Consider the following 57,671-nt stretch of genomic DNA (forward strand, 5'->3'; position numbering starts at 1 on the left):
GCTACCTCGCCGCCCTCCATCTTCGCGCCGCGATGATCTGGCTCAACGCCCTCACCCACACCACTCATTGATCACGACTGGATACGCGGCCTAGACCAACCCCAGCCCGGGAAGCTGAAGCGCCAGCCCCGAAACCAGCACCGGCACCCCGATTGCGAACCGCCACCGCCGCAGACACGCGGCCGACGCGAACCCGACGAGCGTCACCACGAAGCTGAGCCCGCAGGTCCCGAGCGTCCACCGGAAGTCACTTCGATACCGGGCCCGACACGCGGCGTCATCACAGACTCCCGACCCGTCCGCGACACCGTAGAGCGCCATCAGATCCGCCATCGCCATCACCACGAACACCCCGAGCATCGCGACCCCGGCCAGCGCGGCCAGGAACCCGTGAATCCCACCGCGCGGCGCCGAAACCCTCTTCTCCACGCCGAGCACGCTACGAGCTCGCCCCGCCCCGGGGCGTCCGCACACATACTCAGCCAAGTACTCAAATGACGCCGCCGGCCCGGCCGCCCGCGGCCGAGCCCCCACGTGCGGCGCGATCCGCCACCTGGCCACTTCGGGCGGACGCCCCCGAGAAGCGCCGGAGGATGTGAGCGCACACATGGCGGGACCGCACCGGGTCGGTGTCCTCCTCGAAGCGGCCGAAGCCTGCGGCTGTGCCCTCGTCCGCCGCTGTGGGTCCTACGTCGAGGATGTGCCGTGGCTCGGGGGGATATCGAACGCATCGCGGACGTGTTCCCGGAACGGGCCGATCGGCGCGGGCAATAGGCCGTCGGGGTGCAACCGTGAGGGCGCGGAGGGGGGTTGCGCCTCCCAGTCGATGATCCGGCGCTGCAGCAGCGCCAGGTGGGCGAGGCTCCCCGCATATTGGGCCATGAGTTCGCTGATGTCGCGCAGTTCGTGAAGGTCGAAGAAGGAGTTGCGGTCGTCTCCGTCCGCGTCGAAGGGAAACTGCTCCTCGGCCGAGCGCAATCGCAGGAACGGTCGACCTGGAGAACCATCGGCAAGCGAGTAGGCCATGACATCGGCGGAGTACCCGACGTGGACGTGCCGGGGCGAGAACGGGTACAGGTCGATTCCTGCGTTCTCGCCGACGTGCACTCGGGTCGGATCATCCGCTCGCACCCGGGGGTGCTTGTCGGGAGTGTCTCGCATGTTGCACCACGAAGGACACGAGAAGAGCGGCACAGGCTTGGGTTCCGGATCGTTCACTCGACCTTCCTCGGCTCGAGAAGGCGCCGGCACAAGGTCGGGTCCCTCGAACGGTCGACGGCAGTGCCGGAACCAAGGGGCGCCCGAGAGAAGGGGTCACCGGCCGGCCGACCACTTGGTGGGACCGCTACTTCGGCCACCCGGGGACCCCGGACGGCGGCCTCTTCGAAGTGGCCTCCCAAGATCAACGGACCGGGAATCGCAGGTGTGTCCTCGCCCGAGGTTCATGCCGCCGGGGCGGGGTCGCGCCGGAAGGCCCGCCGAGTTCGACGGCCGCCTCCTCGAGCCGCAACACGCTCACGTTCGACTCGTCGCGCCCGGCCAGGTGCGCAGCCCCGTCGATCGCGACCGCGCCGGTGGTCAGGATCGTCACCATGCGGTCGCCGTCGTGGCCGCGGTCCCAGCGCAGGCATCGGGTGGTGTTGCTGCGTCGGGGCGGCACGAGACGGGCCCGCGATCCGTACGCGTTCCACCGCAATCCGGCGCGGGTCATCAGCGCGCTGCGCAACGCGGTGCACGCGGTCGGACGCCAGTGGTGCGCGGAGCGTTCCTCGACGGGGGTCACGGCCGCTTCCTCCCAAGGATGGCGATGACGCATGGCGGGATGGTCCGACACGGACCGGATTCGGGTCGCCCTGCTCGAGGCGGCCGGTCGTGGTGCTCCTCCGATTCGGGTGATCTCGTATGTACTCGGCGGGCTCGTGGAAGCTCGAATCGGCGGTCGTGGCCACCCTTCGAGGGCAACGGGCAACCCCTGCCAGTGGCCGAGCGAGCCGGCCAGGCTTGGATCCATGACGACACACAGGGCTCGTACGAGTCGTGATCACCAGCACCTGAACAACTGCGCTTTCTGTGCCATCGCCGTCGGGGAGGCCCCGGCCGTCATCATCCGCGAGTGGCCTGACGCCTTCGCGGTCCGCCCGCGCGGCGGCGGCGTGAACAACGGGCACGTCTTCGTCCTACCTCGTGTCCACGTCGCGGACGCCGGCACCGACCCGGAGGTGACCGCGGCGGTGATGCGCCGGGCGGCGGAGCTGATGGCGGAGCATCCCGCCGCGAACATCATCACCAGCAAGGGGAAGGCGGCGTCCCAGAGCGTCCTTCACCTGCACGTCCACGTCGTGCCACGCCAGGAGGACGACCGCCTGCCACTGCCCTGGACCCCACAGCACACCGCCCGCGCCACCGCCGCACGGAACGGAGCCACGAAGTGACCGCCACCGTCGACCTCGTCATGGCCCGCGAGCCGATCCCCACCGGCCCGAGTGTGTTCCTGGCCGGGCCCACCCCGGACCGGGCCACCCCGGTACCGTTCTGGCGTCCCGCCGCCGTTGCCGCCCTCGCAGAGCAATGGACCGGCACCCGATCGCTCACCGTGCTGAGTCCCGAATCCCGCGACGGCCGTCGGGCCGCCCGCTACGAGGACCAGGTCGACTGGGAAACCGATGCCCGGGCCACGGCCGACGCGATCCTGTTCTGGATTCCTCGGGACCTGCGGACCATGCCCGGCATGACCACGAACGTTGAATTCGGCCTCGACGCGAGAAGCGGACGGGCCGTCCTCGGCTGCCCACCCGATTGCCCCGACCCGGAGAGGAACCGCTACCTGATCCACGTGGCTCGCCGCCACGGCGTTCCCGTGTGTACCACCCTGGCCGACGCGACAGCCGCCGCCCTCGCCCTGCTTGCCGCGCCGGATACCCCGGCAGTCCGGATAAATACCCACCGAAGTCCCCACCGCCACCGCCCACTCCCCCGCTCGTTCACGACGCCCGGTTGGCGCACCGTGTCCGGAGCGTAACCGGCACCTGCCTACCGGACCTTGCCTTCGAGGAAGTGTGGTCCGTACGGGGGCGGGGATCTCTCGTCACCGGTTGCACGGTCCGGGTCACGGCACCACCTCCGCCGCGGATCCGTTCGGGCTACTTGACCAGCTGAAGGGCGGGATGCCCGACCCAGGCCCGCAGGAACTCCGCCGTTCCCAGCGCCATCCGGTCGTCGTCCGCGATCCCCCACACTCCCGGAAGGCCGGCGACGACCGACGCCTGCCCGTCCGGCAGCTCGGCTTTGGCCACGACCCCGATGACGTCCATGACAGCGGCGGTCAGCAGGGCCGTGGCCACGTGGTCGATCCGGCGATTGCAGCCGGCGCTGACATTGACGGCATGGGTCGGCCCGAAGCCGAGGATGGCCTCCACCTCCGGCTCGTCCGCGTGCTCGGCCTCGAGGATGCTCTCGTCGCCGACGCCCGGCCCCATCACGTGGACCAGGAAGGGCCGACGCCGGTCCTCGTGCTGCGGATCGAAGCCCACCACGGCCGTGAGCTCCTGGTCCGCGAAGGCGTTGCCGAGGAGCGGAAGCGGGAACGGCTTTCGCCGGTCCTCCTCCCGCCCGTCCTCGACACCCAGGCGCTCCGCGGGCACGTTGACGTCGAAGAACCCGGGCCGCTTCTCGGCGAAATGCGAGGAGAGCCCCACCATCAACGCGCGGAACTCCCACAGCGCAGCCGGGGAGAGCGGCTGCGCCAACTCGATCACCAACGTCGGACCAGACATGCCGGGAGCCTGGATTGATCGGCTCCACGACCGCTCGAATTATTCCCACACCGAGTGCAACGACGATCGTCACGCCGCCCGCCGCCCGCCGCCCGCACGGGCCCGTCGCCGGCGCCCCGTCCCGTCAACCCCGTCCCGTCGATCCGTTCTCCGCAACGACCTCGGCCGAGTTCCCGGGCACACCAAGCCCGTGAGGCCCCGGACCGACCGTCACCATCCACCACGCCCCCGCCCCGGGATCGTCCGCACTCCGGCGGGCGGGCGCCGTCCCGCCCGCGCCGCCGCGTGCCGTCCGGCCGCCGGCCGCGGCACCCACGCGCGGGATCGATTGTCGGCATCGGCCCCTACGGTGCTGCGGATGGACATCGAACTTCCCCACCCGCAGCAGGACTTCTTCGACCGGGTGCCACCGAACACCGTCACCTTCCTGCTCGAGCGCGGGCACGTGGACGCGGTGGTCGAGGCGGCGCGCCGCGGGGAGTGGGAGTGCGCCCGGGGCGCGGTGGAGCACTTCCTGGCGCGCGGCGAACCCGGGGCGGCGTGGGGGGTGATCGCCCCGTTCGTGGCGACCGGTCGATGGTCGGCCGCCCGGGAGGCCGCCCCGGTCCTTTGCGCCCTCGGGCGTGGCGGGGAGGCGATCGCGATGGTGCGCGCGCACGCCGAGGGCGGCGTGCGAGACGCCTGGAACACCCTGGCCGAGTTCCTTGCCGGCGACGGCCGTATCGACGAGGCGATCGAGGCGCTGCGCCCGCGTCTGTGCGACTGGTACCACCTCGAGGCGCTGGTCGAGGTTTCCGAGGGTCGTGGGCGTGATGCCCGCGTGATCGACCTGTTGCGCCGCGTCTGTGGTGGGGGCGGGCCGTGGAATCGGGCGATCATGCTGGCCCGGGTGTTCGAGCGGGGCGGTCGGGTGGACGAGGCCGTGGAGGTGCTGCGCGTGCGGATCGACGACCCGGCGCACATGCAGGTCAACGACGTCGAGGAATTGACCGCGGTCCTGGCCCGGCACGACCGCCTGGACGATCTGCGGCTGCTCACCGCCGGCCCGCACGCCCGCTGGGCCTTCTCGTCCCTGGCGGAACGGTTGGAGGAGTCGGGTCGCGTCGACGAGGCGATCGAGGTGCGGCGCCGCGCCGCCCGGGAACGAATGCCCTACGCGGCGGGTTCGTTGGCGTTGCTGCTCGCGCGCGTCGGTCGCCCGGGCGAGGCGGTGGACGCGGTCCGCCCGGCGTTGGACGGCGCGGACTGCGGATGCCTGCTGTACGAGTTCCTGGACGTCCTGGTCGCCGCCGGCGGCGCGGTGGCGGCGCTGGAGCTGATGACCGCAGCGGCGGAGCGCAACCCGCACGTCGCGGAGCACGCAAGGAGTCTGCGGCCGTGGTTGTTGTCCGAGGCCGGACGGGGCGAGGAGGCGATCGCCGAGATCGTCGCCCGGATCGAAAAGGACGACGAGCGGCGTGCCGTCGAGGAGTTGGCCCAACTGCTGGACTCGGAGGGCAGGGTCGAGGAGGCGATCTCCGCGCTGTGGGAGTACGCCGCCGAAACCGGCTTCGGCCGCGTGCACCTGGCCCGCATGTTGATCGGACAGGGCCGCGTCGAGGACGCGATCGCCGTCCACCAGCTGCCGAAACCCCGCATCGTGTCACCGCCGGACGATCCGTGGGGCCCGCCGGTGGTCGAACCCGCGTCACCGTGAACCGCAGGAGCCCACCGCAGACGGTACTCCGGGCCCGGGATCCGTGCGTTCGCGTGTCGAGGTGCCGCGCGGCGCACCCGGGGGCGAGCCCGGACTCGGGAGTGGTGCCGAACGCGGTCCGAGTCCGCGTCCGGGGCGGTGGGATGCGGGGATTCCGCGCCGTCGGACTCGTGGACGAGCATCCGCCGGAGCCCCGTCCCGCTTCGGCCGCGCGTCGCCGGCACCGCCACACAACGACCGCCCGGAGATGTTGCCTCCCGGGCGCGGTGATTCCGCGGTCGAACGGACGAACAAGCGGACCCCTGCCGTGCGTGGAGGATCCACGTTCCGTCGGCGCAGGTTGTGTCGGGACGGGGGTGACACAACGTCGTGGGAGTTCGCCGTCTCGGGCAACTTCGACCGGCCGTGTGCGCCGGGCGCGGGGCTACCGGGACCGCGTCACGGGTCCCGGAGTGACCGGGTGCCGGTCGCCGTCGGAAGGAAGCGCCGCCGTTGCGGTGTCCTCGTGACCGCCGGGGGGGCAGTGCTCTCACCGCGAAGCAGCGCACCTTGGGCAACGGGGTCGCCCACCTCGGTACCCGGTTCCGCCGTCGGATGTCGCTCGCACATTCAGGCTTGCGTTGTCACGAGGGTGGCTTCCTCGGGTTCCCGGACCGGCTTTCATGCTCGACCTCGATCCCTTCGAGAGCACTCCTCCATCGCTGCCTCCACTGCTGGGACATCTCGGGCGACGCGGACAGGCGTCGGATCAGGTCGTGCACGAGTGCCTGGTCGAAGCCCGATGTGGCCTGCATCCCGACGAGCCATGACGCCGCGGCTTGCATCCAGTACGAGCGGCGGGATTCGACCGCCGAGGAGACCGTCAACTCGAACAGTCGCTCCGGGGAGGCGATCCCACCATCCGCGAGCGCGTCCCACCGAACCCGGAACTCGCCCAGGCACTCCGACAGTCCGCGCTCCATGAACGGCCACAGCGGACGCCTCCGGTCGAGCAGCGACCCACGCGCCGGCTGTCCGGTGACCGCGATCGTGCCGATGTGGCGGCCGGCGTCCCTCGGCACACGAAGGGTATGTGCCCGGACACAATTACTTTGCGCGGCATCCGCCTTCGCCGCCGGCCGGATCCCCGGCCCCGCATCGCGGAGGGGACAGGGGTGGGAGGCGTCGGAGGTCGGCGCCGAGCCCCTCACGCCGGCGTCGAGGCTCACGGCAATGCAACGGTCACCCGATGCGTTCCGGGTTCGGTCCCGAGGTCGACCTCGCGGATCCGGACGCGGACCCGGTCGCCCTCGCGAAGTCCCGCGCGTTCCTCGTCGGTCACCGCCAGGAGGGCCACGAGGGTGTCCGAGAGGGTGAGCAGGACGGCCCCGCCCTGCGGACCGGCGACGACAATCGCCGGCACCATCTCGCCGATCCTGCCGGAGAACGGCGCGGCGGGGTTCGCCTCCAGGGCCCTCGTGGACAGATACACCACCGCGTCCGCCTCGTCGACGAACATCACCTCGGCCGTGACGACTTGCCCCACCCGCAGCCGCTCGTTGAAGTCACGGACGTACCCGGACGTGAGATGGAGCGTGTTGATCACGCCCCGGGCATCGTCGAGCCGCACGAAGGCCACCGAACGCAGGACCCGCCGCACCACCCCGGAGCAGACCCGCCCGCTCGGAAACCGCGCTCGAAGATCCGCGACGACCCTCGCGTGATCCGGATCGGAACTCCCCACCATGCCGGGCATTCTCGCGTACTCGGACGGCAACCCACGGCCGGGTCGCAGCCCCACCCATCGACACCCACCACGTTCCGGTTGCACCGGCCCGCGCCGCACCGCGCCGGAGCTCGGCCCTGGTTCACGCATGGCGCTGCGGTCGTCCCCGTGGCGGATCCTTGGGTCTGCCGACGCCCGGGGGAGGGTGTTCGTTGCCGAGCCCCAAGGCCACGGCCCAGGCCCACGAAGAGACCCGAGAACTCACAGGGTCCGGGCGAGGTATTCGCCTCGGGTTCGCCGGCTCGCCGCCCGCCCCCTCCGACTCCCGGGCTCGGCCGCGACCGCCGGCAGTATCGGCGCATGAACCTCTCCGAACAATTGGCCTAGTGGCAGGACGTCGAGACCGCCATGCTCCGGCTCGGCAGGACACTCGGACTCTTCGAGCTTGACGACACCTACCTTGATCACAAGTGGGTGTTCTGGTCCCGCAACCCCCTCGGCGACATGCTCTACGGCACACTCCTGCAACTGGTCAGATGGGAGCCGTGGAACGACGCGAGAACGAGAACGACGACGACGGGGACGACGAGTTCCGCTGGTGCCCCGAGGGCGTAACCCGTCTGAAGAAATGACCCCTGCGGGAGGCGGTCGCGACACCCGCCGTGCTGTGCGTCACCGGGGTGCCCGGTGTCGGCAAGACCGGGGCCGTGGCCGCCGCGCTGCGCGCATCGCAACGTGAACGGGGCCGGGACGCGGCGTGGTTGACGTTCCGCTCCGCCCGACGATGGCGAGCGTGCGGGAGGCGTTGTGGGGGCAGTTGTGGCCGGGGCGGGTGGCGCCGCGGTCGCGGATCGACTTCGAACACGGCGTCACCCGCGCGTTCGAACGCACCCCGCGCACCTTGATCGTCGACCACGCCGATCGTCCTGCCGAAGGACGCGTTGGAGTATTTCGCGGCCCTGGCCGAGGACCCGCACGTCGACCTCGCGCTGATCGTGATCGGTTCCCTCGTATGGGGCGCGGCGCTGCCGAAACGGGCGCTGAAGCTGCATTCCCTCACGTACCGGCGTGTGCGGTTGGAGCCTTTGACGGACGCCGAGGCCGTCACCGTCGTCCCGGGCCTGCATCCGATCTGGGCCGACACCATCGCCCGCGAGATCACCGACCTGAACCGCGACGTCGGCGGAACGCTGCGCGGATGGCACCGGGTCACCGCACACCGACTCGCCACCTCCTCCGCGGGAATGGGCGTGTAGCGCAGCCGGCGCCGGACCATCGTCCGCCGCCGCCCGCAGGGAGGTCGGGGCCGTGGGGGTGGGACATCCGAGGTGCGCCTGGTGGCGTTGTCGTGCGGGCTGTGCCGCGCGGGGGCCACCGGCGGCCCGGTCGGCCGGGCCCGGGTCGTGGTCGGGCCGTGCGGAGTTGCCGCGTTGCCCTGTCGGGCGGCGGGGTCGACGCGGCCGCCTCCTCCGAGGGCCGCCGCGACCCGCGAGCCGTACGGATCGTTCGAACCGGTGACGCTCCACACCGACGACACGCTCACGCGGAACGCACTCTCCCGCCCGGCTGATTGGGCTCGGCCAAGGACCGTCGCCGGCCAGAACCTGTTTCCGATCCGTTCCGGGTGATCGGCAGTGGGTTCGGCCTCGTGACCGGATTGTCGGCCGACACTTCTAGGCTGCGTTCGATTGCGGACCGCGGTCGGTTGATCATCGGAGTGAGAACGTGAGCGTGTCCTTCTTCTGGCGACGTGCCTCGGCCGAGGCGGTCTCGTCTTTGGCCCCTGGGGAGTTGCTGGAACTCGTCCCGTACTGGGACCAGCAGCCCGACGTCTGGAGGGCGGGCCTGGTCACCGGGGTGGAGTTCCACTGCTCGGTGCTGGACCGGGTGCTCGTGGAGTGTTGCCCCGGGCAGGTTTCGGCCGAACTCGCCGTCTATGGCGGTAAATCGCGCACGGACCTGTGGATCAGTCCCGACGGCGAAGTGCAGGAATACACCGTCGTCACGACCCTCACCCCCGAAGAGGTCACCGCAGTGGCCGGGACTCTGGGCGGCGCGCCGTATGAGGCCTGGCTCTCCGCGAACCCGCGGCGCATGAGCGCGTTGGTGGAGGAACTCGAGTTCTCCACGCCGTGGCACGACGACTGGAGGCGGAAGGTCGTGCACGACCTGGTGAACCTCACGGACTTTTATCGCGCGGCGGCGGATGCCGGCGACGCGATGATCAAGTATCTGAGCTGCTGAGAACCCGTCCGATCGCGGATCTTCATCGAGACACGGACCCGGTGCGGATCGACCGTTGAGCAACTGCGGTGTCGAAGGTTTCCGGGCACGATGCGATACCCGCGGGCTCAATCGACCACGGCATCCGGCGCGAGCGCCAAACCGGCGGCCGCGAGGAAGTGCTCGAGATCGATGTCGCCGCCGCCGGTACCGTCGTCCCATTCGACAAGGAGCCCCGACAGGCCCGCGTTCCACGTCTCGGGGGTGTCGTCCGCGTCGTCCGGGCCACGATGCCCTCGCCGTGCCGGTATCGGAGGTATAGATACCGGCCGGACACCGTCCAGGCGTTCCACTGCGAAGGAAAGCCGTGACAGGTCTGCACCACCCGCACCAGCGTCCGATCCGCGTCCATTCGAGGATGATCGCGCAGCGGCAGGACATGAACAATCGACTTCGGCCGATCGCGATCTCGACCTACCACCGCTGATATCGGGCAGGGATTCAAAAGCAGGCGCCAAGCAGGTCCGCGACGACGGGGGCGCCGATATCCCGGCGAACGCCGCCCGCGGGCGGGTAGCGTCGCGGGATGATTCGATTGCGCACGGTCGCCCCGGCCGTGGCAGCCGCCGTGTTCCTCCTGGCGGGCTGTTCCGACCACGACGGGCCCCACACTCCGGACCCGAACGACACACCCGTGTACCGATCCAACATCTACTACTACTCCGGTAGTCCCTCCCCCGGGCTCGCATGGAACTCCCCGACGCCACGATGACAACGGCAATCCAGCGAACCGTCGGGCACGCCGCCCGACACCGGACCCGACCGACTCCTCGAGATCGGGTCGGGGACCGGGGAACGACACCGCGACGACGGACCCCGTCCGTTGCACCACTCCCCGACGTCCCGCCCCGGCCGGCGCCGTCGTCCCGGGCGTGCACCCGTGGTGGGCGGACACCACCGCCCGCGAGATCACCGGCCCGTTCGCGCGACGTCGGCGGGACGTTGTGCGGATGGCACCGGGTCACCGCACGCCGCCTCGCCACCTGCGCCGCGGGAACGGGCGTGTGGCACGCCGGTGCCGATCCGAGATCGTGGCAGGGAAGGTCGGCGCCGACCGCAACGACATGATGTTCCGCATGGATCTTCAATACTTCAACCAAACGGGATGGCTTGCCTTCTTCACCGGCATCGAGACCGAGATCGGTCGGCAACGGAACGTCGAAGGCTGGGACCCGAACTCCGGCACGGCCCTCGTGGTCGACACCAAGCGCGGCGCACTGCGCCCGGTCACCGACTACGAGGACTTCTCCCACCTCGAACCGGCGAACCGAGTCGTCGCGGCAGTGCCGGGAGGCGGATGGCGGGCCCACTGGAACGACGAAGGCCCGGGCAAAACTCCGCTGACGGAACAGGTACTCGCCTGGTTGGTCACGTCCAACGGGCGCGCCACCCCCATCACCATGGACGCCCACGGACACGTCGACGACGCGTACGGCGCCGACGCCTTCATTCCCCCCGGCGAGGAACTCGACTGAAGGCCCCGCGTCTCAACGAAGACAGTCCGACCAGGTCGACCGGCATCCTTCAGACTGGCTTCGTTGAGACAGACACCCTCGGGCGCGCAGACGCGCCCGAGCCTGCCGGCTCCGAGTCAACGTCACCGACGCACGGAGCAGCCTCGGTCAGGAGGCGTCCAGTGTCACGCCCGCGAGCGTGGGCATCGCTCGGAGAAAATCCGGGACATTGCGGAGTTCGTCCAGCCGCTGCTCGTAGGACTCGACGCGCTTCGTGCTGTCCGCGGCAAGGCCGGTCAGCCGGTCCAGTGGATCCGTCTGCGACGCGACGATGATGGAGTCGTGGTTGCCCACGTCCGAGCCGATCGTGAGGTCGACGAAGATCCCGTCGTCCCCGAGGACATCGGCCAGGACCGGCCGCACCGGGCCGCGCAACGCCGCGGTCAGACGCTCGAAGCGTTCGGCTCCCGGGGTGACGGCGAACACGGTGATCTCCGAGGACGCGTCGAGGAGCACGGCGTGCAGCGCGGACACCAGGTCCCTCGGGGTCGCCAGCGGGAACAGGCCCGCGCCGTCACGGCCGATCCTCTCCCCCTCCCACCCGGTGGGCCCCCGGAGGAACCTGTTTGTCGCACTCCCGGGAACGAAGCCGTTGTCCCGCGCCGCGGCGGTCACCTGCTCCGCGTCGACCTCGTACTCCCAGTCCACGAGGACCGGCTCACGTCCCAGTGTTCGTGCGGCGTCGTGAAGGTAGTACGCCGGAATCGCATAGCGGGCCAGGCCGGCGGTCAGGCGCCAGACCAGCCCCACGTAGACGGCTACTTCCTGAGCCGCTCTGAGATTTGTGGAGTCCTGGAAGCCGGGTTATGGTGCCCGGCGTAAGGAGCACCACGAACCATGCCAGCACCACGCAAGTACCCCGACGAACTAAGGGAGTGGGCGGTCCGCACCTCCGGACGGCCGGTCGCGCACGTTGCCCGGGACCTGGGCATCCACAAGGAAGCCCTCCGAGGCTGGGTCCGCCAGGCCGAGGCCGACGCCGGCGAACGGACCGACCGGCCGACCACCGCCGAGACCGAGGAACTGAAGCAACTGCGCAAGGAAGTCGCGGAGTTGCGGCGGGCGAACGAGATCCTCAAGGCCGCGTCCGTGTTTTTTGCCCAGGAGATCGACCGTCCCCGGACGAGGCCGAGCAGGTGATCGACCACCTGCGTGAACAAGGTCTCGGGGTCGATCCCGTATGCCGGGTGCTGGAACTGTCGCCGTCGACGTACTTCGCGCGCAAGAAGCGCCCCAGGTCTGCCCGCCGCCTGCGCGACGAGCAACTGATGCGGCTGATCGAGGCCGAGCACGCCGACTCCGGCGGCACCTACGGCGCCCGCACCCGCGCGCTCCGCCGCAAGGGCCACGTCGTCGCGCGGTGCACCGTCGAGCGGCTGATGCGCGAGCTCGGCATCGAGGGCGTCATCCGAGGGCGGCGGCGTCGCACCACCGTGCCCGAGCCGGCCGCACCGCGACCGCCGGACCTGGTCGACGGCCGGTTCACCGCCGACGGCCCGGACCGGCTGTGGGTCGCGGACCTGACGTATGTGCGGACCTGGTCGGGGTGGGTGTATGTCGCGTTCGTCCTGGACGTGTACTCGCGGATGATCGTCGGCTGGCAGCTCGCGGACCACCTGCGGACCGAACTCCCGCTCGACGCGCTGGAGATGGCACTGTGGCGCCGCCGGATCAAAAAGGACTCCGGCCTGATTCACCACAGCGACCGCGGGTCGCAATACGTGTCCATTCGCTACACCGAGCGACTGGCCGACGTCGGCGCCGCCGCGTCCGTGGGTTCCGTGGCCGATTCATACGACAATGCCATGGCCGAGGCGCTGAACGGCACCTTCAAGGCGGAGCTCATCGAAATGCAGGGCCCCTGGCGGGACTTCGCCCAGCTCGAACGCGCCGTCGTGCGCTGGGTCGGCTGGTACAACGACGAACGCCTGCACTCGGCACTGGACTACGTGCCACCAGCTGAATACGAACAGCAATACCGTGCCGCTCAGGCGCAAGCCGCACAGATTGCCTGAACAACCGCAGAACGACTCCATAAAACTCGGGTCAGCTCACTCCTCTGGGCCAACGGCCGCCACGGCCTCCCCGACCACCCCCACCAAACCAACTGGCGCTGGCACTGCACACCCCTGGCCGAATGGGACGGCACCAACCCCGGCAACCGGGCCCGAGAGCCACAGAACGCGAACTGAACAGGCGTATGTATGCCCGGCCGTCTCCGGGGGACTGAGGGTCGTCGTCGACCGGCATCCAGACCTTGACCCTGCTCGCCTGGCGGTGTGACGGGACCTCGACCGGATACGTCCCGTCCAGCGGAATGGTCACGCGTCCGGCCACCAATATCAGCACAGCGACTTCATCGGCCTCGCGTGCAGTGGGGGCACGCTTGGACAGGAGCAGCTGATACCAGTCCTGTGATTCGGGAACACGCATCGCCCCTCGAGGAGAGTCGTCGGCGGGGCGCCGCTGTGCCGTGACACGAGAGCCGGCCCCTCGTGGATCAGAGTCGGTGCCGTGGAGATCATCCGGCCCGTCTCCGGATCGAGGGTGTAGGCCGTTTCGATGGGTGCGCGTTCATTCCGGACACGGTCGAGAGAACTGCAATCTCGACCATGTCGTCACACGGTCCGGATCAAGCGCCATGGCCGGTTGCCCATTTCGTGAGTTGCCGCAGCATGGCCTCTGTCAGTCCGTTGTCGGTCCGTGCGGCCCGGAACTCGGATCCGAGCGGTTGAGGGCTGCTCGCTCCAGTTCCCCCGGATCGATGCGCGCCATGAAACGCGCGGCGGCCGGGCCGGGGTCGTCTTCTGCGACGGGCACGTGCGCGAGAACGTCGAGCGTGGCCGGCATTGTTCGAGCCGGAGCCGGAGCCGGATGGAGGACCACCGTTGGTGGCGTACCGGCTTCGAGGAAGATCTCGATTCCGCGCAGACTGTCCGTCAGATCCTGGTCGTCCAGGGAGAGTTCGTGCCGGGCGGCGTCCGAGTTGATCCTGATCCGATGAAGTGCGACCCCCGGGATGGCTTCAGTCGTGATCACCGGACTACGAGCACGTGCTGGAACCGATCCGTGATCAGCGGTGCCGGATGGGATGTTTTCCTGGCACGTCCAGACAGCATGCACGATCGCCGGGCACTGGTCGGCCAAGTGGTCCGCGAAAATGTTCGTCGGCGGCACCCCGAGTCGACGATTTCGTGGGTGGCCACGCCGCGCCCTGCGTATAACTTTGAGTGCACTCTCATTCACCACCAGTCGCGCCGCCTCGTCCGTCGCGGGCGTGGCGGCGCTGGGCACTCAGGAGTGGCATGACCACAGTGCAACGCTACGGTGATCTCGAACTCGGCTTCCAGATCGTTCATGCCGTGCAACCCATCACGTCGACGCTGGCGGTGTACGACGTGCACCACGGCGTCTCCGGGACCGACTGGATGAAGACGGGCGTCAAACTCGGGCCTCAGGGCGCCAAGCCCGGCGGGTTGCTTTTGAGGGACAGGTCCAGCGACGGCAGCCTGCTCCGCAGGCCCGTCGGCTGGCAGCGCATCGGGGAAATCCCCACACCCGGCAACAAGACGGGCATCTGGCGGCCGATCCCCCCGCCCGGATACGTTGCGCTCGGCGACTACATCGCGGTCTGGTCCACCTCCGACCCGGCCCTGCTGCCGGAGTTCTACACGCAGTTCGCGTGCGTGAAGAAGACCCACAACGGCCGCAACTACGTTCGCGAAGGGGAGGTCGGGACCAGACTCCACGAGGCCGACGGCCTGCGGGTGTGGTCGGTCGTGGCGCCGCCGTACCCGGACGGCGACCAGGACGAGCGCCTCTACCTGCCCAGCGGCTGTCTGACCGCGGTCACGTCCTCCGGGACGCCCGCTCCGACCGCGACCACCTGGATTCTTGACCTGCCGGCCGTGGTGGAGAGGCGCGAGGGACCGGAGATCCCCGAGTTGACCTCCTACGCCCGCCCGCCGGCCCAGACCTCCATCGCCGACCGCACGGTCACCGTGCCGTACTACCTGATCGACGACAAGGGCCGCGACGAGGAGTGGAAGGTCGCCAACTCCCCCTTCTACAAGGTCCGCCGCAAGCGTCACTACGAGCTGATCCTCTTCCGCGACAACCGAAACGGCTCAGAGTCCCAACCCGAGTCGCAGGCCGTCACGACCGGCGTCACCAGGACCGCCGAGGAGTCCTTCCGCACCTCCACCGGCATGACCGTCGGCGTGTCGGTCGGCGTCGAGGCCGGCGCCAAACCGTTCGGCATCGGCGCCTCCACCACCGTGACCACCTCGATCTCCACCACGATCGAACTCGGCTACGAGCGCCGCACCAGCGTCGCGACCATGCGCGAGGAGACCAAGAACCGGGGTTTGAACGTCCCCCCGCGCAGCTCCGCCTGCCTGTGGATGGAACACCACGAGATCGTTCCGATCCGCGCCAACGGCGACACGCTCGGTTCCCAGGCCGCGCTCGGCTTCACCACCGACTACTACGTCACCGGTGAGTACCCCGGCGGATCCCGAGCCGCCTACTTCGAGGAGGCAGCCGACGGCGCCCGGACCGACGGGCCTGCCCGACACCTGGCCCCCGACACCGAACCCTCCGCACGACCACAAGCCCAAGAGCCGGCCCCCGTCACGGCAGACTTCGAATAGGCCCGACCGACACGGCGCCGACGCCCGCCTTCGTCCTTCATGGTTGCCTGTGCGGGCGGGCCGTGCCCCGGTGTTCGACGGCGAAGGGCTCCCCATCGCTCGATCGGGAGCCCTTCGTGGTTTCCCACTCGTCCTCCCCTTCCTCCCGGCCCACAGCGATGTCGGAATCTCGCAGCGGCGGAAGCCCGCCCAGGGGCTGGGAGGCGGTGAACGCGCACTTGCCCAGGACGTTGACGTGCCTGTACGTGGCGACGACGTCGTACCAAGCGGGCGGCTGCGCTGTTGCCTGGCCCACCCTCCGGCATCGCGTTGAACATCGCCGCGGCCGGGTCCAGCGCCACCGGGTTCGGAACCCGCACCAGTGCGGCGGATCCCGGCACCGCGTCGTCCGCAGAGCCCTCCTCGTGTTGCGTCGAACGCAACTTTGAGGCAGCCGGCGTGCCCGGGGTCCCCGATTCACACACATCCACCTGTCCGAGTGACCGCGCAGCCTGCGTCGTCCAAGTGCGGGCGCCTCGTCCTCATGGCGGGTGAACGCCCGCGCACCTGACTCGACTCGAAGTGGCGCGGGCCTGTACGACTACCCGAGCCAACGAATCGTATGGATGCCGACCGCAGTCCAGCGCGCCGTAGCCCTTCGGCAGCGCTGCGGTCGGAACCCCGTCGACCGTCAGTCGCCTGAGAACGATCGGAAGGACAGCTGTGCGCCTGCGCAGCGTCCGCGTCGCCGTCGGCTTTGCCGCGGCCGAGGAGGAGGAGGAGGAGGAGTCATGACAGGTCTTGGGTCCTTGGACCTCTACAGCGAGCCCGACCAGGGCGGCGACACGGTGTCCGTGTCGGCGGCCGGCGTCGGAGGAGGCCGCGCGTCGTTGAGCGAGCCGTTCACCGCCCGTTCCGCCCAGAACAACACGAGGTTCAATGCCGAGCTGTTCACCGACGACGGCACCACACACCAGATGCCGCCGAAAGCCGCAGTGAACTTCGAGGAGCCCCAGCAGTTTTCGGGAGCCTTCTTCACCTCGTGAAGCGGACGGTCGGCGGAAGTCGATCGTGCCGATGGCCGAGCGGCTTCCGGTTGCAGTACCAGCCGCGATGGACCCACGTGTCGAGCACCACGCGGCGGTCGGCTCGTTCGCGGATCACCGGTTCGGTGTCCGTACGGTGGAAGCCCGTGGATTCAGCGACCGCCACGCTCGCGGCGTTGTCCGGGGCGATGCGCAGGATGACCGCGTCGGCGCCCAGTTCGTCCCGGGCGTACGCGTCATCGGCCGCACCGAACGCCCGGCCAGGCCCCGACGGCGGTGCCTGGCACCGATCCCGTACGCGATCTCCCCACCCGGGTGGGCCGTTGGGCGTCGGAACCGAGGTCGATGTCGGGACCGTTCGCGTCCAGGAACAGCAGCACCTCGCCGCACGGTTCGCCGCCGTCGCCCGTGACGGCCGGCTGGATGCCCCGGTGCAGCGCGCGTGCTCCGCGTGCCCGCGCCAGGTAGGCGCGCGGCCTCCGCGTCGATGGGCGACACGAGCGGAGTCCACTGGTGGATCTCGGCCTCGTCGAACGGCTCGACCATGGCCGGCACGTCGTCGTCGGTCCGCTCACGCAGCCGGAGCCCGTGGCCCTCGACGCGGATCTCGCTCGGCAGGATACGAGTTCGTGCGTTCGATCATGCCCCGCGACCCCCGTCCGGACCAGCCTCCGCCCCCGTCGCCCGCCGCCGGGACGAGCGCAGTGCCAGGGCCTTTTCGTTGAAGGCCCGGATACGGGCGGTTTCGTGCGACGCGCGCCAGACGAAACCCCATTCCACGGGCGGCGCGTCGCCGATCGGGATGTAGGCCACCTCGGGCCGAGTGTAGAAGCGGATCACCTGGCCGCCGACCAGGAACGCGCCCTCGTTGGCCCCGACCATCGTCAACACCTCCTGGAAGGAGGCCACGCGCGGCCCGTGCGCGATCGGCCGCCCCAGCGGAGTACGAGAGGGCACCCGGTCCTCGGCGATCGCCCGCGGCGCGTTCTCGGGCAAGCGCAGCAGCGTCACCCGGGCCAGGTCCTCCAGATCGATCTCCGTCCGGGTCGCCAACCGGTGCTTGGCCGAGACCGCCAGGTATCGGGGTTCGGACCACAGGACCGGTCCCGCGACCATGTCCGGTTCGACGATGGGCCGGGTGTTCAGCACCATCTCGGTACGGTGTTCGCGCAGGTCGACGAACGAGTTGTCGATCTGTAGCTCGCGGATGGACACCTCGCCCGCAGGGTGGTCGGCACGATACGCGCGAGCCGTCTCGAGCACGAATCCCCCGGCGGCGGCCCCGACGAAGCCCACCCGCAGCGGGCCCTCGAACCCGCGCGCGGCCATGACGGCCCGATCCAGCGCCTTGCGCACCTGCTCGTAGCCCGGCCGCAGGTCCTCGTGGAATCCCGCGCCGATGGTGGTCAGCGACACCAGCCGGCTGGTCCGGTCGAACAGGGCCGCACCGACCCGGCGTTCCAGCTTGCGGATGATCTGGCTGACCCGGCCGGTGGACACCCCCAGCCGCTCGGCCGCCCGGCCGAAGTGCAGTTCCTCGGCCAGCGTGAGGAACGCCTCGATCTCGTACCGCTCCATCAGGCCCCCGCCCCCATCGTTGCGCGCCGCTCAACGATAGTTGATCAAGGAGGCATTGTTCCGGGCCGGCGCCCGAACGATCGTGGAGGCACCTACTTCTCCACACGAACGGACTTGAAATGACGGGGAGTTCCAACAGAATCCTGGTGCTGGGGGGCACCGGGAAGACCGGTCGCCGAATCGTGGACCTGCTCCGCGCCCGCGATCTCGACGTACGGGTGGGCTCGCGCCGCGAGGACCCGCCCTTCGACTGGGAGAACCCGGCGACGTGGCCCGCCGCGCTGATGGACGTGGACTCGGTCTACGTGTCCTTTCAGCCGGACTTGGCCGTCCCGGGCGCACCTGAGGCGATCCGCGCCTTCACTGAGACCGCGATCAGCGCGGGCATCCGGCACCTGGTGCTGCTGTCCGGGCGGGGCGAGGCGGAGGCGCAGGCATGTGAGCAGATCGTCGCCGACTCGGGTATTCCGTGGACGGTGTTGCGGGCGAGTTGGTTCAGCCAGATCTTCAGCGAGAGTTTCCTGGCCGAGCCGGTCCTGGAGGGGGAGGTGGTGTTGCCGGTCGGCGACGTGGGCGAGCCCTTCGTCGACGCCGACGACATCGCGGAGGTCGCCGTCGCCGTACTCACCGAGAAGGGACACCACGGGCGGCTCTACGAACTGACCGGCCCGCGCCTGCTCACCTTTGCGGACGCCGTCGCCGAGATCGCCGCCGCGACCGGGCGCCCGATCGGCTTCGTGCCCGTCGGCGCGGACGAGTACGCGAAGGCGCTGGCGGAGGCCGGTCTGCCGGCCGGCGACATCGACTTCGTGACCTACCTGTTCACCACCGTGCTCGACGGCCGCAACGCGCACCTCGAGGACGGTGTTCACCGGGTCCTCGGGCGTGCGCCGCGCGACTTCGCCGACTACGCCCGCACCACCGCCGCGGCCGGGATCTGGACCCCGGAGGCCTCGTGAGGCGGCTGCGGGTCGCCACCCTCGTGGCGGCCACCGTCACCTCCGGGCTGAACGCCGGCCTGTTCGCCGGGTTCGCCTACTCGGTGATGCCGGGCCTGCGGCGCAGCGACGACCACGCGTTCGTCGAGGTGATGCGGAACATCAACGAGGTGATCGTCAACCCGGTGTTCATGACCAGCTTCATGGGCGGGCTCGGCTGCGCGGCGGCGACGGTGGTGTCGAACCGGCGCAGCGGCGATCGTGCGTTCCGGGCCTGGCTGCTCGCCGGGTTCGCGGGCTATGCCGCGATGTTCCTGATCACGGTGGGCTTCAACGTGCCGCTCAACGACGAGTTGGCGGCGGCCGGCAGCCCCGACGGGGTCGATGTGGCGGCGGTTCGGGCGGCGTTCGAGGACAAGTGGGTCGCGTGGAACATCGCCCGCGCGATCGCCAACGTGGCCTCGTTCGCGAGCTTCGCCTGGGCGCTGGTCCTGCTCGGCCGCGACCGGCAGCCGGTGGTGGAGGTCGTCCCTGCCCCGGCCACGGCCGCACCCCGGCTGGTCGGCTCCCGCTGATCACCCCGGGTCGGGTCCCCCGCCTCCTCGGCACGGGACCCGACCTGGGGAGCCTCGCCGAACTCCCGGATCCATCGGCGTTCGACCACGGGCACGTCGAGGATGGTGAATGTCGCCGCGTAATTTCGGAAGGTTTTCGGCGGAGTCCCCCACTCGACGATCTGCAGTGCCCGGGTGACGGGCACTGCAGGGGTTCCCGGGACGAGAAGGCCGCGAAAGCGGACGTCCAGCCGGGTTTTCGCCTTCTCGAACAGAAGGATGGGGGGCACCCGTTCACGGCCCTGTCGGCCGCCGGCGGCGTCGCGAAACACGTCGCGGAGGAAGGCATTGCCCTTGTGGGGCGTCTCGTGCAGGTCACGACCCGGTCGATTGTTGTCCCCGTGATAGACCGCCGTGCCACGGAAGGTGTCGACGGCGTCGGACCACTCCGGCCGGCTCCGGTTGACGTACAGCACGGCAAACAGGGTGCTGCCCGGCAGGACCCCTCGGGTGGCGGGATGGACCCCTCGCCGGAACCCCCCCGCGGTTCTGTGTCGGCAGGATCTTGTGGATCGGGCCGTCGCCGAACCCGGTGCCGAGGCCGCCTTCGTACACGACGTCAACGATCAGGTCGGTGCTCGACAGATCGGCGTACGGGACCGAGAGGCTGGACATGACCGGCATCGTAGCCGCGACTCCCTTGTCCGCATCAAGCGGTTTCCCGTCGGCCGATCACGGGCGAACAAGGCGACGCCGGCCACGACTTCGGTGCATCCGCACCGGTGGAGTGGACCGGGCGAGAATCGTCGCTGTATGGGGCACGACCGCAGGTCGAACGGCCCACCCCCGGCCCCGCCGTGCGTGAACGCGCACAGCCGAACAGACACGCAGGCCCGCAAGGACCGTTCGAGACCGGGTACGACACGGGAGAAGACGACGGCACACGCGCGCGAAGCGATCGCGCCGCAGGCGGTGACCACGAGGTCCAAGAACGAACCGCGCCGGAGAACCCCGGCCGCAGGAACGGCGTCCACACTCGAAAACCGTCGACGACGGCGCCGACGTGCACCCGATCCGCCCACAGGAAGGAATCGTGGGAGTCGGTCGGTGCGTCCCACGCACCGTGACCCCGGCGGCGTGGGACGCACGGTGCCGGACGAGGGCCCGTGCCGGCCGTGCGCGTTCGATCCCGCCCGCCCCGACGGGATGTGGGTGAGCCGTGGGGTGGAAGGGACCAAGGTCGGCCCCGCCCCGGGCCGATCGCTCCACCCCTCGTTCCACGGCCCCCCGGCGTCCGACGCACACCCGTTTCGGAGGCCCCATCGCATGACCGACACACACGCGCCTGCGCGCCGCCACCGACCGCAACCTCACCCGACTCGCCGCCCTGGAACCGGGCACCCACGCGCATGCGGCGCTGCGCAACGCCATCGTCGAGGGACGGAGGGCACGACCCTGCGGCATCGGAGCAGTCGTCGAGCCGTGGCTTCGGGGCTTCCGACCGGCAACTGCGGACGCCACCGCGTGCGCGGTCTCCTCCTTCGACGCGTCCCCCGCACGTCGCACGATCAGCCGCAGCCCTCGTAGACCATGTCGGCGTATTCGCGGGCCAGCAGGTCGCCCCAGCCTTCCTGAATGGCGTGGTAGTAGGCGGCGGTGTACTCGGCATCGCACCTGCGGGGTTTGCCTCCGTAGTGGGATACCCCCGAGGTCGTCGAGCTTGCGGCCATGGCCGAGTCGACACCGACGGACAGTGCGGCGGCGGCCAGGACACCGACGCAAACGATGCGGGACAGACGCTTCATCAGTACACGTTCCTTCCATTGACGATCGAGCGATCACCGAACGGACGTGCTCAGGGAGGCCCGTAACCAACCGAGATCGTGCCCTCGCGGCACGCACCGTCGACTCGGGACGCACCGAGAGTATCGACGGTCGGGGGCGGTGTGACGGGTCACGTCATGACCTGTCACGGAACGTGCACGAGCGTGGTGCGGCCCGGGCATCGAAATGTACGCGCGCGCCGAAGTCTCGTTCAGCGCAACGCAGTTCGCCTCCCCGCCCGGTATCGCCCCGGCATCGACCCGATGATGTTCGTCACCGCCGCGATGAAGCCGCTCGGGTCGGCCCAGCCGCAGGCATGGGCGGTTCGGGTGGTGCCGTGGCCCTCGGCCGGCAGTACAAGTGCGCGGTGGACGCGTAGTCGGGTGCGCCACTCGTGAAAGCTCATGCCGAGTTCGTTGGACAGAAGTCGGCCGGGGGGTGCGGGAACCCCGACGGCCCTGCCCGGTTCGGCCAACGGGGCGTTGTTCGCCGCGTCTTCGGACAGGACCCGCCGGAGACGGGTACGGGCGGCCGGTCGTAGTCCCGCGCGGCGGCGGGTTCGGTCAGGGCCGGGACCACCTCGCGGGCGAGTGGCGACATCAGGAACACGGCGGACCGGTCCGGGATGCGCCGGGCCACGGACGGTGCCGGGAAGATGATCCGCATCTGACGGACGTCCGGCACCGCCTCGACCATCCGGTCGGGTCAGTTGCCCCCGTCGAGAACCCGTTCGCCGGTCGAGATCATCCGTTCAGGCCGCTCGTGTCCATGGCAACTTGATCGTCCCCGCCGGCGGCCTTGAGACATCCCCGCTGGTGTGAAGTCCCAAGAGATGTCGGGCACGGAAGTCCTGTGACATGTTGGACGGTCCGAGCACATCCTTGACAGCGTCGTGTCGTTGAGCCAAACGTGGGTGAGAAGCGGGATGAGAACGCTGTCGACGACCGCCGCCGGCTGACCGGGCACCGGTATCGGGCGGTCATGCCGGTGAAGGGCGGCGATCCGGTGGCCCGGCAGGCGGGAGCCTCCCGGCAATCCGTGTACGCCTGGACCGCGCGGGACGACGAGGGCGGGCTGGAAGCCCGGATGGGCCGATCCCGCCGCCCCCACGTCGCCGACCCGGATCGGCGGGGACGTCGAGGCGGCGATCTGCGAGCTGCGGCCGGCCCATCCCCGGTGGAGAGCCCGCCGGATCGTCCACGAGCTCCAACGCCGCGGGTCGGACGAGGGTCCAGGCCGCCATCACATGCACCCGTGCCCGATTGTCCGAAGGGCGCGGCGAATTGGGAAGGGCCCACAGCCGACGTGCGAGGCTCGGTGGGGGTGCGTAATGCGCATGCCCACCGCAGGGAGGGAGTCGACAGCAGCAGCGGGAACATATGGCCGAATGGACACTGGCTGGCCATCCCGGGCTTTGAGACGCTCCCAATCTCATGAAGGAGGCTCGTCAATGAGGCGGAACTCTGTCATCAGCGCGTTGAGCGTCCTGGCGTTGGCCGCAGCACCGATCATGGCCGCACCGACGGCCCAGGCGACCGTGGGAGACGTCCTGTGCACGGTGCCGAGCAACGACTCCTCCACGTATTCGCCACCGCTCAGCCTCACACCTGCCGGCACCACCGTGACGATCACTCGCGATCTGAACACGTGCACGTCCCTGAGCGTGCCCACCATCAACTCTGCCCCCGTCACGGTCCACAGCGTCACCATCCCGTCCTACTCGTGCCTGACCCTCCTCAACACCGCGCCGACGACCATCAGCTTCACCTGGAACACGGGGGCGACCACCGTCGTCAGCGGAACCCGCACCGTCAACCTCGCCGCCGCCGCGCTCACCACCACGGTCACCGGCACCGTGACCTCCGGCCTGTTCACCGGCGACACCGTCGTCTACCAACTCGTCGCACCCTCAACCGACGTCCTCGCCTGCACACTCGGCCTCGGAACCGTGTCCAGGATCGACAGCATCGCCACCCTTACCATCGACTGAGCCGGACTCGCCGGGTCCATCGTGCCGAGCAACGGCTCCGCTCCGACGTTCCCCACAGTGCGAGCCCGCGCTGCCGACGCCCGCCCGCCACCACCGGGCCGGGGACTCGACGCGCACCAGGACAGGACCGCGTCATGCACTCGGAGGACCCCAGTAGGCCGGAGCGGCGCCCCGACCCGCGTTGCCCGGTCCACCACCTGCCCGACGACCCGGGTTCGATGGACAACCCCTATCCACTGCTGGAACGGCTGCGCCTCTCGGGTCCGGTAACGCGGGTGCGCCTTTACCGACGCTTCAACGTGTGGTGGACCACCACACACTCCGCCGCCGTGGCCGCGTTGAACGCCCCGGAACTCGGCAGCGACCAACGGAACGTACATCCCGACCTGGCCCCGCACATCTCGCCGATGCGGGTCGGGCTGATCGACAAGGACCCCCCGGACCACACCCGTCTCCGTGCCGCCGCGCTGCGCGCCTTCTCAGGACGCACACTGCCCGAGTTCGACCGGCGCGCGAGGGAACTCTGTGCGGAACCCGTCGCCGGACTCCTCGGCCTGCCACACCAGACCAACGAAACGCTTCGGTCCCAGGCGGAGAACCTGGTCCGGCCGCTGGACGGGGACGCCGTCAGGGCCGGGATCGCCGAGGCGCGCGTAACGCTCCAGCGTCATATTCGGGCTGCCGCTCGTCCTGCGTCCGGTGACGCGAGACGCCGAGGCCCCCGCCCGCAGTGCGACGTGCTCTCGGACGGAACAGCGGAGGATTGGCCGCCCGCGACATCCGACGAGTGGACGGACGTGGTCTTGCAGATGTATGTGGCGGGCCGCCAGAGCACAGCCGACTTCCTCGGCACCCTGCTCCTGGGTGTCCTCGCCATGGACGGGTGGGCGCATCTGTGCCGCGACCCGGCTATTCGGCGTTCCGCCGTCGAGGAGTATCTGCGGCTTGATGGTCCGATCGTGCGCGGGGTATGGCGGTTCGCCCGTACCGACTTGACCTTGGCCGGCACCCCGATAGCCGCCGGTGACATCGTGATCGTCTCGCTCGCTCTCGCCGACCGCGACCCGGCCGTCTTCCGCGGCCCGACCCGCGCGGATTGGCTGCGCAGCCCCAACCGGCATGTGCAGTTCGGCCTGGGCGCCCACCGCTGCATCGGAGCACCGCTCGTGCACAGCCTGGGCGACGCGCTCCTCAACGCCCTCGCCGGACGCTTTCCGAACGCCCGCCTGGCGGAGAGCACGGCAGCCCCGCCTCGCGAGCGGCCTCGCGTCTTCCGAGGCCCGGACCGAGTGCCTGCGATCCTCGACCCGCCGCATCCCCGCTAGCCGGCACCGGCCGACACCACAGCCGCCCTCGATCTGCCGGAGGACCGCATGAAGCGCGTGGACATCGCCTGGCCCGGCCTGGGCGCCGCAGTCACCGCCACCCTCGCGGAGGACCTCAACCCCGAACTTGCCCTGGTCTGGTGGGACATGCTCCCGTATCGCAGCGTCCAAAGCCACGCCGTCGTGGCCGACGGCCACTTCTACCACTTGACACCGAGTGTCAAACCCGTCCACGCTCCCCACACCAATCCGGAGGACCGCAGCCGGGCTCCCGACGGGAGCATCTATCTCTCCCGGCTCCAACACCTCCTCATCAAGTACGCGCCGCTCCTCGAACCCACCGTCTGCGCCCGCATCGCCCAGGTCTCCGAGGAAGACCTGCCGACGCTTCGTCAGGTGGCCGAGCAGTGTTGGGAGGCGGTCTACCACACCAAACAGATAGTCGAGACGCGCGTATCCCGGCACGGAGAGCCAGACGCACCGTGGCATCTCCCGCGCCAGCCGGAGATAGCCGATCCCGAGGCCCAAGCCCTGATGGACGACCTGCATGCGCACACCGCCCGCATCTGGCTCACCCCGCCCCGCGACCTGCTGGACCTGCACACGGGCCGCATCCCGCTGGGCAGCCGAGGCCAGTACTTCTCCACCCTTGTCTACGTGAACGGGGAGTTGCGCCTGCTCGGCTCCACCACTCTCAACCCCTTGGTTGCCGCCACATTCGATCCGCAGGTGACCGTTGGGTCGCTGCGAGCGATGCTGCCGCGCCTAACGGTGATGCAAGCGGACTTCCTCGGGCACTGCGGATTCCACAACCTGCACGCGTTCCTGCACCGTGCCTACCGGATCCTGCCGGCCATCCGCTCCAAGGAGGAATTCCGGTCGCTGGCCGCGGCGCTCGCCCTGTACGTGAACTGCCAACGCCGCTGGGCCCTGCACTACTTCCCCTGGCATCACGGCGAAAGCCACCGCTTCGTCCCGGCCGCCCCGGACCGCTGAAGTCATGGACCTCGGACTCGCCGGACGCTGCTACATCGTCACCGCAGGCACGTCCGGACTGGGCTTCGCAGCCGCCCAAGCCCTCGTCGCCGAGGGCGCCAACGTCGTGATCTGCTCCCGCGATCAGCACCGCGTCCACGAAGCCGTCGCCCGCCTCGCCGCACCGCAACACACCGCTGGACTGGCCGCGGACCTCCTGGATGCGCAGACTCCGAACCTGCTCGTCCACACCGCCATCCACGCCTTCGGGCGTGTCGACGGCGCGCTGCTGGGCACCGGAGGCAGCGTACGTGGAACCGTCCTCGACGCCACCGATGCCGCCTGGCGCGACCACTTCGAGCTTCTGTTCCTGAGCATGGTGCGGTGCGCCCGGACCGTCGCCCCCGTGCTCCCCGAGCACGGGGCCATCGCTTTCCTGCTCTCGACCTCGGCCCGCATCCCGCTGCCCGGGTTCGCTCTGTCCACCGGCCTTCGACCGGGCCTCGCCATGGCCGCCAAGAGCCTGGCAGCGGAACTCGGCCCACGCGGCATACGCGTGCTGTCCCTTCTGCCCGGACGCTTTCCCACCGACGGCGCCCCACTCGAACCTCACGAAACTCCACGGAACATCGCGCTGCGCCGATTCGGCCGGCCGGAAGAGTTCGGCCGCCTCGCCGCCTTCTGCCTCTCACCCGCCGCCGGCTACCTGACAGGCAGCAGCGTCGTCATCGACGGGGGCAAGTTGTGAGGCATGCCGGAACCGCACCCCGCACGGGTGGTACACCGACTTCGAAGGACAGACTCACGACCCAGCTCATTGCCTCTCGTCTTGCGGCCTGCGCGGGCCGTCCTGGGACGGGCCGGAAGACAACCCGGGCACAGCGTTGCATCGGCTTGCCCGCGCGGCAGCTCCCCGGATCGCATGGCAGTTCGCCCGTGCCTACCCATGGGCGCGGTGCCTCGCTTCTCCTCGGCCGCCTACATGGCTGTGGTTCCCGTGATCGCGGCTCGCGGCTCGCGGCTCGCGATCAGCCAGTCGGCGGTGTGGAACGTGCGCCGACGGACCGTGCCGCCACAGACGGCACAGCCCGTCGGCTGACGGTTCCGCATCACCCGCGTCGCCAAAGCCCCCTTGCGTTCCGCCGCGACTCAGGCGCGCCGACGTCGGGTCAGGATGACTGCGGCACCGCCCAGTGCGCCGAACACCGCGGCGGATCCGGCCAACGCACCCAGTGGTGCCGGGGCGCCGGTGGACGCCAGGTGGCCGGTGTCGGGCCCGGTGCCCGGTCCGTTACCCGCCCCTGATCCGGGCTCGGTCCCGGGTCCCGGCGGCGGTGCCCACGAGGATTCCGACGGCGTCGGGTGTGCGGTCATCGGCGTCGCGTTCGGAGATCGGGTCGGACGCGTCCACGTGGGATGCCCTGACGGCGGCTGCGTCGACGAGGTGGGAGGGATCGGCGTCTTGCTCGGCCACGTCGGCGTGTCCGAGCACGGCACAGTGGTGGGCGGCGTGGTCGGCGTGGCTGTCGGGGTCGGATGAGTTGTGGGATGCGTATGCGTCGGTGTCGGCTTCCCCGTCTGCGTCGGAGTCGCGGTCGGCGTGTGGGTGGGGCGTGTGCAGGTAACGGTGTTCGTGATGCCGATCCGCAGGTGTTCCGACCGTACTTCGGCGGTGTGGGGTAGCGGGAAGTCCACGGGTGCACCGTCGACGGATGTCACCCGCGCCGAATCCAGCGTGCAGCCTTCCGCCAGGCGTACCGTCTCGTCCGCGGTGACCTGCTCGCCGATTTGGTAGCCGATCCGCGGCGTGCCCCACGGCTGGGCGGTCGCTCCCGCGGTACCGGGTCCGGTGAGGGTGAGCCACGCGTCGAATCCGGCGGGCTGGGTGCCTTGGGCATGGTTCTTGCCGTCGATGCGCCAGGTTTTGTCCGCGGAGACGTCGGCGGCCTGCGCCTCCCGGTTGTAGACGACGCAGCTGACGGCCTGGTTCGCGTCGAGGCCGACGGAGAAGCCGGGGGCCGCGGTCGTCCCGGTATTGGTGACCGGTACCGGTCGGTTCGTGCCGAGGTCGGTGCAGACCGCGTTGCGGCCATTCTGCGTGACGAGTTCGTGGTCGGCGTGCCGGGTTTCGGTGATGGTGAAGTCCCCGTGGTCGACGGCGTTGAACGACGGCTGGAAGGCCACCGAGCCGGTGCCGTCGTCGGTTGTCGTCTCGGTGGCCGGCATGCCACCGATGCCGGCGGTGGCGGTGGTGGCGCCGAACGTCCATCCGGCTCCGGCGTTGACCGCCCCGGTGATGTCCTCGCCGGTGGTGCCCGCCGGGACAATCTGCTTGACGACCGAGATACTGCCCCTGCACTGCGCCATCGCGAGGTCCCGCAACTGCTGTCCCGCGGTGGCGAAGTCCGCGGTCTGGTAGTAGTCCGCGGCGGCCGCGTTGGTGCCGTTGTAGGCAGTCGGGCCGGAGAGGGCACGCAGGTTGAGCGCGGACACGCCTTCGACACCCTTGCCGACGCCGAGCGCCACGATGCGCGAGTCCTCGGCCTTCACGGCGTTGGCGGAGAAGATGCCGTTCTCCACGTCGCGGAAGTGCGTGTTGGAGCCGTCGCCTTGCGCGTTGTCCGCGAACCGCGTCGGATTGCCGTCGGTCAGCACGACGACCGCCTCGTAGTGCCGGGCGGCCTGCGCGACCGCCCACAGGCCCTGGTCCCAGTTGGTGCCCTTGCCGAGCGTCCAGTCCCGGTACAGGTTCTTGAAGGTGGTGGCGCCGGCCCTCGTCGACACCGACTGCAGCTCGGGATGGTTGGCAGTGACGCTGGTGGCCGGCGACGCCTGGTCGAACGAGAAGACCGCCATCCGCGACGGAGTGCCGGTGAGCGCGTCGGCGAACGTGTCCGCCGCCGCCTTGAGGTCGGGGAGCGCGGAGCCGACGGATGCGGACAGGTCGAGCACGAGGGCGACATCGACACCGCAGTGCGCGGTGAGCCGCGGGTTGTTCCGCGAGTTCTGCCAGACACCGCCGGACGCGGTGTAGTTCGTGCCGTACGTCGAACTGAACATGAATCCGTCCGGGGCCGGCACCGTCGAGGCGTATGTGGTGCCGCCCGCCATCGCCGGTGTCCGGAAGACGTACGCCGGGTCTTGGGAACTGCTGCCGCTCCCCGGGCCCACCCGCAACCGGGGGTTGGTGTACCAGCCTGCGGGAACGCCGTCCGGCACTTGGCCGACCCAGAACCGACGGCCGGCGTTGGCCTGCCCGCTGCCGGTCTCCGGGACGGTGAACGAGCAGTCCCCGTCGGCGTCCGACGTGCACACCGCCCAGACCACGTCGACGGGCGGGCCATTGTTCGGCTCGGTGAACAGCGCCAGCCGCGCACCGGCCAGCGGGCCCTCCGTCTGTGCGCCGGTGCGGTCGCCGCCGACCTTGACGGTGATGACGGAGGTGTCGGCGGTCGGCGTCGGGACGGATCGTGGTACCGCGGACCGGTCCGCCGAAGCGGTTCCCGGCACCACCAGCGCGACGGCGGACAGACCGGCTGCGGCAAGCGCGCACCAGCGGGAACGTCGTGGGGACAGCAACGTGGGACTCGACATGGAGACATGATTGGTGCGTAAATATGACATTCAAGGCATATCATGAACGACACGCACCGATGACACCCGTCTGTCGGAAGTAGGGAATAGTCACGGCACAAGCGTGGGCAGGCCGCTGCCGGCCAGGACGCCGGCACGATCGATGACCACACGGCCTTCCTTGACGACGGCGTGGATGGTGGCCGGGTCGCCGAGGGCTTCAATATCCGTGAGGGGGTCCACCCCGGTGATCACGACGTCCGCGGCCTTGCCGACAACCAGCGTCCCCGTCTTCTGCGTCGGCTACTGGAGGTCCCCCGCGGCCGTCGATCAACTGCGCGTTGTGCAACAGCACCACCGGCTCTGCCACGGCCACCTCATCCGGCACCAAGAGAGTGTTTCGTGTCACTCGGCATCATCGCCCCCTCGCCCGCGCGATCTTTCGGCGAAACGCCGGGAACGACGAGGATCGGCGGCCTGTCCACGCCGCGTGGCGCCATATCCAGGCTGGGGTGTGCACGGCTGCCCAGGGCCGTTTCCGGTTGCGCGGCGAAAATGCAGGCACCACGGGCACACCGGAAGGAAGCCTTGGCAGGGTGCCGTCGCGAACGGGATCTCGGCCTGGTAGCAGGCGTCAGTTCATCGGCCCCGGAAGCCAGTTGCCGTCGGCGGTTTCGTCGTCGCCGCCCTGGTGGCCCGGTGAAGGCGGAGGGGGTCGCGGGAGTGTCGGAGTCGGTCGCGCTGTGCCACAGAGAGCGGAACAGGGCCGGCATGCCCAAGACTTCGGGCCTGTCGACGCGGGGATGACGCCGGGCCGGGATCCTGGAGGCCATGGCGGGAGCACGTACCCGGAGCGTGTTCGGTGCCCGCCGCGCACGACACGAGACTGGTGTGCGTCGTGGGGCGTCCACCAGGAGGCGGAGGTAGTCCAGTTCGGGGGCGGCGATGCGTTGCACGTCGTCGATCACGAGCACGCCCGAGGCTTTCAGCGCCAGGGAGCGCGGTCGGCCGCAGATCGCCGTGCGCGGATGCGCCTCGCGCCCGCCGGCACCGCGCGTCCGACCACCGCGCGCCCCCAACCACGCGCCACACGCATCCGGCCGCGGCCACGCAACACCGGCCCCTCCTCGCACCCGCAGGCCTCCGGTCAGGGAGCGCGACGGAGTCTACACAGACGACGTTCGTCGGGTTCACCGAGCCACTGCCACAACATCGGCTTCGCATGCGTGCCGCCGGAGGTGAACGATGAGAAGGACCGGTCCCGGGCGAACGTCAACCGGACCTCGGCGGGGTCCGCGCCGAGTGCGCGGAACGTCCACGTGCCAGCCCCCGTGCGCGGAGTCAGGTCAAAGACTCCAGTCGAGGCCGGTGCCGGTCGTCGTCGCAGGGTCGCGGCCGGCCGCGGCCCTGCGAACCGGCCCGGTTCCCGTCTTGTCCGCCGCCGGGAGCCGAGAGCGGGGCCCTCCCGGAATCGGACCCCACCGGGAAGGAACCCCGCACCGGCGCCCGCCCTTGTGCTCCGAACTCCCGAAAGAGCCCGGAGCACAGGGGTGTTCGAAACGTCACAGCAGCGCGGCGAGCCCGACGATCACGAGGGTGGCCATCGAGACCACCCGGAATTCGCAACACCACGCGAACGCAACCCAGAACATCGACACCGTCACCGATGCGCCCACACCCACGACCGCCACAGGGGGAACGGACGCCCGGTCCCCCCACCACGATCACGAAGCCCGCGACGAACGCGCACAAGGCAACCAGGAGGAACCGCACGCACGATGTGGCGTCCTCGTAACGCCTCACCTCAGACACCAACCGGACACCCCAGGCTCAACAGCGTGCGCCCCCAAAATCTCCCCGCCGTGCCCCTGTCGCCCATCTGCGCCTCCTGCGCGCCCTGGCGTGTGTACGCCGAGCGAGGCGCACTGGAGCCAGTGTCCTTCCGCTCGGATCCTGGGAGGTGGCCGTGCCCGCGCTCCCTGCCGGTCTGCCATCTCCGGCCGCTCGTCGGGTGGCACGAGGCTTACGAAAACGCTGGAGCGCGACCGGTTCTTAACGGCCGGTTCGTTCCGGCCATTCGCCGGAGCCACGGCACCGCGATCGTCGACAGGACGGACCCCCATGTCCGCATCAGAGCGTGAACCGATCGCGATCATCGGCATCGGTTGCCGGTTCCCCGGCCGTGTGGAGAGCGCGGCAGGGCTGTGGAACCTGGCGGCCGAGGGCCGACGGACGACCGGCCCGGTGCCGATGGACCGGTGGGATGCCGGGAGGCTGGCGGCCCTGCACGACCCGGAGTTGGCCGCGCGAGCGGGGCACGGCTGCTTCCTGGAGGGGGACGTGTGGGCATGGGACCCCGGGGCGTTCTCCGTCGCGCCGATGGAACAACGCTGGGTGGACCCGCAGTTCCGGGTGCTGATGGAGGTCGCCTGGCAAGCCGTCGAGCATGCCGGGGTACCGATGGACACGATGCGTGGATCGCGCACCGGCGTGTACATGGGCACCTACGCGCCGGACAACCTCTTCCGAGAGGCCCGACCGGTCGAGGACGCTCCCAACAGTCCCTATCTCTTCGGAAACTTCACCGCCGGCGCGGCGGGCCGGGTGGCGTTCTCGATGGATCTGCGCGGCCCGGTGATGGTGGTCAGCACACACTGCTCCTCGGGTCTCGTGGCCCTGGACAGCGCGTGCGGCGCACTCACGTTGGGCGAGTGCGATACCGCGCTGGCCGGGGCGGTGCTGCTGATGCTCTCGCCCGAGACGCACTACTACGAAGCCCCCTTGTTGCTGTCCGAGGCCGGTGGGTGTTTCGCCTTCGATTCGCGGGCCGACGGCTACGTACGGGGCGAGGGCGCAGGCGTGCTCGTCCTGAAACGGTTGGCCGACGCCCGACGCGGCGGGGACCGGGTGCTGGCCGTCATTCGGGGCAGCGCGGTCAACAACGACGGCCAGGCCGGCCGCCTCACCGCGCCCTCCGCTCTGATGCAGCAGCAGTTGTTCCGCGAGGCGGTCGCCAAGGCGGGGATCGACCCGGGCGAGGTCGGGCTGGTGGAGGCCCACGGTCCCGGAACCATGGTCGGCGATCCGATCGAGTACATCTCCGTCAACGCCGTCTACGGACGCGGCAGGGGCAGGTGCGCCCTGGGTTCCATCAAGACGAACATCGGACACTCGGAACCCGTGTCGGGTATCGCGGGGGCCATCAAAGCCGTGGAGTCCCTGCGCCGCGCGGCCATCCCGCCCAACGCCACCTTCAAGAAATGGAATCCCGCCATCTCGCGGGACGAGGGCTCCCGGCTCTTCGTGCCCACCGAGCTCACCCGCTGGCCGGTGGACGGTGTGGTGCGGCTGGCGGCCGTGTGTTCATACGGTGTGACCGGCACCAACGCCCATGTGGTGTTGGAATCCGCCCCCGTCTCGCATCCTCGACCCCGCGGGCCCGAGCGCGCCGCGGGGCGGGCCAGGTTGTTCGTAGTATCGGGCAACTCCCCGCAATCCCTGGCCCGTGCCGCCTCCAGCCTCGTCGCCTGGACCGAGGGCCCCGGCGCGCACATGGAGCCGCTGGACGTCGCACATACCCTGGCCCAGCGACGTTCGCACGCGGAGCACCGGCTGGCGGTCGTCGCGCGGGACCACCGGCAACTGGCGTCTCGTACCCGTGCGTTCGAGGCCCAGGAGACAACGGACGGGGTGGTCTGGGGTGCACCGCTGCTGCCGCCCGAGCACTCGGGTCCGGTGTTCGTCTTCACCGGGCAGGGTTCACAGCGGCCCGGCATGTGCCGAGGGCTGCTGACGCGCGAGCCGGTGTTCGCCGCGGCCATCGACGAACTGGAGCCGCTGATCGAGGCGGAGGCCGGATTCTCGCTGCGCGAAGTAATCGAACATTCCGAGCGGTTGGTCGGGCTGCGGCGTATCCAGCCCGCTCTCTTCGGCGTCCAGGTGGCGCTCGCCGCCGTCTGGCGGTCCTGGGGGATCGAACCCCGCGCCGTGATCGGCCAGTCCCTGGGCGAGGTCGCCGCCATGGTGGTTGCGGGCGGCCTGCATCCGCGCGACGGGGTGAAGGTGATCTGCCGCCGCTCCGCGCTGCTGGCCACGATCTCCGGCGGGGCCATGGCCTCGGTGATGCTCGGCGCCGATCAGGTGCAGGCGGCGATCGACGCGGCGGGAGCCGATGGGGTGAGTCTGGGAGTGCTGACCTCGCCCGGGATCACGGTCGTCTCCGGCGATGCCGCGCAGATCGGCGCCCTGGTGCGGCGGTGGGAGGCGGACGCGGTGGTGGCGAAGTCGATCGACGTGGAGGTCGCTTCGCATTCCTCGCAGGTCGATCCCATTCTCGCCGCACTGCACACGGCACTTGCCGATGTGCCCGAGGCCCGCCCTCGGATCCCCTTCTACTCCACCGTGTCGCGCGACCCGCTGGAACCGGGCGTCGTGGACAGGGCGTACTGGGTGCGCAACCAGCGTGATCCGGTGCGCTTCCACACGGCCGTCTCCGCCGCGCTCGCCGCCGGGCACCGACTGTTCATCGAGTGCAGCGCCCACCCCCTCGCGGTACGCCCGATCCTGGACGTCGCCGGCGCGGACGGTGCCTTCGATACCGTCGCTGTCGGCAGCCTGCGGCAGGGCACGGACGACCAGGACGCATTTCTGAGCCACCTCGGCGCCCTGCACGCGGCCGGCTACGACGGCATCGATTTCGGCACCCACTACCGCGACGGCAACCTCGTCGACGTGCCCGTCACCGACTGGCATCGCACCCGCCACGGCGGCGACGAGCCCGCCTACCGTCTGGTCGCCCCCGCACTGCCGGGAGCAACCCAGCACCCCTTGCTGGGCGGTCACGTCCGCGACCCGGACACCCCCGCACGCCACCTGTGGCAGACCCCGGTCGGCCCGCGACTGCTGCCCTGGCTCGCGGACCACGCGGTGGCCGACGTGCCGGTGCTGCCCGGCACCGGCATGGTGGAGATGATGCTGGCCGCCGGCGCCCGCACGTTCGGCACCGATCGGATCGCGGCCTCGGACGTGCACATGCTGAGCCCGCTCGTTCTCGATCCCGAGCCGCAGGTCACCACCCGACTGATCCACCACGCCGACAACGGCACCGCGTTCGTCGAGATCCTGACCACCGGCGACGACGGCATCACCGTGCACGCCCGCGGCACCGTGCGGCCACTGCCCGAACACGATCACCCCGCGCCGCTGACCGCGACCGAGTCGGATCCCCAACGGTGGCGCGACAGCGACGTCGCCGCCCTCCACCGCACCTTCCGAGACCGGCACGACGTCTTCCACGGCCCGGCCTTCTCGGCGATCGACCGCATCCGAGTGCACCCCACCGAAGACCTGGCCCTGTCCACACTGCACACCCACGACAGCGCCCGGGTCTCCGCCTGGACCATGTCCCTGCACCCGGCCCTCGCCGACCAGGTGGTACAGACCGCCGTCTCGGCGTGGCTCGCCCATTACACCCTCGCCCCGGGCCCGGTGGTGGTCGCGCGATTCGACGAGGTGCGGGTCTACGGACCGACGGCCCACACCCGCACGGCCGCGATACGGGTACACACCGCGAACGATCTGGGGTGCACGGCCTCCGCCCGGCTGGCCACCGCGGACGGCACTGTCGTCGCCGTGATCAGCGGCCTGCGCGTCGCCAACGTCACCCCACCCGAAGAACGATTCACCGCCCGGCTCCTCCACCAGGCACAAGTTCTTGCCCCCGCACCCGCGAACCGATCCCGCGCCACCGACGGCACCTGGACCGTACTCACCACGGACCAGAGCGCCTGGCCCGTCGAACTCGCCCGGGAACTGGGGAAGCAGACGGCGGATTGCCGTCTGCTTCCCCTCGCCACCGCCCTCGCCGACCCGGCCACACCGGCCCCCTGCACGGGAATCGCCCTGGCCATGGGCGACGAGCAAACGGGCCGGACGCCCGCCGAAGCCGCCCGCATCCTGGTCTCCCGAACCGTCGCTCTCGTACACCGGCTCACCTCATGGGACCCCCCGCCCCGGTTGTGGATCCTGAACGAAGCGGGCCGGGCACCGACGGCTGCCGCCGCCATCCGCGGCCTGCTCCGCTCCGTGGCCTACGAACAACCCGAACTCCGTGCCGGCACCGTGGACTTCACGGCGGACAGGGCCTCGTACACCGGCGTCGTCGACGAACTGCTCGACATGCGGCAAGCGCTCACGGAGATCACACTGTCACCCGCCGGACGCCACATCACGCAGGTACTCGCCGGCTCCGACCGCGTCACCACCGCTCCGAGGACCCAACCGCTGATCCGGCCCGGCGCGGCCTACCTCGTCACCGGGGGATTGGGCGGCCTCGGCCTGCTCACTGTCGAATGGCTCGCAAGGAGCGGAGCGGGCCGGATCGTCATCAGCGGACGTTCCGCACCCTCCACCGACACCGAAGCCCGTCTGCGCGCCCTGCGCGCGGCGGGCACCCGCGTCACGATCGTCCGCGGTGACATCGGCGATTCGACCGTGGCCGCACGGGCACTCGCGGCAGCCGGCGACACGGGCCGGGCGCTGCGCGGCGTCTTCCACGCCGCCGGAGTCGTGGCGGACGCCACCCTCACCAACCTCGACGACGAAACCCTCGCACGAGTCTGGCGCGGCAAGGCCGAGGGCGCCTGGCTCCTTCACCGGGCCACCGCGGAGACGGAACTCGACCACTTCGTCCTCTACTCCTCCGTCGCCTCCTTGATCGGCGCCCCCGGCCAGTCCGCCTACGCCGCGGCCAACGCCTTCCTCGACGGCCTGGTGACCCTGCGCCTCGGCCACGGCCTACCCGCCACCGGCATCCACTGGGGTGCGTGGGGCGAGGTCGGCCGCGGACGGCACCTGGCGGACCGAGGCTTCCTCACCATCAGCCCCGCCGACGGCATCGACGCCCTGGAGCGCATCCTGGTGGCCGGCCATCAACACGTGGCCTACTCCCCGCTGGACATCGCCCGGTGGATCGCGCCCTACCCGGCCCTGCGCTCCTCCGCTCTCCTCGCGCCCCTCCTGGCCGGCGAGGAAAGCGACGACGACACCACCGCGGTACGCGACCGACTCCTGAACGCCGACGGCATCGCGGAACGTCGGGAAATCCTGGAGTCGTTCATCACCGAGACCGTCCGCGAACTACTCGGCGGCACCAGTCGCCACATCGGCCCGCATACCAGCATGGTCATCCTCGGCCTGGACTCCCTCGGCGCCGTCCAGTTGCAGCAGCGCCTTCAACAGGCCCTGGGCTTCGCACTCAAACCCGGCGTCATCTGGGTCAAACCCAGCGCCGCCGCCCTCACCGACACGCTCCTCGACGCCATGGGGCTCCGCGTCGCCCGGGAGGACCACTGACATGACACACCGGGCGATCCCCGCCGACGCCGAACGCACTCCCGCGAGGGCCGCAACCGGTCGCCGACCGTCGCGGCCGATTCTCCTCACGCGGCTTCGCCGCCGGTCCCCCGGGACTCGCAGGAAGAGCCCGAATGCAGGCGAGAGCTTCGGCGTGGTCATCCGTTCGGCGGTCGACCGCATAGGCCTCACCACCCACGTAGGGCCACCGGTACCGGCTGCCGCCCGACCCATCCGTCGACACCACCACCGCATCCGCCCACACGGTCGTACCGATCCCAACCGGAGGTCCCCGTGCCCACCAGATGCCCCGACGCGACAGCGCGCACCACCGGACCGCGCACCCGACGTTGGCGCAGCCCCATCGCCCTGTGGGCCGGATGCGGGAGCATCGCGGTGCTCGTCCAAACCGCGATCTTCACCCGGTGGCTCGCCGCCGGCAACATCCACAGCGCCCCGAAGGACTTCACCATCCCCACGTACCGCGCGGCTCTCATCTGGGCCGAGCAGGCCGTGGCGATACTCATCGTCGTCTTCTGCTTCGTCGTCGCCTGGCGGCAGAGCCGCAGGGAACACAACGTCTCCTGGAACGCGGCCCTCATCATCGGAGGTACCTTCACCTTCTGGCTCGGCTTCCTCAGCTGCTGGGACCGCCAGTACGCGGCCGCCAACCGGTACGCCCTGAACATCACCAGTTGGGCACCGTACGTTCCGGGCTGGCACGGCCCCCTCCCCGAGCGGCAGATCGAATCCATCGTCGGGGCGCAGGTGTTGATGTATACCGCCATCATCGCCTGGCCCTGGTTACAGCTGTTCCTGCTGCACCCCATCCTGCGCAGGAAGCCCCACTGGGGCTTGGCCCGCCTGATCCCGGCTCTGCTGATCACGGGACTGGTCGCCGATCTGCTGATCGAGGGCACCCTGATCGTCTTGTTCGGGGCCTATTCCTGGCCTGTCGCCAACCGGGACCTGGCACTGTTCGGCGGCCACTGGTACCAACTACCACTGGTCAGCGTCGCCGTCGGCGCCGTCACCATGGCCTGCATGCCCACGTTCATGCAACTGCGTGCCGAACGCAGCGGCCGTCCCGTGCACATCTTCCGCGGCGGCGAACTCTTCGCCCGACCCGCACACGCCTGGCTGCGGGTCCTGGCGGGAGTGGGCTTCATGAACGCGGTCATGGGCCTGTACTGGGTGCTGCTGCCGCTCCTCGCCACCGCGTCCGGCCCCGACCCCCTCCCCGCCGACATGCCCGGCTGGCTCTGGCACTCCTGACGTCCCCGCCCCCGGAGGAAACCGTGTCCCGAAAACCGCCCCCGCGACGGCCCCTCCGCAACCCCCACGACCGTGCCCGCACGAGCGTCTCGTCGACGCTTCCGAGTCGACGGCGCCCGTGTACGCGACCATGGATGTCCCACGTATCCCCGCCGGGCGCCGACCCATCATCGAGCGACACCCCGGGCCGGATCCGGTGACCCGACACCACCGCGCAGGCTCCCCGACGACCCGCGGCGAACGCGCCGTGGTCATCGGTGCCGGCATCGCCGGCCTGCTCGCGGCCCACGTACTCGCCGACCACTACGCGCAAGTGATCCTCCTCGACCGCGACGCGATCCCCACCGCAGCGGCCAACCGCAAGGGAACCCCCCAGGACAGGCATGTGCACGCCCTCTTCACCGGAGGCATACGCGCCATCGACGCCCTGCTCCCCGGCCTCACGGACGAACTCGGCGACCGCGGAGGCCATCGCATCGACATCGGCCGGGACCTCGCCATCGCCACCCGGTACGGCTGGGGCACCCGCTTCGATTCCGGGCTCCATGCCATCGGCGCCGGCCGCCCACTGATCGAAGCGACCATCCGACAGCGCGTCCTGGCATCGCACGGCATCCACCTGCTCCAGCGCCACCAGGCCGACGGACTCACCGGCACCTTTCGCCGCGTCAGTGCGGTCCACGTCCGCGACCTCACCACAGGCACTGCCACCACCCTCCCCGCCCACCTCGTGGTGGATGCCGGCGGACGCGGCTCCCACCTGGGGCGATGGCTGGCAGACCTCGGCTGCCCACCCGTACCGGAGAGCGTCGTCAACGCTCACGTCGGCTACGCCACCCGCATCTTCCGGATCCCCGGACCGAACACACCCACCCACTGGCGCAGCTGCTACATCCCGGCCATCGGTCCCCACACTCCCCGCGGCGGCGTGATCGCCCCCATCGAGAACGACCGGTGGATCGTCACCCTCAGCGGCATCGGCCCGGAGCGTCCCACTCCCACGGAGGAAGACTTCCTGCCCTTCGCCCGATCACTGACCGCTCCGACCATCGCCCACGCCCTCCGAGGCGCCGAACCCCTCACCCCCGTGAGATGCACCAATGCCACCACCAATCGCCGCCGACACCTGGAACGGGCCGACGGCCTGCCGGACAACCTCATCGCCGTCGGCGACTCGGGGTGCTGCTTCAATCCCGTCTACGCACAGGGCATGACGGTCGCCGTCCTCACCGCGCATCTGCTGGCGGACATCCTCGACCGGCACCAGGCCCAGTCGGGCCTCGCCCGCCACTACCACCGTCGTCTCAGCCGCCTCTACGACACCCCCTGGAACCTCGCGACCACCGCCGACCTCGCCTTCCCCACCACCGAAGGACCACCCCCGACCGCGAGCCGACGCATCCTCGCCCGCCACCTCGACCACGTCCTCGCGGCCGGAACCCGCCACCGACACACACAAGCCGCGTTTTTGGGTGTGCTGACCATGACCAGCCACCCCGTCGCGCTCCTGACACCCCGAGTGGCCCTGAGCGCCACGACGACCCGACACCGGGCACTCGCGCCCGCGGACACGCCACCCCCTCCCACGCCGGACCCACAAGCAGTCCGCGGCAGGCGCCGGAAACGCCTCTCCTGACACATACGCGGTGTCGATCACGGCGCCCGTGGTGAACCCGCGACCTCGGCCATCCTTCGTTGGATCCGCCGCGTCCCGGACGCGGCGGCCTCGGTCGGCCGGGCCGCCGCCCCGAGGCCGAGTACGAGAAACGCGGCCTCTTCCGCCGTGCCGGACCTGGGAGTTCGCTCGCTCTCGGTGTGCCGGTGCGGGTAGTGCTCGTCGCTGACCTGCGGATTGCCCGGAGTCGAGCGCGGATGGCGGGCGACCTCTGCCGGCCCGTGCTCCCCGACTGCGGTCACGATCGGCTCGTCGCCGTGGAGTCGGGCCCAGACTCGCGAGTCGCCCAGCTGGTGCGGGACCGAATAGCGCACCCCGTCAACGGAGATCGTCGAGTCCCAGCAGACCCTTCGGGTCGCGCGGTGCGGGCGGACGTTGTCCTCGTCGCGGAACGCCCGGCAGGTCGCCTCCAGTTCGCCGAAGGTCTTGTAGTGCTCGCGCAGGTTCGCGTCGGTGGGCACCAGATCCGTCATCGCGATCCGCACCGTCGCCTCGGATCCGCCCTTGGACTACGGATCCGCCAGGACGCACGTGCGAACGGCCGATCGCGACGATCTCGAACACCCCATCGCGGTGATGCGCGTGTGCACCACGTCGGCGCGGACCCGGCCGAAGGAGCGGACCACCGGTTCCTCGATCTGGGCATGAAGGCGTCGATGGGACACGCGCGATGCTCACGCTCGACCGGGTTCCCGCCGGCCCGGCGCAACTTCACATACCTGGCCACCGTGTGGTGGTCACAGCCCGCCAGTGCGGCTGCGGCCCGGTAACCGCCCGTGAGATCCGATGCCGCAGGATGTCCATCGACACCGGTCCGGCATCACTGCACCAGGACCCACCGACCTGCTGGAGGCCCAGGAGTCGGCTGCGCGGGCCCGCGGTGGCTTCTGCGGCGTCCGGGGCTGCCGGGTCAGACGAGATCGGGAAGGGCCAGCCACTCCTGCCAGGAGAGGTCGCGTCCGACGTACCGCGGGCGTTCGAAAGGCCATGCCTGCGCGATCCACTGCGGGACGAGCGCATCCAGTGCCTGCTCGAGTTCGGTGCCCGCCCGGTCGTCCACCACCCACCAGGAGATCTCGGCGTCGGCGCCGGTCTTCTCCGGCGGGTCGATGTAGACGCAGCCGAGCAGGGCCGTGCCCGCGTCGTCGAACAGCGCGTAGTTGAACGACTTGTGGGCCGCGATCTCGTCCGCGTGCCGGATCAGGTCCTCCCGGTCCTGCTCGAACGTCATCGTGGCCACCGGCCAACCCCAGGCCTCGCCGTAGATGGACCACAGGCGTTCCCGCGAGCCCATCACGGCCGGGTAGTCGAGCTCGGTGTCGGCGCCGCTGATCGGGCGCAGGTGGTGGTGGCCGGGCAGCGCCACGCGGACCGGATGGACGAAGTCGGCAGGCAGCCAGGTCATGGGCCGGAGGCTAGCAGCCGGCGGGCCGCCGCCCCGCACCCGGCTACATCCCGGGCTCAGGAAAATCGGGCAGGCAAACCGGCCGGAACTACGAGTTGCAGCGCGACAACCTCCCCACCGGCACAACAGCCGGCGATCCACACGGCACCACAGGGGACGGCTTCACCCAGCGCGTGATTCCTCACCGCATGGCCCGCGGGAAACATTCCTCATATGCCGGGGTTCTCGCGCTCCGGGCTCGCGTACCAGGGACCTGGTGGACCTCTCCCGCCGGTGGTCACGGTCAAGCCGAAGTCGAATACCTCCGGGCGCCCCGCCCGGTCCCACCACCGCCAGGCCGCCTCGACCTCGCTCCACAACGAACGCGGCCCCGCCTGAAGGACGTTCGGACGACGACCATCGGCAAAGCCCGCCGCGGCCACCGAGGCAACCGTGCCGCCGGCACTCGCCACGCCGGGCCACCCCTCGGGAAGGTCGATCGTCGGCGGCGCGGCACGTTGCGCGCACAGCTTCGTGAACGACAGCGCCATCGTGAACGGACCACTCGCCCGCGTCGACGACTCCACGACCAGGCGCAGGGCCGCGTCGTGGGGGCCGTAGTCGGTGCCCCAGGGCAGGAGGAAAATTGTGTCGGGGGCGGCTTGTTCGAGCCAGGTCGCGGGGATGTGGCGGACTCCGGCGGTGACGTGGATGCGGTCGTAGGCGGCGCCGGTGGGGTGGCCGTGGGGGCCGTCGCCGGTGATCACGGTGACGTTCGGGTATCCGGCGCGGGTGAGGTTCTTGCGGGCCTGGTCGGCGAGGTGTTCGTCGACCTCGACGGTGGTCACCGTGCAGCCGCGGGCGGCCAGGAGGGCGGCGGTCCGGCCGGTTCCGGTGCCGCTGTCGAGGACGCGTTCGCCGCCGTGGATGTCGAGGTACAGGAGCATGTCGGCGACGGCGGAGGGCATCGATGCCGACGACGCCACCGGGCCCGGGGTGGGCCCGGTGTGGCGGCCGTTGGCCGGCGTAGGTGAACGGCGACACGCGGTCCGGGGCGAACAGCGCGCGGTCGACGGTACGGAACGCCCGCTCCCAGCCCGGCGGCATGCGGTCCATCGACACCAACAGGTCCGCGATCGAGGCCGGTTCCACCGCTCGGTCGTCCTTCCGGCGGCGCGCAGGACCCGAGCGACGTTCGAGCGCGGTACGCCGACACGGCCCCGGCGATCCACCCGCCCGGTACGACGACGAGCAGCGGGCACGTGCGCCCGGTCCTCGTTGTCGTCCAGACCACTGAGGCGCTGCGGCTGCCAGACGGCGCTTTCCACGGGGCGGTGACGCGGGCTACCCGACCCACCCGACCCACCGGTACGCGCCGTGACTCCGGCCGGCGTCCGGCACGCGGAACCCGGGGCCGTCGTCGCCGAACCGCCGGAGTCGGGTCATCGTGCGGTGAGGACGTGCGCCCACGGCTCGTCGATGTCGGCCAGGCCCAGCACGGCGACCACGTTGTCGAGCATTCCGGCGCCGAACCAGTGCCGCACGGCGTCGTCGTCGCCCAGGAGCTGCCGAACGGTGGCGACCTGTTTGGCGTAGCACCGGCGTACGGCCTGCCCCACGAGCGGCTCGCCGGCGGCGCAGTTCGCGTGCATGAGGAAACGCAGGATGCTCCGGTCCGCGACGAGCGCGGCGTAGGCGTCACGCGCCGCGCCCAGCGCCTCCTCCGGCTCCGGCCCGGCCCCACCTGATGCCGGGGCGTGGGCGACCAGCGTGTCGGTCATGACGACCGACACGTGGTCGACCACCGCCGCGAACAGGGCTTCCTTGTTGGGGTACAGGCGGTACAGGTACGGCTGGGAGACGCCGGCCCATTCGGCGATCTCGTGCGTCGTCGTCCCGTAGAACCCCTTTTGCGCGAAGCAGTCGACCGCGGCGGCCATGATGGCCCGGCGTCGTTCGTCGCTCTTGGTGCTGGTACCGGCGGCAGGCATGGGCGTCAGTCCAACACGGCTTGGGGTCAGGTGCCAAACGTGACGCTGCGGTCGGAGGCGGCCGGCACCTCGGAGGGTGTGAGGGCCTCGATCGCGACCAGGGGGTTCCAGTAGTCCAGGTAGTGGGTGATGCGTGCGTCGTCGTCGGTGCGGACGACCGAGATGCAGGTCTGCTCGTACGGCTTGCCGGTGGGCAGCGCCGTGCCCGTCGAGCGGAATTCCGCGACCACGAGACTCGGATCGACCGTGTCGTGGAACACAAGGTCGACGAACCTGACGTCGAAGGTCTCGGGGAAGCCGCGCATGTGGGCGAGCAGGGCGTCTCGCCCGATGACCTGCTTCGGCACGCCGTCCGGGGCGTACGGGAACTCGAGTACCGCGTCCGGGGCGAACAGCTTCACCCACTCCTCGGTGTCTCCCGCGGCGGTGAGGCGCAGGTGCTCGGCCACGGCGTGCTGGGCAGCGGCGCGGCGGGCGTCGTCTTCCGTGCGTGTCATGCTCGCTCCTATGTTAGTGGTCGACCGATAACCTACTACGGCCGCGATCGGTGTGGGTAGTTGGTGTGGTGAACGGTCAGCCTGCCCGCACCGGTCTCACGCCTCGTTCATCACCCTGCGGCAGCCGACTGGTCACCCCACGTCGGCCGGCGACGCAGGGATCCGAACCACCGCTACAGGCACTCCGTCGGCTCCCGTCGCCCGAGCCCGCTACGCGATGGCGTCGGTGCGGGTGGAGACGGCGCGTCTTGCGGGGTCGGGTGCCATGGCGGTTTCGATCGGGGCCTCCAGTTCCGCGTCGGCCCAGGGGCGGACGTCGGCCGGCGGGACGCGCCGTCGGCCGGTGGCGATGTCCTCCAGGACGTCGCCGGGCGTGGCATCGGGGCCGGCCATGTGGTCGGTGGTCGGGGTGGTGCCGGTCCAGGCCCACCGGATCGCCGCGCCGAGGCTGTGGATCTCGGCGGCCTCGTTCACCTCCAGGTCGACGTCCGCGGGGGTGTCCAGGAGTCGGCGGGCGATCTCGGGCGCGGTGGTCTGGTCCCCGCCGCCCCGGTACGGGCCGGGCAGGGGCAACAGGCGCGCATGGTGCGCGAGATCGTGGTCGATCGGATCGACGTGTGTCTCGCCGGGGGAGATCAGGATGGTGTCCGGGTGGATGTCGCCGTGGCGCCATCCGGCGGCGTGCCGTCGTGCCGGCGTGGTGAACGCGGCCGACGCGATGGCGCGCAGGCGCCCCGCGGAGTCCGGCGGTGCCGCTTCGTCCCGGGCGACCCGGCACCATTGCCACAAAGTGGTACCGGGCAACCGGCCGAACGCGGCGCAGGTACCGGCGTCGCTCTCGCCGTGGGCGGCGGTCATGGTGGTCGGGCCGGCCTCGCGCAGAAGTGCGACGGCGCGAGCCTCGTGTTCCAGGGACGCCGCGGCAGCGGCTGCACGGCGGTCTTGATCTTCCACTCGGTGGTGCGCCAGGCGTTGGTGTGGTGGGCGGTCAGGGGTTGTGGGGGCTCGGTGACGTCGAGGGCGGCGAGGGCGGCGGCGAGGAGCGAATCCATGCTTCACATCCTGGCGCGTGTGGGTCGTGTCGTGGGGCCGTGGACGAGAAGGCGGGCGATCTCGGCCGAGATCGGCAGCCCGGTCCACGCCTCGATCGCGCCGAACTCGCCCACGACGTTCGTCTCCAGCTGGTGCCACAGGCCGCGGCGGTCCACCACGAAGTCCAGTGCGCTGTAGAGGCGGCCGAGATCGCGGACGTGTTCCACGCAGGCCCGTGTGATCTCGTCCGATGGGGTGATCGGCTCGTGGCGGTCCACGGGCGCGTCGCGGCAGTCGAGTTCGTCGTGGGCGATCGCGGCGGCGAAGACCCGATCGCCGACCACGGTCACCCGCGCGACGAACGCGCGGACCGCGTCCGGGTCGCACGTAAGCAACGTGTCGGGCACGGTGAACCCCACCCGGGCTGCGGACAGCAACTGTGTCGGCTTCAATCTCGCGGCCGCCGCAGGAATCGTGCCACCGCCTGGCCCGCGCGATCCGCCACGGCGGGCGGGGCCAGATCCGGCAAGCGTACCGCGAGGGCCAAGAATGGCGGTCGACTCAAATATGGAAACACCGCATGATCGTGAACCGGCAAGATCAACATTCCGGATTTCACGGAAATCGCGACAGAACCAGAAAAGGCCATCAGACGCGTAGCGCATTCACCCGGTTGACCATATGCTGAACTCCTCCTTGCACTCGGCAAGGTTGACTCCACCCCGGAGGGTAGCAATGAACATTCGGAAGTCCGCGGCGGCCTCTGCCGCCTTAATGATCGCCGGTCTTGCATTCGCCGGACTGTCGGCAAGCCCTGCCGCCGCGTCTCCGGAACAGTGCAGCAGCAACCGCTTCTGCCTCTACGAAGACGAGAACTTCCAGGCGGTTTTCGCCGGTTTCACCAGGAACCAAAGCCAACTGTTCGACCGGGACCTCGACGACAAGACCACCGCGATCATCAACAACACGGATGACGCGTGGTGCGTATATTCCGACGTCTCGTACACGGGCTCGCGGCGTGAAATCGGGCCCCGCCAGGTCGTTTCGTCCTTGCTGGCCTACGAGTGGCAGTTCAACGACGTCATCAGCTCCATCTCGCGTGGCGGTTGCTGACCTGCCCCTGCCGAGATCCCGAAATGGTGGTGCCCTGCCTGCTCGCACGAGCGGACAGGGCACCATCGTGCCATGGCCGCCCGGGAGCGCATCCACACGATCTGCCACATGTGAAGCCGCGCCGGCCCTCCGACCGTCGAATGTGTTTATCGTCCCCGACGAGTCGCGGATAATCAGCCCCGGCCGAATGGAGTGCTCCGCGGCGGAGGAAATCGGCGCAACGGCAAGAAAAGCGTCATCACCAATTCCTTTCCCTGAATACATACGCATAAGGGAAAGGAGGAAGCGATGACGCTTTTCTTTTTATGAGATCTCAACGACCGTTGGTGCACCGACTTCTTTCCGAATACCACCCGTCCGACAGGTCGGGAACTCCGCCGGGTTGCCGCTGGAATATTCACCGTCTGCACGGTGCCGCATCAAGTCGGTCCAGCTGATTCAAACTCGCCCTCAGCCCTGATGGCACACTCGAGAAACAAGTTCGAGGCGCCGCAGGCGGTCCGGCACAAATGGCTGTTCCGGCGCGAGTCGGTACCGGCCAGGGCGTCGTCGCGAATCGGGGAGACGAAGTGGGAAATCGTGCTGCGCGCACGTTCGCTCCCACGCCCGAGCAACACCTTTCTCCGACCCGAGTGCCTCTCCGGACACTGGGGGTTCCAGGTGCCCTGGCTCACGCGCTCGCCGCCGACGGCCGCATCCTCGCCTGCACGTCGGTCCGAAGTACCCGGACGACGGTGCGTTGTGCCTGTACTTCGACAACACGCGTGTGGTGCCGAAGGGCGACGCCGGCCCCTCGGGTGCCACGGCCCGGGATCGGTTTCCCCAATCACATCGATGCCTCCCGTAGTGGGTTCGTTCGCTGACGTCCACCTCGTGCGCGGCGCCAGGGTCGGGTGCGGTGGTGCGGTCGGCGAAGTCAGGCCCAAATCGAGGGCCATCGCAACGCGCGGCCGATCGGTTCACATGCGAGCGCACGAGTGCCTGTGCGGGGCTCCCATACGCGGTGCGTACGAACGATTACACGATTGCAACGACCGGCCTCACAGGGGAACCCACCAAGGTTGCACGACGCGGCTACGAAAGTAGCTGGCTGTATTGCCGCGCCTGTGCTATGAACCGACCGACCCCGATCACGGGCCACTTCGCAACGCGCGAGGCGCCGTGGGACGAGCCCGTGGCGCGCGACCGGGAGGGCCCGGAGCCGATGGCCGTCCGTCCTTCGCAACGCGATCGCCTCGCCCAGGTGCGGACCACGCCCACCGCGTAGGGCAGCGCCCGCCGAAACGAACGACGGTATCCCCCGTCGAGACCCCGAGCCCCCGGGCTTCTCGACGGGGGTGTCGATACGGACGGTGTCCACGCCGGCCTCCACGACGGGCCGAGTTCTGGGCGATGATCTCCACGCCGCCGACCGGGCCCGCGATCGCCGCGCAGGGCGGTCCGCGTCGGCTCGTCGACGAACTCAAGGCCGCGTGGGACGCGTGGATCGAGGCGGGCGCGGTGGGCTTGTACAAGCACGGCATGACGGTCACGGCCGACGACGAGCAGTTCGTCTGGGCGGGCGATTCCGATACCGGCACCCGATGGCCCCTTCCCGCGCCCGCGCCCGCGCCGATCACGATCGGATGAGGCCGGCATCTCCTGCGGCGCAACCCGGGACGGCACGATCAGGGCCGTCCCGGGCGTGACGTGGCCGCCGCCGGACCGCGGACGAATGGAACAGGCCGGAACCGTGAATTCAGCCAAGACCGGGCGCGTTGGCGCCCATCGCAGCGGACCGGGCATCCACGACACCGCGAAAGCCCTTTCGCGGCCGTGCGGTTCCCAAGCCCGGGTCGTGAGCGTCCGTGCCGGCGCCGCCCACGGCGTTCACTGGATCGGGTGAATGCCGCTTGTACGCCCGCAGGTTGCTGTCCGAGGCCTTGGGGGTGAGTCCGGCGTCGATTGCGGGTCGGTCGAGTTCGAGGCCGGCCGTCCAGCAGGCCGATCCGCGCACCGGGGCCTGACGGTGAGGCGCAGCGCGGGCGCGCGTGGGTTCGGGTTTGCCTTCGGTGTGGGGTCCGGCCGAGCAATGGTCAGTGGACGGTGGTGGCCAGTTCCAGGACGATGTCGAGGTAGGTCGAGGCGCCGGGGGTGAGTCCGGTGCGTGGCCACAGGAAGCCGTAGTCGATCGGCGGGGCGTCGTGCAGCGGGATGAACACGATGCCCGGGCGGGAGTGGTAGTCCTTCGCGCGCAGCGAAACCGTGCTGACGCCGACGCCCATGCTGACGTGGACCAGGACCTCGGGCCAGAAGCGGGTGGCCGGCCCTTGCGGGATCGGCCGGCCGGATGGGGTTCTTCGCGGGAAGTAGTAGTCCATCCAGTACTCGGGGATGTTGTCCGAGGCGATCGTGACCAGGGTCGTGTCGGCGAGTTCTTCCACCGAGACGGACTCCCTGGCGGCGAACGGGTGGGCGTCGGGCACCAACAGCCCGCGGGGTTCGGCGAACATCAGGGGGCCCCGGACGATGTCGGGCTCGTCGATGGGGAACTCGGTGAGTTGCAGGTCCACTTCGCCGGCCCGCATGCGGCCGAGCGGGTCGAGGAGTTGGATCTCCTGAATCTCCACCGCGCCGTCCGGATGGCGCACGCGGAACAGGTCGGCGGCCTTGACGAGCAGGTTGCCGCACCACGCCCCGGAGAACCCGACGCGCACCACGTCCTTGACGCGCACGCCGCGACTGGTGGTGATCGCCTGCGCCAACCCGGCGGCGATCCGGTCGTAGGCGGGACGCAGGTCGTCGCGCAGTTGCTCGCCGAGCGCGGTCAGCGTCACCTTGCGACTGTTGCGTTCGAACAGCGGCCCACCGACGCGGCGTTCCAGCTTGCGGATGGTCTGGCTGATCCGTCCGGTCGTGACGTGCAGGCGCTCGGCGGTGCGCCCGAAGTGCAGTTCCTCGGCGAGCGTGAGGAACGCCTCGAGCTCAAGCCTCTCCAGCATGCCCACTCCTTGATCGTTTAGTCGTGCTCAACCCAGCGTTCCGGGGTCGTGCCTTGTTGTGCCGCGTGCGGATCCCGCACGCTTGAGGAGCCGCTTCCGACGGACACCCGGGACCTCGTAGCGGCCCACCCACATCGCGAGACGGAGACTTCGCATGAGCAAGATCGTTGTGGTCATGTACATCACGATGGACGGCGTCGCCGAGGACCCCGCCTGGACCGGCCCGTTCTGGAACGACGAGCACGCCAAGTACCAGAACGGCCAACTGCGCGCGAGCCGCGCCCTGTTGCTGGGGCGCGCGACGTACGAGAGCTTCGCGAAGGCGTGGTCGCCGCGCGACGAGTCGGACGAGTTCACCGCGCGGATGAACCACATCCCCAAGTACGTCGCCACCACCACGCTGCAAACGACGACCTGGAACGCGGCGATCATCGACGGCGACATCATCGAGCAGGTGGTCAAGCTCAAGGCCGAGCCGGGCGACGACCTCCTGGTCTACGGCAGCATCACACTCGTCGACACCCTGATCGAGCACGACCTGGTCGACGAACTCAAGCTGTTCCTGCACCCGGTGACCGTCGGCACCGGCAAGCGCCTGTTCGCGGACGGCGTCGCCCCGAAGACCTGGACCCTCGCCGGCACCCAGTCCTTCAGCTCGGGCGCCATCGTCCTCGACTACCGCCCGGCACCGGCGGCCTGACACACCGGCCGCGATACGCACGACGCCCGACTCCGGCACCGGGGAATTCGCCGCGAACTCCCCGCTGCCGGACCCTTCGCGCGAATCCCGGCGGAGGGCACCACGCCGCTGACGACCGCCGCAGCACCCCGCCGGCTCGCACGTCCCGTCTCACGTAACTCCCGCCGACAACCGCCCCCAAGAAGGAGTGCCCGCAACCATGCGCAAGATCGTCAACTCCACGTACATCTCCCTCGACGGCGACATCGAAAAGCTCGACCAGTGGTCCTTCGACTACTGGAGCGACGACCTGGAGCGGTACGCGAACAGCCTGCTCTTCGCCGCCGACACGCTGCTCATGGGCCGCGAAACCTACGTGAACTTCGCGCCCGCCTGGTCGGCACGCGCCGGCGCCGGCGCGTTCGCCGACCGCATGAACAGCATCGACAAGTACGTCGTCTCCTCCACCCTGGCCGGCGGCGACTGGGGCGACACCACCGTCGTCCCCCAGGACAAGGCCGTCGCCGCGATCGCCGAACTCAAGGCCCAGCCGGGCGGCGACATCCTGATGTACGGATTCGGGCCGGTCGCCAAGACCCTGCTCGCGCACGGCCTGCTGGACGAGGTGCACTTCTGGGTTCACCCGGTGATCGCCGGCGGCGGAACCCTCGCCGCCGACGGGTTCCGGCATCGACTCGAGCACGTCCGCACCGAAGCCCTCGGCACCGGTGTCGTGGTCCTCGTGTACACGCCCGCGACCGGGGCCGCATCGTCGTAGCCGCGACACCGGTTCTGTGAGGAAGCGCCCCGATGAAGGGCCTACGAGGGCGCGGCGGGAAACTGCGGTGACCTGACGGCCGCCGGCGAGGGTCGGGTTCGTGAGCCGGCGGCCGGTCGGTCCGGTGGCGCCCAAGACGGTGATGCGCATGGTTTCGCTCCTGTTTTCCGGCCCCGGACGAACTGTGTGGGGCTTGACACCGAGGACTGTGCCGACGGGGCCGCGTGATCTTCGAAGACGATGAACAAATCTCGGGGCCGTCCGCAGGGCAACCCGCCGACCGGGACACTCATCGCCGAAGCCGCCCGCAGCCCGTTCTGTGACCACGGATACAGCCGCACGACACTGCGAGGCGCTGCAACGAGAACGTCATGGGCGTGCTGCGGGACTACCTTGACGGGGAGGTGCTGCGGCAGATTGCGGAACATCCCGGCGGCGGCGACGCAACCGAACGGCCACCGCGTGGCCACGGCGATCGGCGTATTGCTCTTCACGTGCGTGGTACCTGCAACCGCTGCCCCCGTCCACGCGCCTCTCGGCAGCCATCAGCGCTGAACGCGGAAACGCCCGGCACCCGGCGCGACGGCGGGATCGGCAGGGGCGGCGGTCAGATGGGCGCGCCGTCGATGGTCTCGTCGCGGAGGTCGACGTGCGGCGCCACGCTCCCGAGGACCCTCGTCAGGCGGCCCCGGTCGAGGGCGGCCCAGTTGACGGCGATGTGTGACGTGGCCGAGGTCACCGAGTCCGGCACCGGCCACCTCGGCAACCTGTGGACGCGCGGTAGATCAGGAGCGCCCGAGGCGGGAACCAGGCTGATCACCGTAGTCGGCTCGTGGTCCCTCTCGGGGCGTCGCAGCTCCCACACGACGACGACGGCCACGTGGTCGAACGGGATGTGAACGCGCCTGCGGCCCCACGCCGTTCCGACCGGCCCCACGGGGGCGGTCAGGCCCGTCGGATCGACTCGAAGGAGCAACGCCCGGGTGAGAACGGGCCCGAGCATGACGACCAGCAGGACCACGACCCCGACCACCATGGAGGCGCCCATGCCCCACATCGGCTGCGCCACATCGCCGAAGACCAGGCCGGCGCCGATGAAGGCGCCGGCGGTGGCGAAGGCGAGCAGCAAACGGATCGCCTGCCGGTTCCATCGGTGGCGCAGTTCGTAGGTGTCGAATCCACTGTCGTCGGGCGTCATCGGTCGAACCTTCTCTCGGATCGGGGGACAGTCTCCCGGACACGCACGTCATCCTCGGATCACGCCGGGGCGACCTGTACCGGCCGGTAGGTGCTCACGTGCACACCGTTGGCGCCGACGACGGCCGAGACCGGTTCGAGCATGCGCGGGACGCCGTCGTGCGGTTGTTCGATCCGCCGCTCCTCTGCGGGATGGGTCTGGCAACGGCGGTCCGGCCGCTGCGCCCGGAGGTGCGCGCACCTTCACGGTTCGCCCGCCAGGCTCGTGTGCAGCGGCGCGCCGGAGCAGAGGGGCCCTGGGCGTCCTCCTGACAGGGGCTGCCGCCGAGCTCTGCGGCAGGGCCTCGGAGGTGGCCACGTGGATGCCGTCGGAGGTCGAAGTACGGCTGCGTGTAAGCGCCGTGCGTGAAGCCGGCGGCGGAGTCCTCCTCGGGGTGCCCGGGAGCCTGGACGACGCCGTCGGGGCTGATGAACCCGCTGACCACCATGCGCATGGAAGGACTCCGAAATCGATCTTCATGGATTCGTGAAAGCTACCTTGCTTTCAGCATTTCGGCAATCAAAAGGTCCACGAATCGCGGTCTTTACTGGGCAGTTCGGCGCACTATTTGCAATGGGAATGGTGATGAACGCAAAACCATCGGCGATTCATTGCAATGGCCTGACGGTGAATGCATACTTGCCGTCGGCCCGACCGCTCCGGTACGGGCGCACACGACACGGCAGGAGCACGCGGCGATGCCCGGAGGCAGGCTGACGCATGACGAACGGCTGCGCATCGCCGCGGGACTGGGCGCCGGGCTGAGCTACTCGCGGATCGCCACGGACCTGGGCCGCCCCGTCTCGACCGTGAGCCGCGAGGTCGAACGTAATGGGGGTGCCGACCGCTACCACGCGGACCAGGCGCAGGAAGCCACCGGACGGCGCGCCCGGCGCGGCAAGGCGGCCGCCGTTTCCACCGGCCCAGCGCCGGCGGACACGGCGATCGCCGGCGGTCCGGCGGACGGCGTACACGACGATCCCGTGCTCTACACCGCCGTGCCCGGCGCCGACTCCGCAGTCGTCCGCGAGTTCGGCGAGCGCTTCACTCCCGTGCTGATGGCGGCCGGCCTGCCGCGGACGGCGGCGCGTCTGCTCGCCTGCCTGTACGCCACCGACTCCGGCAGCCTCACTTCGGCGGAACTCGTCCGGCTCCTCCAGGTCAGCCCGGCATCCGTGTCCAAGGCCGTGGGCCACCTCGAGGAACAAGGGCTGATCCGGCGCGAGCGCCACCCGCACGGCCGGGCGGAGCTGTATGTCATCGACAACGACGTCTGGTTGCAGGCCATCGTGGCCGGCATCCAGGCCAACGCCCGAATCGCCGCCGTGGCCCTCGACGGCGCCCGACTGCTGGGCGCCGCCACCCCGGCGGGAGTGCGGCTCTCGCTCATGAGCACGTTCCTCGACCGGATCGGCCGGGATCTGGCCCGGGGCGCCGAGCGGTGGCGACACGTGGTGGCCGGCCCTCCGGCTCGGGACGATCCGTCAGCGGGCGGCCGGTAGGAGCCCCAACACGGCGGCCGTGTCCCGGCGCCGGCCGAGGAGCGCGGCCGGGTCGGACTCGGTCGCCGCCGCTGCCGTCGGGTGGGTCGGCGTCCCAATAGCGGTACATCGCCGAGGAGTTGGTCCGGCTGTGGATGGCGCCCTTGCCGGGGGAAACACGATGTGTCATCGCGTCCCGGGTCGAGGAGCGCAGCCAGGCCGTGCCGTCCCACGGCAACAGCGCGTCGTCGTCGCGGCGGAAGGCGACGCGCGGCGGGCATCCGGTCTGCGTGGTGGGCCGTCGTCTCGGGCGCGGTGGATCCGGTCGCCTACCGTCGCTCTTGCTGGGCGGCGAGGAAGCGTTGCAGATACCCGTGGAAGCGCTGCACGTCGTCGGCCGACCAGTCGGCGGTGAGCTCGGCGAAGACGGATTCCTGCCACTGGTGGGCGGAGGCGAGCATCTTCGCTCCCTTTTTGGTGACGAGGAGTCGCCGTTGCCTCGCATCGGTGGGCGAGGCGACCTTGCGGAGGTAGCCGCGTTCGACCGCCTGGGCAAGGAACCGGCTCGCGCCGGACTGGTCGATGCCCAGTTCATCGGCGACCGCATTGACCGTGGCGCCCTCGTCGCCCTGGATCGCGGCGACGGCCTCGGTGACCATCACGTCGCGTCCGCGCTCGGCGTCGACGCCCTGACCTGTGCCGGTCCACCGACGTGACCAGTACCGCACGACGCGGAACAGCGCACGCCCCGCCCCGGCATGTTCAGCGGGCTCCGGTGTCTTCGTGTCCACGCGAAACAGTCTATGCGATACGCATGTACAGTGTATGCGAATCGCATAGATCGGGAGGGTGATGAATACCGAGGCACCACCAAGGTCAGGCAATCGCCGGGCAGTTCCGGCGCATGTCGAGCTTGCGTTCTTCGCGCTGCTGCTCGGGATGCTGCTCGCCCAGCTCGACACGAACATCGTGGTGGCGGCTCTTCCGAGGATCGGCGACGACCTGGATGCCGGACCGGCGATCGCGGGGGTGACCGCCGCGTATCTGCTCGCCGTCACGGTCACGACGCCGATCGCAGGCAAGCTGGGCGACATCCTCGGCCGGCGCGCGGTGTTCGTCGGCTCGGTGCTGGTCTTCGCCGCCGGTTCCCTGGCATGTGCCCTGGCGCCCTCGATGCCGCTGCTTGTCGCGGCTCGCGCCGTGCAGGGCACGGGCGGGGCCGGGCTCATCGTGACGGCGGTGAGCACTCTGGGCGTGCTGTTCGACAAGACCGAGCTGATCCGCCGGCAGGTGTGGCTCACCGCGGGCACCGCGATCGCGGCTCTGGCCGGGCCTCCCGTCGGCGGGTACCTCTCCGCGTGGGCCGGCCGGCCGGCGATCTTCCTGGTCAACCTGCCCGTCTGCGTCTTCGCCCTCGTGATCGGGTACCGCGGTCTGCCGGGCAGGTCCGGCACGACCAGCCTGCGTGGCTTCGACCTGTCCGGGGCGGTGCTCATGCTCGTGGCGACGTCCGGCATCGTCGTGCTGGGATCGTTCGAGGCGATCGCCGGCTCCGTCGTCCCTTCGGCGGCGCTTCTGGCCCTCTCCGTCCTTGCGACCATCGCGTTCGTCGGACACGAGCGGCGAGCCGCGGACCCGCTCGTCCCTCCCGTGATCTTCGCTTCGCGAGGATTGTCCCGGTCCATCGTCGTCACCGGGATCGGTGGGGCCGCGCTGTTCGGAACGTTCACCTTCGTTCCTCTCGCCGTGAACGCCGGCACCGGGTACGACGTGTCGACCGTCTCGACCCTGCTGGTCGCCCTCACCGCCGGCCAACTCGTCATCACCGCGACCTTCTCGGTCGTCGCGCGGAGGTTCCCTCGCATCGTGCCCTGGGGACGGCTCGGTCTGATGCTGGGTGTGGTGGGCCTGGCCCTGCTCTCGATCCTCCCTCTGGGGAGCACCTGGCCGAGTCCTCTCGTGCTGGGAATCGCGCTTGTGGGCCTGGCGCTGTCCGGTGCCGCCCTGGGTCTGCTGATGCAGGCGTACACGCTGCTCGGCATCACCACCGCCCCGCCCGAGCATTTCGGCTCCGCGATGGCCACACTCACCCTCGCCCGACAACTCGGTGGCTCGATAGGCGCCGCCGCGTTCGGCCGGCTGCTCATCATGATGTCCGGCTCATCGCATGCCACCGTCGCGATCCTGGCCGTCGCCGCCGTCCTGCTCGCGATCGGGCTTGTCGTCGCGCCACGGCGCCGTGACGAACCCGAGGCCGAGAGCACATGATCGTCCAGCAGTGGTGACACCTGATCGAGAAGCAGACCGGCTCGGAGGCCTGTGAGGTGGGCCTGCGATATCGGCCTCGATCGCGCGGGCCGGGAGGTATCCGTCGTACTCGCTCGGATCCGCGCCGGCACGGTACCCGCAGGCGGGAGCGGTCCGTCGAACGCACGGCCTGCGGGCCGCTTCGGCTCGCCGAGTTCGGCGGCCGGGTGCTGCGGTTACAGGTGCGCGGCCAGGAACGGCAGGACGACCTCGGCCATCTCGTCGGGCACTTCCTCCGCGAGGTCGTGGCCGGCGTCGAATAGGTGTCCGGTGACGTCGTGGGCCATGAGCCGCATCTGGGACTCGTTCCGGTCGCCGATGAACGCGGATCCGCCGAGCGCCAGGACCGGGATGTCCAGCTTCTTCTGCGCGGCCCGCCGGTTCTGTTCGGCGTCGACGAGCATCGCCCGGTAGATCGAGAGCATCGCGCGGATCCCGCCGGGCATCGAGTAGCAGCGCACGTATTCCTCGACCGCGTCGGAGTCGGCGCTGTCCGGGTGGCTGCGCTCGAACTTGATCATGTACGTGATCAACTCCCGCTCGTGTCCGGCGATCAGCATCTCGGGTACGTCCGGCTGGAAGTAGAAGCCCAGATGCCACAGGTGCATGCCGCCGGCGACATTCTCGGGGGTGAGGGCCGTGTGGTCCTCGAAGCCGAATCCGGGGAACAGCGCCTCGGCGAACACGAGGGCCGTGACGTGGTCGCGGTGGCGCGCGGCGAGTTGGTAGCCGATCACCGCTCCCCAGTCCTCGCCCGCCACGGCGTATGTCTCGTGTCCGAGGCGGTTCATCAACTCGGCGATGTCGTCGCTCATCGTCGCGGAGTCGTAGCCGTCCGCGGGGCGGGCGGAGTCGCCGAGGCCGCGCAGGTCCGGTACGACGACGGTGAAGTGGGGCGTCAGCTTCGGGACCAGCCTGCGCCAGTGGTAGCCGGTTTTGGGCACGCCGTGCAGGAGTACCACCGCGGGACCGGACCCGGCCGTGCGGTAGTGCAGGCTCGTTCCGTTGACGGCGGCTCGGCCCGTGCGGACGGGCATTTCGTCGTGGTCGAACATCATGGTCTCCAACCTTTCCGTTGCACTTCGTGATACGGGTGTCAGTGGGCTCGGGGAGGATCGACGACAGTCACCAGGCGGCTCGGTCCGGTGCCGTCCGTGGTTGTCCGGGCGGCGAACGGGCCGGCGGTGCGCAAAGTGACGTTCTCCGGGTAGAGCCGACCGAGCAGGGCCAGTACGACGAGGTCGTCCCGGCCGGTCGCGTCCACGATGACGTCGCCTGCCTGCGTCCACACCAGTCCCGGTGCACGCAGTGCGGACCACACGGTCGCGATGCGAGGCGCGGCATCGGAGGGTGCGTCGCCTGCGGCGGGGTGCGGCCGGTGGGCGAAGCGGTGGCCGCGCAGGGCCTGGCCGAGGTCGACGTGGGCGGTGGTGCCGTCGTGGGTGACCTCGATACGGGCGGTGCGGGTCCCTTCGCCGACCGGCCCGGTGCCGATGCGGGCGGTGAGGGGCCCCGACGCGGTGATGGCGGGCGGCAGGTCCTCGACGAGGGTGCGAGGGGCGGCGTAGTAGTCCTGCACCTCGGCGACGTACGTGGCGGTGTCTTCGGCGGCCGGGTCGGTGCGCCAGGTCAGCAGGTACCGGGGTGCGGTGAGGGGTGGCTGGTCGAGGACGGCGGGCAGGGCGGTGCCGCCGCCCGCCTCGAAGCCGTAGCCGGCCGGGCCGGAGGCGCCGGTGACGACGCGGCGGGCGAAGTCCACGATGCCGGCGTGTCGGATCTGGCGGACCAGCAGTTCGGTGAGGAAGGCGTCGCGGGCCGGTTCGGTGTGCCGCAGACCGGTCGGGGTGATCAGGAGCGGAACGTCCTGCCAGTTGGTGAAGGGCAGCAGGGCATCGCGCAGCAGGACCATCTGGTGCAGCCACTCGTTGTAGAGCTGCATCGTGACGGACCCGCCGCGCCGGCCGCGGAGCAGATCGACCGCGGGAGGGGTGAGCAGGTGGCCGTAGCAGTGGCTGCGCACGACCAGCGGTCCGGCGGGCAGCGGGATCCGGCTGACGAGCAGCCTCTCCAGGGCCGAGGTGGCCCAGGAGGCGAGTTCCCGGCCGATCGTCTCGGCCTGCCCGCCCAGTTCGCGCGCCGCCGAGGCGCTGTCCGGGCCGATGCCCAGCGGCAGGGAGGTCTCCCGGGTGCCGAGTGCAAGTGTCGCGCGGACCTGATCCTCCAGCACCTTGCCGTCGGCGCTGGTGAGGGCGTTGTCATCGATGATGCCCTGCAACAGTGGCTCGGTGGCGGCGAAGAAGTCGCGGGCGGTCATGGTGGTACCGGCCGCGGGAAAGGTGTTCCAGCGGCTACCGCCCAGAGCGGGCGTACTTGGGGTGGGCACGGGGGGCATGGGTTCTCCGTAAGTTGTTGGGTGGCCCGGAGGGACGGATGTCGCGATGGATGTCGCCGGATCCCGTGTCCGGGCGGGCGTAGGCAATTTT

The 57,671-nt window shown here is 70.1% G+C and carries 51 protein-coding genes and 2 pseudogenes; 24 read left to right on the plus strand and 29 right to left on the minus strand.

The window, feature by feature from the left end:
- Positions 1-90 precede the first annotated feature (90 nt).
- From ACWGR4_RS33005 to ACWGR4_RS33015, 3 genes are all read right to left on the minus strand, one after another.
- The gene (locus ACWGR4_RS33005; RefSeq protein WP_452129684.1) at positions 91-429 is read right to left on the minus strand and encodes a hypothetical protein; all 339 of its coding nucleotides are present in this window, start codon (positions 427-429) and stop codon (positions 91-93) included.
- 258 nt (positions 430-687) lie between these two features.
- Entirely contained in the window at positions 688-1,218 is a 531-nt protein-coding gene (locus ACWGR4_RS33010) for a hypothetical protein (protein ID WP_452129685.1), read from the minus strand.
- A 184-nt stretch (positions 1,219-1,402) separates the two neighbouring features.
- A complete protein-coding gene (locus ACWGR4_RS33015) occupies positions 1,403-1,783 on the minus strand; it encodes a hypothetical protein (RefSeq protein ID WP_452129686.1) in 381 nt (126 codons plus the stop codon).
- A gap of 226 nt (positions 1,784-2,009) precedes the next feature.
- Between ACWGR4_RS33015 and ACWGR4_RS33020 the strand changes: the two genes are divergently transcribed.
- A complete protein-coding gene (locus ACWGR4_RS33020) occupies positions 2,010-2,432 on the plus strand; it encodes an HIT family protein (RefSeq protein WP_452129687.1) in 423 nt (140 codons plus the stop codon).
- Positions 2,429-3,019: a nucleoside 2-deoxyribosyltransferase domain-containing protein gene (locus tag ACWGR4_RS33025; RefSeq protein ID WP_452129688.1), complete on the plus strand. Its 591-nt coding sequence runs from the start codon at positions 2,429-2,431 to the stop codon at positions 3,017-3,019. The genes ACWGR4_RS33020 and ACWGR4_RS33025 overlap by 4 nt, the downstream gene beginning before the upstream one ends.
- Before the next feature lie 121 nt (positions 3,020-3,140).
- On the opposite strand, the gene ACWGR4_RS33030 is transcribed toward ACWGR4_RS33025, so the two are convergent.
- Positions 3,141-3,773, minus strand: a complete 633-nt coding sequence (locus ACWGR4_RS33030) for a DUF6368 family protein (protein ID WP_452129689.1) — start codon at positions 3,771-3,773, stop codon at positions 3,141-3,143.
- A 358-nt stretch (positions 3,774-4,131) separates the two neighbouring features.
- On the opposite strand from ACWGR4_RS33030, the gene ACWGR4_RS33035 reads away from it, so the two are divergent.
- Positions 4,132-5,469 carry a hypothetical protein gene (locus ACWGR4_RS33035; protein WP_452129690.1) on the plus strand — a complete coding sequence of 446 codons (1,338 nt, stop codon included), beginning with the start codon at positions 4,132-4,134 and terminating at the stop codon, positions 5,467-5,469.
- A gap of 623 nt (positions 5,470-6,092) precedes the next feature.
- Here the strand turns inward: ACWGR4_RS33035 and ACWGR4_RS33040 are convergent.
- Entirely contained in the window at positions 6,093-6,530 is a 438-nt protein-coding gene (locus ACWGR4_RS33040) for a hypothetical protein (protein WP_452129691.1), read from the minus strand.
- Positions 6,531-6,673: 143 nt separating this feature from the next.
- Positions 6,674-7,195 carry a S1 RNA-binding domain-containing protein gene (locus ACWGR4_RS33045; RefSeq protein WP_452129692.1) on the minus strand — a complete coding sequence of 174 codons (522 nt, stop codon included), beginning with the start codon at positions 7,193-7,195 and terminating at the stop codon, positions 6,674-6,676.
- Between the two features lie 920 nt (positions 7,196-8,115).
- Here ACWGR4_RS33045 and ACWGR4_RS33050 point away from each other — a divergent pair.
- Together ACWGR4_RS33050 and ACWGR4_RS33055 are read left to right on the plus strand one after the other, a co-directional pair.
- Positions 8,116-8,430, plus strand: a complete 315-nt coding sequence (locus ACWGR4_RS33050; RefSeq protein WP_452129693.1) for a hypothetical protein — start codon at positions 8,116-8,118, stop codon at positions 8,428-8,430.
- 469 nt (positions 8,431-8,899) lie between these two features.
- On the plus strand, positions 8,900-9,418 hold the full coding sequence (locus tag ACWGR4_RS33055; protein ID WP_452129694.1) for a hypothetical protein: 519 nt from the start codon (positions 8,900-8,902) through the stop codon (positions 9,416-9,418).
- A gap of 107 nt (positions 9,419-9,525) precedes the next feature.
- On the opposite strand, the gene ACWGR4_RS33060 is transcribed toward ACWGR4_RS33055, so the two are convergent.
- Complete coding sequence (locus ACWGR4_RS33060; RefSeq protein ID WP_452129695.1) at positions 9,526-9,750, minus strand: hypothetical protein; 225 nt, start codon at positions 9,748-9,750, stop codon at positions 9,526-9,528.
- A gap of 783 nt (positions 9,751-10,533) precedes the next feature.
- Here ACWGR4_RS33060 and ACWGR4_RS33065 point away from each other — a divergent pair.
- A complete protein-coding gene (locus tag ACWGR4_RS33065) occupies positions 10,534-10,932 on the plus strand; it encodes a hypothetical protein (protein ID WP_452129696.1) in 399 nt (132 codons plus the stop codon).
- A gap of 147 nt (positions 10,933-11,079) precedes the next feature.
- On the opposite strand, the gene ACWGR4_RS33070 is transcribed toward ACWGR4_RS33065, so the two are convergent.
- Complete coding sequence (locus ACWGR4_RS33070; protein WP_452129697.1) at positions 11,080-11,721, minus strand: hypothetical protein; 642 nt, start codon at positions 11,719-11,721, stop codon at positions 11,080-11,082.
- A gap of 87 nt (positions 11,722-11,808) precedes the next feature.
- Here ACWGR4_RS33070 and ACWGR4_RS33075 point away from each other — a divergent pair.
- A protein-coding gene (locus ACWGR4_RS33075) for an IS3 family transposase (RefSeq protein WP_452129698.1) occupies positions 11,809-12,986 on the plus strand; the annotation gives its coding sequence in 2 pieces (ribosomal slippage) (positions 11,809-12,064 and positions 12,064-12,986; 1,179 coding nt in all).
- A 670-nt stretch (positions 12,987-13,656) separates the two neighbouring features.
- Here ACWGR4_RS33075 and ACWGR4_RS33080 read toward each other — a convergent pair.
- Positions 13,657-14,118 (minus strand): hypothetical protein, encoded by a 462-nt coding sequence (locus ACWGR4_RS33080; protein WP_452129699.1) that lies wholly within the window; start codon positions 14,116-14,118, stop codon positions 13,657-13,659.
- Positions 14,119-14,276: 158 nt separating this feature from the next.
- On the opposite strand from ACWGR4_RS33080, the gene ACWGR4_RS33085 reads away from it, so the two are divergent.
- Together ACWGR4_RS33085 and ACWGR4_RS33090 are read left to right on the plus strand one after the other, a co-directional pair.
- Positions 14,277-15,623, plus strand: a complete 1,347-nt coding sequence (locus ACWGR4_RS33085) for a hypothetical protein (RefSeq protein WP_452129700.1) — start codon at positions 14,277-14,279, stop codon at positions 15,621-15,623.
- Positions 15,624-16,393: 770 nt separating this feature from the next.
- The gene (locus ACWGR4_RS33090) at positions 16,394-16,648 is read left to right on the plus strand and encodes a hypothetical protein (RefSeq protein WP_452129701.1); all 255 of its coding nucleotides are present in this window, start codon (positions 16,394-16,396) and stop codon (positions 16,646-16,648) included.
- Between the two features lie 639 nt (positions 16,649-17,287).
- On the opposite strand, the gene ACWGR4_RS33095 is transcribed toward ACWGR4_RS33090, so the two are convergent.
- Positions 17,288-18,226, minus strand: coding sequence for a LysR family transcriptional regulator (locus tag ACWGR4_RS33095; RefSeq protein WP_452129702.1), 939 nt, complete (start codon positions 18,224-18,226; stop codon positions 17,288-17,290).
- A 119-nt stretch (positions 18,227-18,345) separates the two neighbouring features.
- Between ACWGR4_RS33095 and ACWGR4_RS33100 the strand changes: the two genes are divergently transcribed.
- The gene (locus tag ACWGR4_RS33100; protein ID WP_452129703.1) at positions 18,346-19,185 is read left to right on the plus strand and encodes an NAD(P)H-binding protein; all 840 of its coding nucleotides are present in this window, start codon (positions 18,346-18,348) and stop codon (positions 19,183-19,185) included.
- Positions 19,182-19,739: an anthrone oxygenase family protein gene (locus ACWGR4_RS33105; protein ID WP_452129704.1), complete on the plus strand. Its 558-nt coding sequence runs from the start codon at positions 19,182-19,184 to the stop codon at positions 19,737-19,739. The genes ACWGR4_RS33100 and ACWGR4_RS33105 overlap by 4 nt, the downstream gene beginning before the upstream one ends.
- Positions 19,740-19,792: 53 nt before the next feature.
- Here ACWGR4_RS33105 and ACWGR4_RS33110 read toward each other — a convergent pair.
- From ACWGR4_RS33110 to ACWGR4_RS33120, 3 genes and pseudogenes are all read right to left on the minus strand, one after another.
- Positions 19,793-20,341: pseudogene (locus ACWGR4_RS33110) on the minus strand (hypothetical protein); the annotation flags it as partial.
- A gap of 945 nt (positions 20,342-21,286) precedes the next feature.
- Positions 21,287-21,523, minus strand: coding sequence for a hypothetical protein (locus ACWGR4_RS33115; protein WP_395797671.1), 237 nt, complete (start codon positions 21,521-21,523; stop codon positions 21,287-21,289).
- 230 nt (positions 21,524-21,753) lie between these two features.
- Positions 21,754-21,948, minus strand: a complete 195-nt coding sequence (locus ACWGR4_RS33120) for a helix-turn-helix domain-containing protein (protein ID WP_452129705.1) — start codon at positions 21,946-21,948, stop codon at positions 21,754-21,756.
- Positions 21,949-22,992: 1,044 nt separating this feature from the next.
- Between ACWGR4_RS33120 and ACWGR4_RS33125 the strand changes: the two genes are divergently transcribed.
- The 4 genes from ACWGR4_RS33125 to ACWGR4_RS33140 all read left to right on the plus strand — a co-directional run bounded on the left by ACWGR4_RS33125 (position 22,993) and on the right by ACWGR4_RS33140 (position 26,580).
- A complete protein-coding gene (locus tag ACWGR4_RS33125; protein WP_395797665.1) occupies positions 22,993-23,532 on the plus strand; it encodes a hypothetical protein in 540 nt (179 codons plus the stop codon).
- Between the two features lie 134 nt (positions 23,533-23,666).
- Entirely contained in the window at positions 23,667-24,857 is a 1,191-nt protein-coding gene (locus ACWGR4_RS33130) for a cytochrome P450 (RefSeq protein ID WP_452129706.1), read from the plus strand.
- 48 nt (positions 24,858-24,905) lie between these two features.
- Complete coding sequence (locus ACWGR4_RS33135; RefSeq protein WP_452129707.1) at positions 24,906-25,853, plus strand: cucumopine synthase-related protein; 948 nt, start codon at positions 24,906-24,908, stop codon at positions 25,851-25,853.
- 4 nt (positions 25,854-25,857) lie between these two features.
- On the plus strand, positions 25,858-26,580 hold the full coding sequence (locus ACWGR4_RS33140; protein ID WP_452129708.1) for an SDR family oxidoreductase: 723 nt from the start codon (positions 25,858-25,860) through the stop codon (positions 26,578-26,580).
- A gap of 401 nt (positions 26,581-26,981) precedes the next feature.
- On the opposite strand, the gene ACWGR4_RS33145 is transcribed toward ACWGR4_RS33140, so the two are convergent.
- From ACWGR4_RS33145 to ACWGR4_RS33155, 3 genes are all read right to left on the minus strand, one after another.
- Entirely contained in the window at positions 26,982-29,426 is a 2,445-nt protein-coding gene (locus ACWGR4_RS33145; RefSeq protein ID WP_452129709.1) for a vWA domain-containing protein, read from the minus strand.
- A 90-nt stretch (positions 29,427-29,516) separates the two neighbouring features.
- Complete coding sequence (locus ACWGR4_RS33150; RefSeq protein ID WP_452129710.1) at positions 29,517-29,660, minus strand: hypothetical protein; 144 nt, start codon at positions 29,658-29,660, stop codon at positions 29,517-29,519.
- A 1,307-nt stretch (positions 29,661-30,967) separates the two neighbouring features.
- Complete coding sequence (locus tag ACWGR4_RS33155; protein ID WP_452129711.1) at positions 30,968-31,096, minus strand: hypothetical protein; 129 nt, start codon at positions 31,094-31,096, stop codon at positions 30,968-30,970.
- A gap of 430 nt (positions 31,097-31,526) precedes the next feature.
- On the opposite strand from ACWGR4_RS33155, the gene ACWGR4_RS33160 reads away from it, so the two are divergent.
- The 3 genes from ACWGR4_RS33160 to ACWGR4_RS33170 all read left to right on the plus strand — a co-directional run bounded on the left by ACWGR4_RS33160 (position 31,527) and on the right by ACWGR4_RS33170 (position 39,669).
- The gene (locus ACWGR4_RS33160; protein WP_452129712.1) at positions 31,527-36,758 is read left to right on the plus strand and encodes a type I polyketide synthase; all 5,232 of its coding nucleotides are present in this window, start codon (positions 31,527-31,529) and stop codon (positions 36,756-36,758) included.
- Positions 36,759-37,052: 294 nt separating this feature from the next.
- Positions 37,053-38,033 carry a spirocyclase AveC family protein gene (locus tag ACWGR4_RS33165; protein WP_452129713.1) on the plus strand — a complete coding sequence of 327 codons (981 nt, stop codon included), beginning with the start codon at positions 37,053-37,055 and terminating at the stop codon, positions 38,031-38,033.
- 247 nt (positions 38,034-38,280) lie between these two features.
- Positions 38,281-39,669 (plus strand): NAD(P)/FAD-dependent oxidoreductase, encoded by a 1,389-nt coding sequence (locus ACWGR4_RS33170; RefSeq protein ID WP_452129714.1) that lies wholly within the window; start codon positions 38,281-38,283, stop codon positions 39,667-39,669.
- A 44-nt stretch (positions 39,670-39,713) separates the two neighbouring features.
- Here ACWGR4_RS33170 and ACWGR4_RS33175 read toward each other — a convergent pair.
- From ACWGR4_RS33175 to ACWGR4_RS33210, 8 genes and pseudogenes are all read right to left on the minus strand, one after another.
- Positions 39,714-40,498, minus strand: a pseudogene (locus tag ACWGR4_RS33175) (Mu transposase domain-containing protein); the annotation flags it as partial.
- Between the two features lie 120 nt (positions 40,499-40,618).
- The gene (locus tag ACWGR4_RS33180; RefSeq protein WP_452129715.1) at positions 40,619-41,113 is read right to left on the minus strand and encodes an N-acetyltransferase; all 495 of its coding nucleotides are present in this window, start codon (positions 41,111-41,113) and stop codon (positions 40,619-40,621) included.
- Between the two features lie 209 nt (positions 41,114-41,322).
- Positions 41,323-42,060, minus strand: coding sequence for a protein-L-isoaspartate O-methyltransferase family protein (locus ACWGR4_RS33185; RefSeq protein WP_452129716.1), 738 nt, complete (start codon positions 42,058-42,060; stop codon positions 41,323-41,325).
- Positions 42,061-42,534: 474 nt separating this feature from the next.
- The gene (locus tag ACWGR4_RS33190; RefSeq protein WP_391590010.1) at positions 42,535-43,083 is read right to left on the minus strand and encodes a TetR/AcrR family transcriptional regulator; all 549 of its coding nucleotides are present in this window, start codon (positions 43,081-43,083) and stop codon (positions 42,535-42,537) included.
- Positions 43,084-43,109: 26 nt separating this feature from the next.
- Positions 43,110-43,580 (minus strand): nuclear transport factor 2 family protein, encoded by a 471-nt coding sequence (locus ACWGR4_RS33195; protein WP_380004468.1) that lies wholly within the window; start codon positions 43,578-43,580, stop codon positions 43,110-43,112.
- Between the two features lie 210 nt (positions 43,581-43,790).
- Positions 43,791-44,438 carry a hypothetical protein gene (locus ACWGR4_RS33200; protein WP_452129717.1) on the minus strand — a complete coding sequence of 216 codons (648 nt, stop codon included), beginning with the start codon at positions 44,436-44,438 and terminating at the stop codon, positions 43,791-43,793.
- Positions 44,435-44,632: a hypothetical protein gene (locus ACWGR4_RS33205; protein ID WP_452129718.1), complete on the minus strand. Its 198-nt coding sequence runs from the start codon at positions 44,630-44,632 to the stop codon at positions 44,435-44,437. The genes ACWGR4_RS33200 and ACWGR4_RS33205 overlap by 4 nt, the downstream gene beginning before the upstream one ends.
- Positions 44,633-44,635: 3 nt before the next feature.
- A complete protein-coding gene (locus ACWGR4_RS33210) occupies positions 44,636-45,019 on the minus strand; it encodes a hypothetical protein (protein ID WP_452129719.1) in 384 nt (127 codons plus the stop codon).
- Positions 45,020-45,347: 328 nt separating this feature from the next.
- Between ACWGR4_RS33210 and ACWGR4_RS33215 the strand changes: the two genes are divergently transcribed.
- Both ACWGR4_RS33215 and ACWGR4_RS33220 read left to right on the plus strand, forming a co-directional pair.
- Positions 45,348-45,725 carry a peptidase inhibitor family I36 protein gene (locus tag ACWGR4_RS33215; protein ID WP_452129720.1) on the plus strand — a complete coding sequence of 126 codons (378 nt, stop codon included), beginning with the start codon at positions 45,348-45,350 and terminating at the stop codon, positions 45,723-45,725.
- Positions 45,726-47,117: 1,392 nt separating this feature from the next.
- A complete protein-coding gene (locus ACWGR4_RS33220; RefSeq protein ID WP_452129721.1) occupies positions 47,118-47,354 on the plus strand; it encodes a hypothetical protein in 237 nt (78 codons plus the stop codon).
- Positions 47,355-47,800: 446 nt separating this feature from the next.
- Here ACWGR4_RS33220 and ACWGR4_RS33225 read toward each other — a convergent pair whose 3' ends face one another.
- On the minus strand, positions 47,801-48,706 hold the full coding sequence (locus ACWGR4_RS33225; protein WP_452129722.1) for a LysR family transcriptional regulator: 906 nt from the start codon (positions 48,704-48,706) through the stop codon (positions 47,801-47,803).
- A gap of 154 nt (positions 48,707-48,860) precedes the next feature.
- Between ACWGR4_RS33225 and ACWGR4_RS33230 the strand changes: the two genes are divergently transcribed.
- Together ACWGR4_RS33230 and ACWGR4_RS33235 are read left to right on the plus strand one after the other, a co-directional pair.
- Entirely contained in the window at positions 48,861-49,406 is a 546-nt protein-coding gene (locus tag ACWGR4_RS33230; RefSeq protein ID WP_452129723.1) for a dihydrofolate reductase family protein, read from the plus strand.
- Positions 49,407-49,605: 199 nt separating this feature from the next.
- Positions 49,606-50,163: a dihydrofolate reductase family protein gene (locus tag ACWGR4_RS33235; RefSeq protein WP_452129724.1), complete on the plus strand. Its 558-nt coding sequence runs from the start codon at positions 49,606-49,608 to the stop codon at positions 50,161-50,163.
- Positions 50,164-50,770: 607 nt separating this feature from the next.
- Here the strand turns inward: ACWGR4_RS33235 and ACWGR4_RS33240 are convergent.
- Positions 50,771-51,361 (minus strand): hypothetical protein, encoded by a 591-nt coding sequence (locus ACWGR4_RS33240; protein WP_452129725.1) that lies wholly within the window; start codon positions 51,359-51,361, stop codon positions 50,771-50,773.
- A gap of 737 nt (positions 51,362-52,098) precedes the next feature.
- Here ACWGR4_RS33240 and ACWGR4_RS33245 point away from each other — a divergent pair.
- On the plus strand, positions 52,099-52,902 hold the full coding sequence (locus ACWGR4_RS33245) for a MarR family transcriptional regulator (RefSeq protein ID WP_452129726.1): 804 nt from the start codon (positions 52,099-52,101) through the stop codon (positions 52,900-52,902).
- 308 nt (positions 52,903-53,210) lie between these two features.
- Here the strand turns inward: ACWGR4_RS33245 and ACWGR4_RS33250 are convergent, their stop codons facing one another.
- Positions 53,211-53,672: a MarR family winged helix-turn-helix transcriptional regulator gene (locus ACWGR4_RS33250; RefSeq protein ID WP_452129727.1), complete on the minus strand. Its 462-nt coding sequence runs from the start codon at positions 53,670-53,672 to the stop codon at positions 53,211-53,213.
- Positions 53,673-53,733: 61 nt separating this feature from the next.
- Between ACWGR4_RS33250 and ACWGR4_RS33255 the strand changes: the two genes are divergently transcribed.
- Positions 53,734-55,149: an MFS transporter gene (locus ACWGR4_RS33255; protein WP_452129728.1), complete on the plus strand. Its 1,416-nt coding sequence runs from the start codon at positions 53,734-53,736 to the stop codon at positions 55,147-55,149.
- A 215-nt stretch (positions 55,150-55,364) separates the two neighbouring features.
- Here ACWGR4_RS33255 and ACWGR4_RS33260 read toward each other — a convergent pair whose 3' ends face one another.
- Both ACWGR4_RS33260 and ACWGR4_RS33265 read right to left on the minus strand, forming a co-directional pair.
- Positions 55,365-56,246, minus strand: coding sequence for an alpha/beta fold hydrolase (locus ACWGR4_RS33260; RefSeq protein ID WP_452129729.1), 882 nt, complete (start codon positions 56,244-56,246; stop codon positions 55,365-55,367).
- Between the two features lie 38 nt (positions 56,247-56,284).
- Positions 56,285-57,580, minus strand: coding sequence for a hypothetical protein (locus ACWGR4_RS33265; RefSeq protein ID WP_452129730.1), 1,296 nt, complete (start codon positions 57,578-57,580; stop codon positions 56,285-56,287).
- Positions 57,581-57,671: the final 91 nt, after the last annotated feature.

This window comes from Embleya sp. NPDC055664 (genome assembly GCF_053618075.1).

Bases quoted from the DNA above. Each gene is read 5' to 3' on its own strand.
- ACWGR4_RS33115 (WP_395797671.1), bottom strand. From the start codon at position 21,523: ATGAAGCGTCTGTCCCGCATCGTTTGCGTCGGTGTCCTGGCCGCCGCC.
- ACWGR4_RS33195 (WP_380004468.1), bottom strand. From the start codon at position 43,580: ATGACACGCACGGAAGACGACGCCCGCCGCGCCGCTGCCCAGCACGCC.
- ACWGR4_RS33045 (WP_452129692.1), bottom strand. From the start codon at position 7,195: ATGGTGGGGAGTTCCGATCCGGATCACGCGAGGGTCGTCGCGGATCTT.
- ACWGR4_RS33180 (WP_452129715.1), bottom strand. From the start codon at position 41,113: ATGACCTGGCTGCCTGCCGACTTCGTCCATCCGGTCCGCGTGGCGCTG.
- ACWGR4_RS33095 (WP_452129702.1), bottom strand. From the start codon at position 18,226: ATGGAGCGGTACGAGATCGAGGCGTTCCTCACGCTGGCCGAGGAACTG.
- ACWGR4_RS33100 (WP_452129703.1), top strand. From the start codon at position 18,346: ATGACGGGGAGTTCCAACAGAATCCTGGTGCTGGGGGGCACCGGGAAG.
- ACWGR4_RS33035 (WP_452129690.1), top strand. From the start codon at position 4,132: ATGGACATCGAACTTCCCCACCCGCAGCAGGACTTCTTCGACCGGGTG.
- ACWGR4_RS33225 (WP_452129722.1), bottom strand. From the start codon at position 48,706: ATGCTGGAGAGGCTTGAGCTCGAGGCGTTCCTCACGCTCGCCGAGGAA.
- ACWGR4_RS33235 (WP_452129724.1), top strand. From the start codon at position 49,606: ATGCGCAAGATCGTCAACTCCACGTACATCTCCCTCGACGGCGACATC.
- ACWGR4_RS33135 (WP_452129707.1), top strand. From the start codon at position 24,906: ATGAAGCGCGTGGACATCGCCTGGCCCGGCCTGGGCGCCGCAGTCACC.
- ACWGR4_RS33030 (WP_452129689.1), bottom strand. From the start codon at position 3,773: ATGTCTGGTCCGACGTTGGTGATCGAGTTGGCGCAGCCGCTCTCCCCG.
- ACWGR4_RS33240 (WP_452129725.1), bottom strand. From the start codon at position 51,361: ATGACGCCCGACGACAGTGGATTCGACACCTACGAACTGCGCCACCGA.
- ACWGR4_RS33130 (WP_452129706.1), top strand. From the start codon at position 23,667: ATGCACTCGGAGGACCCCAGTAGGCCGGAGCGGCGCCCCGACCCGCGT.
- ACWGR4_RS33205 (WP_452129718.1), bottom strand. From the start codon at position 44,632: ATGGATTCGCTCCTCGCCGCCGCCCTCGCCGCCCTCGACGTCACCGAG.
- ACWGR4_RS33145 (WP_452129709.1), bottom strand. From the start codon at position 29,426: ATGTCGAGTCCCACGTTGCTGTCCCCACGACGTTCCCGCTGGTGCGCG.
- ACWGR4_RS33125 (WP_395797665.1), top strand. From the start codon at position 22,993: ATGAGGCGGAACTCTGTCATCAGCGCGTTGAGCGTCCTGGCGTTGGCC.
- ACWGR4_RS33185 (WP_452129716.1), bottom strand. From the start codon at position 42,060: ATGCCCTCCGCCGTCGCCGACATGCTCCTGTACCTCGACATCCACGGC.
- ACWGR4_RS33085 (WP_452129700.1), top strand. From the start codon at position 14,277: ATGACCACAGTGCAACGCTACGGTGATCTCGAACTCGGCTTCCAGATC.
- ACWGR4_RS33200 (WP_452129717.1), bottom strand. From the start codon at position 44,438: ATGACCGCCGCCCACGGCGAGAGCGACGCCGGTACCTGCGCCGCGTTC.
- ACWGR4_RS33140 (WP_452129708.1), top strand. From the start codon at position 25,858: ATGGACCTCGGACTCGCCGGACGCTGCTACATCGTCACCGCAGGCACG.
- ACWGR4_RS33020 (WP_452129687.1), top strand. From the start codon at position 2,010: ATGACGACACACAGGGCTCGTACGAGTCGTGATCACCAGCACCTGAAC.
- ACWGR4_RS33265 (WP_452129730.1), bottom strand. From the start codon at position 57,580: ATGCCCCCCGTGCCCACCCCAAGTACGCCCGCTCTGGGCGGTAGCCGC.
- ACWGR4_RS33065 (WP_452129696.1), top strand. From the start codon at position 10,534: ATGGATCTTCAATACTTCAACCAAACGGGATGGCTTGCCTTCTTCACC.
- ACWGR4_RS33120 (WP_452129705.1), bottom strand. From the start codon at position 21,948: ATGAGCTTTCACGAGTGGCGCACCCGACTACGCGTCCACCGCGCACTT.
- ACWGR4_RS33245 (WP_452129726.1), top strand. From the start codon at position 52,099: ATGCCCGGAGGCAGGCTGACGCATGACGAACGGCTGCGCATCGCCGCG.
- ACWGR4_RS33230 (WP_452129723.1), top strand. From the start codon at position 48,861: ATGAGCAAGATCGTTGTGGTCATGTACATCACGATGGACGGCGTCGCC.
- ACWGR4_RS33260 (WP_452129729.1), bottom strand. From the start codon at position 56,246: ATGATGTTCGACCACGACGAAATGCCCGTCCGCACGGGCCGAGCCGCC.
- ACWGR4_RS33160 (WP_452129712.1), top strand. From the start codon at position 31,527: ATGTCCGCATCAGAGCGTGAACCGATCGCGATCATCGGCATCGGTTGC.
- ACWGR4_RS33190 (WP_391590010.1), bottom strand. From the start codon at position 43,083: ATGCCTGCCGCCGGTACCAGCACCAAGAGCGACGAACGACGCCGGGCC.
- ACWGR4_RS33215 (WP_452129720.1), top strand. From the start codon at position 45,348: ATGAACATTCGGAAGTCCGCGGCGGCCTCTGCCGCCTTAATGATCGCC.
- ACWGR4_RS33255 (WP_452129728.1), top strand. From the start codon at position 53,734: ATGAATACCGAGGCACCACCAAGGTCAGGCAATCGCCGGGCAGTTCCG.
- ACWGR4_RS33220 (WP_452129721.1), top strand. From the start codon at position 47,118: ATGATCTCCACGCCGCCGACCGGGCCCGCGATCGCCGCGCAGGGCGGT.
- ACWGR4_RS33090 (WP_452129701.1), top strand. From the start codon at position 16,394: ATGACAGGTCTTGGGTCCTTGGACCTCTACAGCGAGCCCGACCAGGGC.